General features: G+C 60.7%; 49 protein-coding genes and 1 other RNA gene (1 of these 50 running past the window's edge). 23 read left to right on the top strand and 27 right to left on the bottom strand.

The annotated features are described in order from the left end of the window. From xdhC to xdhA, 3 genes are all read right to left on the bottom strand, one after another. Positions 1–168, bottom strand: the 5' portion of a protein-coding gene (gene xdhC, locus GIV35_RS17360; RefSeq protein WP_127881131.1) for a xanthine dehydrogenase accessory protein XdhC. It extends 672 nt beyond the left edge of the window; the window shows 168 of its 840 coding nt (coding positions 1–168); its start codon is at positions 166–168; its stop codon lies off the left edge, out of view. Between the two features lie 115 nt (positions 169–283). After that, the gene (xdhB, locus tag GIV35_RS17355; RefSeq protein WP_236264492.1) at positions 284–2,683 is read right to left on the bottom strand and encodes a xanthine dehydrogenase molybdopterin binding subunit; all 2,400 of its coding nucleotides are present in this window, start codon (positions 2,681–2,683) and stop codon (positions 284–286) included. Continuing rightward, positions 2,676–4,124: a xanthine dehydrogenase small subunit gene (gene xdhA / locus GIV35_RS17350; protein WP_105227767.1), complete on the bottom strand. Its 1,449-nt coding sequence runs from the start codon at positions 4,122–4,124 to the stop codon at positions 2,676–2,678. Before xdhA ends, xdhB begins: the two co-directional genes overlap by 8 nt. Before the next feature lie 280 nt (positions 4,125–4,404). Here xdhA and GIV35_RS17345 point away from each other — a divergent pair, with 280 nt between their 5' ends. From GIV35_RS17345 to GIV35_RS17305, 9 genes are all read left to right on the top strand, one after another. After that, positions 4,405–5,064, top strand: coding sequence for a GntR family transcriptional regulator (locus tag GIV35_RS17345; RefSeq protein ID WP_236264493.1), 660 nt, complete (start codon positions 4,405–4,407; stop codon positions 5,062–5,064). Between the two features lie 2 nt (positions 5,065–5,066). Then, complete coding sequence (smc, locus tag GIV35_RS17340) at positions 5,067–8,555, top strand: chromosome segregation protein SMC (RefSeq protein WP_236264494.1); 3,489 nt, start codon at positions 5,067–5,069, stop codon at positions 8,553–8,555. 259 nt (positions 8,556–8,814) lie between these two features. Further along, the gene (gene zipA / locus GIV35_RS17335) at positions 8,815–9,678 is read left to right on the top strand and encodes a cell division protein ZipA (RefSeq protein ID WP_054898611.1); all 864 of its coding nucleotides are present in this window, start codon (positions 8,815–8,817) and stop codon (positions 9,676–9,678) included. Between the two features lie 87 nt (positions 9,679–9,765). Beyond that, a complete protein-coding gene (gene ligA, locus GIV35_RS17330; protein ID WP_236264495.1) occupies positions 9,766–12,132 on the top strand; it encodes an NAD-dependent DNA ligase LigA in 2,367 nt (788 codons plus the stop codon). A gap of 223 nt (positions 12,133–12,355) precedes the next feature. Continuing rightward, positions 12,356–13,522 carry a zinc-binding metallopeptidase family protein gene (locus GIV35_RS17325; protein ID WP_223023640.1) on the top strand — a complete coding sequence of 389 codons (1,167 nt, stop codon included), beginning with the start codon at positions 12,356–12,358 and terminating at the stop codon, positions 13,520–13,522. 98 nt (positions 13,523–13,620) lie between these two features. Beyond that, positions 13,621–13,717, top strand: an RNA gene (ffs, locus tag GIV35_RS17320) — signal recognition particle sRNA small type. 150 nt (positions 13,718–13,867) lie between these two features. Further along, entirely contained in the window at positions 13,868–15,829 is a 1,962-nt protein-coding gene (locus tag GIV35_RS17315) for a hypothetical protein (protein ID WP_223023641.1), read from the top strand. Between the two features lie 158 nt (positions 15,830–15,987). Further along, positions 15,988–17,034 (top strand): N-acetylmuramidase family protein, encoded by a 1,047-nt coding sequence (locus GIV35_RS17310; protein WP_105227755.1) that lies wholly within the window; start codon positions 15,988–15,990, stop codon positions 17,032–17,034. Position 17,035: 1 nt separating this feature from the next. Next, a complete protein-coding gene (locus GIV35_RS17305) occupies positions 17,036–17,626 on the top strand; it encodes a hypothetical protein (RefSeq protein ID WP_236264496.1) in 591 nt (196 codons plus the stop codon). Between the two features lie 71 nt (positions 17,627–17,697). Here GIV35_RS17305 and GIV35_RS17300 read toward each other — a convergent pair whose 3' ends face one another. After that, the gene (locus GIV35_RS17300) at positions 17,698–18,561 is read right to left on the bottom strand and encodes a LysR family transcriptional regulator (protein WP_223023644.1); all 864 of its coding nucleotides are present in this window, start codon (positions 18,559–18,561) and stop codon (positions 17,698–17,700) included. 98 nt (positions 18,562–18,659) lie between these two features. Here GIV35_RS17300 and GIV35_RS17295 point away from each other — a divergent pair, with 98 nt between their 5' ends. The 6 genes from GIV35_RS17295 to GIV35_RS17270 all read left to right on the top strand — a co-directional run bounded on the left by GIV35_RS17295 (position 18,660) and on the right by GIV35_RS17270 (position 25,308). Next, a complete protein-coding gene (locus GIV35_RS17295; RefSeq protein WP_223023645.1) occupies positions 18,660–19,601 on the top strand; it encodes a DMT family transporter in 942 nt (313 codons plus the stop codon). 77 nt (positions 19,602–19,678) lie between these two features. After that, positions 19,679–21,754: a DNA polymerase III subunit gamma/tau gene (dnaX, locus tag GIV35_RS17290; RefSeq protein WP_236264497.1), complete on the top strand. Its 2,076-nt coding sequence runs from the start codon at positions 19,679–19,681 to the stop codon at positions 21,752–21,754. A 43-nt stretch (positions 21,755–21,797) separates the two neighbouring features. Next, positions 21,798–22,136 carry a YbaB/EbfC family nucleoid-associated protein gene (locus GIV35_RS17285; RefSeq protein ID WP_003193199.1) on the top strand — a complete coding sequence of 113 codons (339 nt, stop codon included), beginning with the start codon at positions 21,798–21,800 and terminating at the stop codon, positions 22,134–22,136. 140 nt (positions 22,137–22,276) lie between these two features. After that, on the top strand, positions 22,277–23,311 hold the full coding sequence (locus tag GIV35_RS17280; protein ID WP_198716622.1) for an NADP-dependent oxidoreductase: 1,035 nt from the start codon (positions 22,277–22,279) through the stop codon (positions 23,309–23,311). 66 nt (positions 23,312–23,377) lie between these two features. After that, positions 23,378–23,980 carry a recombination mediator RecR gene (recR, locus tag GIV35_RS17275; protein WP_014719453.1) on the top strand — a complete coding sequence of 201 codons (603 nt, stop codon included), beginning with the start codon at positions 23,378–23,380 and terminating at the stop codon, positions 23,978–23,980. Between the two features lie 179 nt (positions 23,981–24,159). Continuing rightward, complete coding sequence (locus GIV35_RS17270) at positions 24,160–25,308, top strand: acyl-CoA dehydrogenase family protein (RefSeq protein WP_223023647.1); 1,149 nt, start codon at positions 24,160–24,162, stop codon at positions 25,306–25,308. Between the two features lie 109 nt (positions 25,309–25,417). Here GIV35_RS17270 and GIV35_RS17265 read toward each other — a convergent pair whose 3' ends face one another. Both GIV35_RS17265 and fnr read right to left on the bottom strand, forming a co-directional pair. Beyond that, a complete protein-coding gene (locus GIV35_RS17265; RefSeq protein ID WP_223023648.1) occupies positions 25,418–25,966 on the bottom strand; it encodes an adenine phosphoribosyltransferase in 549 nt (182 codons plus the stop codon). A 76-nt stretch (positions 25,967–26,042) separates the two neighbouring features. Continuing rightward, a complete protein-coding gene (gene fnr, locus GIV35_RS17260) occupies positions 26,043–26,777 on the bottom strand; it encodes a fumarate/nitrate reduction transcriptional regulator Fnr (protein ID WP_005790290.1) in 735 nt (244 codons plus the stop codon). A gap of 154 nt (positions 26,778–26,931) precedes the next feature. On the opposite strand from fnr, the gene GIV35_RS17255 reads away from it, so the two are divergent. Continuing rightward, the gene (locus GIV35_RS17255) at positions 26,932–27,393 is read left to right on the top strand and encodes a hypothetical protein (protein ID WP_044275063.1); all 462 of its coding nucleotides are present in this window, start codon (positions 26,932–26,934) and stop codon (positions 27,391–27,393) included. A gap of 6 nt (positions 27,394–27,399) precedes the next feature. Here GIV35_RS17255 and hemN read toward each other — a convergent pair whose 3' ends face one another. The 16 genes from hemN to ccoN (GIV35_RS17175) form a co-directional block, all read right to left on the bottom strand. Then, positions 27,400–28,782, bottom strand: a complete 1,383-nt coding sequence (gene hemN / locus GIV35_RS17250) for an oxygen-independent coproporphyrinogen III oxidase (protein ID WP_105227741.1) — start codon at positions 28,780–28,782, stop codon at positions 27,400–27,402. 103 nt (positions 28,783–28,885) lie between these two features. Continuing rightward, positions 28,886–29,569 (bottom strand): sulfite exporter TauE/SafE family protein, encoded by a 684-nt coding sequence (locus GIV35_RS17245; RefSeq protein WP_223023649.1) that lies wholly within the window; start codon positions 29,567–29,569, stop codon positions 28,886–28,888. After that, positions 29,562–29,774, bottom strand: a complete 213-nt coding sequence (ccoS, locus tag GIV35_RS17240; RefSeq protein WP_014719448.1) for a cbb3-type cytochrome oxidase assembly protein CcoS — start codon at positions 29,772–29,774, stop codon at positions 29,562–29,564. Before ccoS ends, GIV35_RS17245 begins: the two co-directional genes overlap by 8 nt. Before the next feature lie 22 nt (positions 29,775–29,796). Continuing rightward, complete coding sequence (locus GIV35_RS17235; RefSeq protein ID WP_105227737.1) at positions 29,797–32,241, bottom strand: heavy metal translocating P-type ATPase; 2,445 nt, start codon at positions 32,239–32,241, stop codon at positions 29,797–29,799. 115 nt (positions 32,242–32,356) lie between these two features. Continuing rightward, positions 32,357–32,896 carry a FixH family protein gene (locus tag GIV35_RS17230; protein WP_105227735.1) on the bottom strand — a complete coding sequence of 180 codons (540 nt, stop codon included), beginning with the start codon at positions 32,894–32,896 and terminating at the stop codon, positions 32,357–32,359. 14 nt (positions 32,897–32,910) lie between these two features. Next, complete coding sequence (ccoG, locus tag GIV35_RS17225; RefSeq protein ID WP_034128398.1) at positions 32,911–34,314, bottom strand: cytochrome c oxidase accessory protein CcoG; 1,404 nt, start codon at positions 34,312–34,314, stop codon at positions 32,911–32,913. A gap of 207 nt (positions 34,315–34,521) precedes the next feature. Further along, positions 34,522–34,932 carry a type II toxin-antitoxin system VapC family toxin gene (locus tag GIV35_RS17220; RefSeq protein ID WP_034128399.1) on the bottom strand — a complete coding sequence of 137 codons (411 nt, stop codon included), beginning with the start codon at positions 34,930–34,932 and terminating at the stop codon, positions 34,522–34,524. After that, positions 34,932–35,186, bottom strand: a complete 255-nt coding sequence (locus GIV35_RS17215; protein WP_034128400.1) for a type II toxin-antitoxin system Phd/YefM family antitoxin — start codon at positions 35,184–35,186, stop codon at positions 34,932–34,934. The genes GIV35_RS17220 and GIV35_RS17215 overlap by 1 nt, the downstream gene beginning before the upstream one ends. Before the next feature lie 167 nt (positions 35,187–35,353). Then, positions 35,354–36,331: a cytochrome-c oxidase, cbb3-type subunit III gene (ccoP, locus tag GIV35_RS17210; protein WP_014719444.1), complete on the bottom strand. Its 978-nt coding sequence runs from the start codon at positions 36,329–36,331 to the stop codon at positions 35,354–35,356. Further along, entirely contained in the window at positions 36,328–36,513 is a 186-nt protein-coding gene (locus tag GIV35_RS17205) for a CcoQ/FixQ family Cbb3-type cytochrome c oxidase assembly chaperone (RefSeq protein ID WP_003193169.1), read from the bottom strand. Before GIV35_RS17205 ends, ccoP (GIV35_RS17210) begins: the two co-directional genes overlap by 4 nt. 5 nt (positions 36,514–36,518) lie before the next feature. After that, a complete protein-coding gene (gene ccoO, locus GIV35_RS17200) occupies positions 36,519–37,127 on the bottom strand; it encodes a cytochrome-c oxidase, cbb3-type subunit II (protein ID WP_003193167.1) in 609 nt (202 codons plus the stop codon). Then, positions 37,127–38,569 (bottom strand): cytochrome-c oxidase, cbb3-type subunit I, encoded by a 1,443-nt coding sequence (ccoN, locus tag GIV35_RS17195; RefSeq protein ID WP_014719443.1) that lies wholly within the window; start codon positions 38,567–38,569, stop codon positions 37,127–37,129. The genes ccoO (GIV35_RS17200) and ccoN (GIV35_RS17195) overlap by 1 nt, the downstream gene beginning before the upstream one ends. A 417-nt stretch (positions 38,570–38,986) precedes the next feature. After that, entirely contained in the window at positions 38,987–39,934 is a 948-nt protein-coding gene (ccoP, locus tag GIV35_RS17190; protein WP_054897851.1) for a cytochrome-c oxidase, cbb3-type subunit III, read from the bottom strand. Continuing rightward, positions 39,931–40,131: a cbb3-type cytochrome oxidase subunit 3 gene (locus tag GIV35_RS17185; protein WP_003193161.1), complete on the bottom strand. Its 201-nt coding sequence runs from the start codon at positions 40,129–40,131 to the stop codon at positions 39,931–39,933. The genes ccoP (GIV35_RS17190) and GIV35_RS17185 overlap by 4 nt, the downstream gene beginning before the upstream one ends. Before the next feature lie 3 nt (positions 40,132–40,134). Further along, a complete protein-coding gene (ccoO, locus tag GIV35_RS17180) occupies positions 40,135–40,743 on the bottom strand; it encodes a cytochrome-c oxidase, cbb3-type subunit II (RefSeq protein WP_003193159.1) in 609 nt (202 codons plus the stop codon). 10 nt (positions 40,744–40,753) lie between these two features. Then, positions 40,754–42,178 carry a cytochrome-c oxidase, cbb3-type subunit I gene (gene ccoN / locus GIV35_RS17175; protein WP_034128402.1) on the bottom strand — a complete coding sequence of 475 codons (1,425 nt, stop codon included), beginning with the start codon at positions 42,176–42,178 and terminating at the stop codon, positions 40,754–40,756. 79 nt (positions 42,179–42,257) lie between these two features. Here ccoN (GIV35_RS17175) and GIV35_RS17170 point away from each other — a divergent pair, with 79 nt between their 5' ends. Beyond that, positions 42,258–42,944, top strand: a complete 687-nt coding sequence (locus GIV35_RS17170; protein WP_236265847.1) for an alpha/beta family hydrolase — start codon at positions 42,258–42,260, stop codon at positions 42,942–42,944. 42 nt (positions 42,945–42,986) lie between these two features. On the opposite strand, the gene GIV35_RS17165 is transcribed toward GIV35_RS17170, so the two are convergent. From GIV35_RS17165 to GIV35_RS17150, 4 genes are all read right to left on the bottom strand, one after another. Continuing rightward, positions 42,987–43,433 carry a hypothetical protein gene (locus tag GIV35_RS17165; protein ID WP_223023651.1) on the bottom strand — a complete coding sequence of 149 codons (447 nt, stop codon included), beginning with the start codon at positions 43,431–43,433 and terminating at the stop codon, positions 42,987–42,989. 78 nt (positions 43,434–43,511) lie between these two features. Continuing rightward, positions 43,512–44,360 carry a hypothetical protein gene (locus GIV35_RS17160; protein ID WP_223023652.1) on the bottom strand — a complete coding sequence of 283 codons (849 nt, stop codon included), beginning with the start codon at positions 44,358–44,360 and terminating at the stop codon, positions 43,512–43,514. A gap of 163 nt (positions 44,361–44,523) precedes the next feature. Beyond that, on the bottom strand, positions 44,524–46,089 hold the full coding sequence (locus GIV35_RS17155) for a methyl-accepting chemotaxis protein (RefSeq protein ID WP_223023653.1): 1,566 nt from the start codon (positions 46,087–46,089) through the stop codon (positions 44,524–44,526). Positions 46,090–46,305: 216 nt separating this feature from the next. Next, positions 46,306–47,097, bottom strand: a complete 792-nt coding sequence (locus tag GIV35_RS17150; protein ID WP_236265556.1) for a CPBP family intramembrane glutamic endopeptidase — start codon at positions 47,095–47,097, stop codon at positions 46,306–46,308. Between the two features lie 421 nt (positions 47,098–47,518). Between GIV35_RS17150 and GIV35_RS17145 the strand changes: the two genes are divergently transcribed. Then, a complete protein-coding gene (locus GIV35_RS17145; protein WP_213153245.1) occupies positions 47,519–48,376 on the top strand; it encodes a DMT family transporter in 858 nt (285 codons plus the stop codon). 35 nt (positions 48,377–48,411) lie between these two features. On the opposite strand, the gene GIV35_RS17140 is transcribed toward GIV35_RS17145, so the two are convergent. Continuing rightward, positions 48,412–49,296 (bottom strand): DMT family transporter, encoded by an 885-nt coding sequence (locus GIV35_RS17140; protein WP_223023655.1) that lies wholly within the window; start codon positions 49,294–49,296, stop codon positions 48,412–48,414. 161 nt (positions 49,297–49,457) lie between these two features. On the opposite strand from GIV35_RS17140, the gene aceK reads away from it, so the two are divergent. The 5 genes from aceK to GIV35_RS17115 all read left to right on the top strand — a co-directional run bounded on the left by aceK (position 49,458) and on the right by GIV35_RS17115 (position 57,549). Next, entirely contained in the window at positions 49,458–51,167 is a 1,710-nt protein-coding gene (gene aceK, locus GIV35_RS17135) for a bifunctional isocitrate dehydrogenase kinase/phosphatase (RefSeq protein WP_236265557.1), read from the top strand. A gap of 118 nt (positions 51,168–51,285) precedes the next feature. Continuing rightward, entirely contained in the window at positions 51,286–55,197 is a 3,912-nt protein-coding gene (gene hrpA, locus GIV35_RS17130; protein WP_236265558.1) for an ATP-dependent RNA helicase HrpA, read from the top strand. Positions 55,198–55,437: 240 nt separating this feature from the next. Continuing rightward, positions 55,438–56,559 carry a beta-ketoacyl-ACP synthase III gene (locus tag GIV35_RS17125; protein ID WP_105227714.1) on the top strand — a complete coding sequence of 374 codons (1,122 nt, stop codon included), beginning with the start codon at positions 55,438–55,440 and terminating at the stop codon, positions 56,557–56,559. Positions 56,560–56,704: 145 nt separating this feature from the next. Beyond that, positions 56,705–57,319, top strand: a complete 615-nt coding sequence (locus GIV35_RS17120; RefSeq protein WP_223023657.1) for an RNA polymerase sigma factor — start codon at positions 56,705–56,707, stop codon at positions 57,317–57,319. Then, on the top strand, positions 57,313–57,549 hold the full coding sequence (locus tag GIV35_RS17115) for an anti-sigma factor family protein (RefSeq protein ID WP_014719432.1): 237 nt from the start codon (positions 57,313–57,315) through the stop codon (positions 57,547–57,549). Before GIV35_RS17120 ends, GIV35_RS17115 begins: the two co-directional genes overlap by 7 nt. Positions 57,550–57,671: the final 122 nt, after the last annotated feature.

Genomic DNA, 57,671 nt, shown 5'->3' with positions numbered 1-57,671 from the left:
GTATTCCAGGTGCCCGCCGCCGATGGTGTCGAAGGTGTGCGCGGCGCTGATGACCATTTTGGAACCGGCGTTGCGCGGGGTTGAGCCGAGTTCTTCGATGATGGTGACGAGCACGCAGGGTTCGCCCTGGTTTTGCAGGGTGGCGAGGGCGCTGATCCAGTTGTCCATGTCTACCTCAACATTTCTGCTGTTAGTTCGGCCGCTATCGCAGGCAAGCCAGCTCCCACATTGGAATGCATTTCAAATGTGGGAGCGGGCTTGCTCGCGAAGGTCGCGCCTCGGTCTAGAGCGAAGCCATCTCAGTGTCAGCCTCGACAGCCTTCGCCGCCCGCAACTGCCGCATCTGTTCACACCCCCACAACACCCGCTCGGGCGTGGCCGGCGCATCGATCCTGGGCTGCTGGCGATAGTCAGCCAAGCTCGCCACCGCATCCTTGATTGCACACCACGAAGCAATCCCGAGCATGAACGGCGGCTCACCCACGGCCTTGGAATGGAACACCGTGTCCTCCGGGTTCTTGCGGTTCTCTACCAGCTTCACCCGCAGGTCCAGCGGCATGTCGGCCACTGCCGGGATCTTGTAGCTGGCCGGGCCGTTGGTCACCAGCTTGCCCTTGTTGTTCCACACCAGCTCTTCCATGGTCAGCCAGCCCATGCCCTGGATGAAGCCGCCTTCCACCTGGCCGATGTCGATGGCCGGGTTCAGCGAAGCGCCGACGTCATGCAGGATGTCGGTGCGCAGCATTTTGTATTCACCGGTCAGAGTGTCGACGATCACTTCGCAGCAAGCCGCCCCGAAGGCGTAGTAGTAGAACGGTCGCCCGCGTGACTGGCTGCGGTCGTAGAAAATTTTCGGGGTTTTGTAGAAACCTGTGCTGGAGAGCGATACCTGGGCGAAATACGCCTGCTGGATCAACGCCTCGAAGCTCAGGATCTGCTCGCGCACGCGCACATGGCCGTTGCGAAATTCCACGTCCGCCTCGCTCACGTCGTATTTGCGCGCCGCAAATTCCACCAGGCGCTGCTTGATGGTTTCGGCCGCATTCTGCGCGGCCTTGCCGTTCAGGTCGGCGCCGCTGGAGGCGGCGGTGGGCGAAGTGTTGGGTACCTTGTCGGTGTTGGTGGCGGTGATCTGGACGCGGTCGATTTCGACCTGGAATACCTCGGCCACGACTTGCGCGACCTTGGTATTCAAGCCCTGGCCCATCTCGGTGCCGCCGTGGTTCAGGTGGATGCTGCCGTCGGTGTAGATATGGATCAGTGCCCCGGCCTGGTTGAGGAAGCTGGCGGTGAACGAAATACCGAATTTCACCGGGGTCAGCGCCAGGCCTTTTTTCAGGATCGGGCTGTGGGCGTTGTAGAGGCGGATTGCTTCGCGGCGCTCTGCGTACTGGCTGCTGGCCTCAAGCTCGGCGGTCATTTCTTCGAGCATGTTGTGCTCGACGGTCTGGTAGTAGTGGGTAACGTTGCGCTCGGTCTTGCCGTAGTAGTTGGCCTTGCGCACCGCCAGCGGGTCTTGGCCCAGATGGCGCGCGATGGCGTCCATTACCTCTTCGATGGCGACCATGCCTTGGGGGCCGCCGAAGCCGCGATAGGCGGTGTTGGAGGCCGTGTTGGTCTTGCAGCGATGGCCATTGACCGTGGCGTCGCCCAGGTAATACGAGTTGTCGGCGTGGAACATGGCGCGGTCGACAATCGAGTTGGACAGGTCCGGCGAACAACCGCAGTTACCCGCCAGTTCCAGGTTGATGCCGTGCAGTCGGCCGTTGTCGTCAAACCCCACGTCGTATTCGATATAGAAGGGGTGACGCTTGCCGGTCATCAGCATGTCTTCGACCCGTGGCAGGCGCATTTTGGTCGGCTGGCCAGTGAGGCGCGCCACCACGGCGCACAGGCATGCCGGGCTGGCGGCCTGGGTTTCCTTGCCGCCAAAGCCACCGCCCATGCGGCGCATGTCGACCACGATCTTGTTCATCGACACATCCAGCACTTCGGCCACCAGCTTCTGCACTTCGGTGGGGTTTTGCGTGGAACAGTAGACGATCATGCCGCCGTCTTCGGTGGGCATCACCGAAGAAATCTGGGTTTCCAGATAAAAGTGTTCCTGGCCACCGATATGCAAAGTGCCCTGGATACGGTGCTTGGCGCTTGCCAGCGCAGTGGCCGAATCGCCGCGCTGGTGGGTGTGGCTGTCGAGCACGAAGTGCTTGTTGCGAAACGCCTCGACCACATCCAGCACCGGTTCCAGGTCTTCATATTCGATCACCGCCGCCATCGCCGCCTTGCGTGCGGTCTCCAGGTCGCGGGCGGCCACGGCCAGTACCACCTGGCCGACGAACTGCACGGTGTCGATGGCCAGCAGCGGGTCGCCGGGCATCAACGGGCCAATGTCTTTCAGGCCCGGTACGTCTTCATGGGTGATGGCAATGCGTACGCCGTCGAAGGCGTAGCAGGGCGCGGTGTCGATGCTGATGATCCGGGCATGGGCGCGGTCGGACATGCGCGCATACAGGTGCAACTGGTTGGGAAATTCCAGGCGGTCGTCGATGTACTGCGCTTCACCGCTGACGTGCTTGGCGGCGCTGTCATGCTTGACGCTGCGACCTACCCCGGTGGTGAGGTCCTGGGCAAAGAGTGCGGCAAGTTCGGCCTGGGTTTTTACCACGGCGTGATGGTTAGACATAAGCGGTCACCCGAGTCTCGATGTGCGGCGTTTGCAGTTCGATGAAGTATTTGCGCAGCAGGTTCTGCGCGCTGAGCAGGCGGTATTCCTTGCTGGCGCGGAAGTCCGACAGTGGGGTGAAGTCCTGTGCCAGGGCGGCGCAGGCTTTCTCGACCGTGGCCAAGTTCCAGATGGCGCCCACCAACGCGGCCTCGCAATTTTTTGCGCGTTTTGGTGTGGCGGCCATGCCTCCGAAGGCAACGCGAGCCGCGCTGATCACACCGTTGTCGATGTTCAGGTTGAACGCCGCGCACACCGCGGAAATATCGTCGTCCAGGCGCTTGGACACCTTGTAGGCCCGGAACAGCGTGTGGCCCTTGGGCACGATGATGGTCTCGATGAACTCGCTGTCCTGGCGCGCGGTGACGCGGTAGTCGATGAAATAGTCTTCCAGCGCCAGGGTGCGGCGGGTGTTGCCTTTGCACAGTACGATCTGCGCGCCCAGGGCAATCAGCAGCGGCGGCGAATCACCAATGGGCGAAGCGTTGCCGATATTGCCGCCCAGGGTGCCCTGGTTACGAATTTGCAGGGAGGCGAAGCGGTGCAGCAGTTCGCCGAAGTCCGGGTATTCGTGGTGCAGCGCGGCGTAGCAGTCGGAGAGGGCGGTGGCCGCGCCGATTTCCAGGCGGTCGTCGAACTGCTCGATGCGCTTCATGGCTTCAATGTTGCCGACGTAGATCATCACCGGCAGGGTGCGGTGGAACTGGGTGACCTCCAGCGCCAGGTCAGTGCCGCCGGCCAGCAGGCGGGCTTGCGGATAGGCGTCATAGAGGTCGGCCAGGTCGGCGACGGTCAGTGGCACCAGGCAGCGCTTGTCACCGCTGTTGAGTTCACCGGTTTGCGTCGGCGCGATGGCCTTGAGGCGGGCGATGGTTTCAGCCTGGCGGCTGTCGAATTGATCCTGGGGCTTGTTGCAGCAGGCCTGTTCGGCGGCGGCGAGGATCGGGCGATAACCGGTGCAACGACACAGGTTGCCGGCCAGGGCTTCATGGGCTTTCTGGCTGTCGGGGGCATCGCTGTTCTTTTGCAGGGCAAACAGCGACATCACAAAACCTGGGGTACAAAAGCCGCACTGCGAACCGTGGCACTCGACCATGGCCTGTTGCACGCTGTGCAGTTGGCCCTGATGCTTGAGGTCTTCGACGCTGATCAGTTGTTTGCCGTGCAGTGACGACACGAACGTCAGGCAGGAATTGAGGCTGCGATAACGAATCTGCTCGACGCCTTGCTCGTCGGTGTGCAACTCGCCGACCACCACGGTGCACGCGCCACAGTCGCCGCTGGCGCAGCCTTCCTTGGTACCGGATTTGCCCACATGCTCGCGCAGATAGTTGAGCACGGTCAGGTTGGGGTCCAGGGCGTGCTCGCTACGGAGTTCCTGGTTAAGTAAAAACTGGATCACGGAAGGCCTCGCAGACTCATTATTGTTGTTAACCGCTTTGCGCCGAATCTAGTCATGTCTGACTTTTCGGTCAATGGTTTTCTGACCTAAGGGTCAAGAAAATACGATCACAACACTTTCAATTATGGTCCAGTCTTCTGGAACCGGCGTTTTTGGCGGCTTACAGGCTTTCAACGTTGCTTATTTCGTGCCAAATTCGCCACGGTGGGCGTAGCGCCATCAGCGGGCCAATGCGCTACACTGCCGCGCTTGTACCGATAGCAGATTTTGAAGGGAAAACATGACGTTCAAGGCGCCGGACAGTCTCGCCGAGCAAATTGCTCACCACCTCGCCGAACGTATCATTCGCGGCGATCTCAAGCCTGGGGAGCGGATCCAGGAACAGAAAGTCACGCTGGCGCTCAACGTCAGCCGTGGTTCCGTGCGCGAAGCTTTGCTGATCCTTGAGCGCCGCCATCTGATTGCGATCCTGCCGCGCCGTGGCGCCCACGTCACCGAACTCACCGCGCACAAGGTGCAGAGCCTGTGTACGTTGATGGGCGAGATGTACATCCTGCTCGGCAATGCGGTTGCCGAAGGCTGGCAGACCCAGGCCGACATGGCTCCGTTCCTGCAGATCCAGCAACGCCTGCATCTGAGCCTGGAGCGCGAGGACATCCGCGCCTTCGTCGAAGAAAGCTTCAATGTGATGCGCGCTGCATACCCCTTCGCCAACAATCCGTATTTGCAGGAAACCGTCGAGAACCTGCAGCCGGCGATGAACCGCGCCTATTACCTGGCCCTGGATCAGCGCAAGGCGTCCATGAGCGAGTTCCTGGCGCTGTTCGAGCAATTGCTCGCCGCAGTACTGGCCCGTGACTTGGTGCAGATACGTGGGGTGCTCACCGCCTACTGCCAGCGCAGTAGCTCGCTGGTCATCGCTGCGTTGGCGGACGCCTAAGCGTGCGGCTCAAGTGCATCAAGTTGGCGGGGTTCAAATCCTTCGTCGACCCGACTACCGTCAACTTCCCCAGCAACATGGCGGCGGTGGTGGGGCCCAATGGTTGCGGCAAGTCGAACATCATCGACGCCGTGCGTTGGGTGATGGGCGAGAGCTCGGCGAAAAACCTGCGCGGCGAGTCGATGACCGACGTCATCTTCAACGGCTCCACCAGCCGCAAGCCGGTGAGCCAGGCCAGTATCGAACTGGTATTCGATAATTCCGACGGCACCCTGATCGGCGAATACGCAGCCTACGCGGAAATTTCCATCCGTCGTAAAGTCACCCGCGACAGCCAGAACAGTTACTTCCTCAACGGCACCAAGTGTCGCCGTCGCGATATCACCGATATCTTCCTTGGCACTGGCCTGGGCCCGCGCAGCTACTCCATCATCGAACAGGGCATGATCTCCAAGCTGATCGAAGCCAAGCCCGAAGACCTGCGCAACTTTATCGAAGAAGCGGCTGGCATCTCCAAATACAAGGAGCGCCGCCGCGAGACTGAAAACCGTATCCGCCGCACCCACGAAAACCTCGCCCGCCTCACCGACCTGCGCGAGGAGCTGGAGCGCCAGCTCGAACGCCTGCACCGCCAGGCCCAGGCCGCCGAGAAGTATCAGGAATACAAGGGTGAAGAGCGCCAGCTCAAGGCGCAATTGTCGGCCCTGCGCTGGCAAGCATTGAATGACCAGGTGGGCCAGCGCGAAGCGATTATTGGCACCCAGGAAGTCAGTTTTGAAGCGCTGGTGGCCGAGCAGCGTAATGCCGACGCCAGCATTGAGCGCTTGCGTGACGGCCACCATGAGTTGTCCGAGCGCTTCAATCTGGTGCAAGGCCGCTTCTATTCGGTGGGCGGTGACATTGCCCGGGTTGAGCAGAGTATCCAGCACGGCCAGCAGCGTTTGCGCCAGTTGCAGGATGACTTGAAGGAAGCCGAACGCGCACGCCTGGAAACCGAATCGCACCTGGGCCATGACCGTACCTTGCTGCTGACCCTGGGCGAAGAGCTGGACATGCTCACCCCCGAGCAGGAAATCACCAGCGCCGCCGCCGAAGAAGCCGCCGCCGCCCTGGAAGAATCCGAAGCCACCATGCACGGCTGGCAGGAACAGTGGGACGCCTTCAACCTGCGATCCGCTGAGCCGCGCCGCCAGGCCGAGGTGCAGCAGTCGCGCATCCAGCAGTTGGAAACCAGCATGGAACGCCTGGCCGAGCGCCAGCGCCGTCTGCAGGAAGAGCGTGTCCTGCTCGCTGCCGACCCGGAAGACGCGGCGATCATGGCGCTGAGCGAACAACTGGCCGAAAGCGAAATGACCCTGGAAGAGCTGGAGGCCAGCGAAGAACAGCAAGTGGAGCGCCTGGAGCAACTGCGCCAGCAATTGCACACCGCGACCCAGGCGCAGCAGCAAGCCCAGGGCGACTTGCAGCGGCTCAATGGTCGGTTGGCTTCGTTGGAAGCCTTGCAGCAAGCCGCGCTCGACCCCGGCACTGGCACTGCCGAATGGCTGCGCGACCAACATTTGGCCGAGCGCCCGCGCCTGGCCGAAGGCTTGAAAGTCGAAGCCGGCTGGGAACTGGCGGTGGAAACCGTGCTGGGTGCCGATCTGCAAGCGGTGCTGGTAGATGATTTCGGCGGCTTTGACCTGGCCGGGTTTGCCCAGGGCGATTTGCGCCTGCTCAGCCCGGCGCCCGAGGGTGCAAGGGTACCGGGCAGCTTGCTGGACAAGGTCGAGGCGGCGATGGATCTGTCGCCATGGTTGGGCCAGGTCAGGCCCGTGGAGTCCCTTGAGCAAGCCTTGGCCCAACGCGGCCAATTGGAGGGCGGCGAAAGCCTGATCAGCCGCGATGGTTATTGGGTCGGCCGCCACTTCCTGCGCGTGCGCCGGGCCAGTGAGGCGGAAAGTGGCGTATTGGCCCGTGGCCAGGAAATCGTCAACCTGAGCGCCGAGCGTGAAGAACGCGAAGCCACACTGGAAAGCCTGGAAACCGAACTGCAAACCCTGCGCGCTACCCAGCGCCAGCAGGAAACCGGCCGCGAACACCTGCGTCGGCTGTTGCAGGACGAAGCGCGCCAGCAAGGCGAGTTGAAAGCCCAATTGTCTGCGAGCAGGGCCAAGGTGGAGCAATTGACCCTGCGCCGCACCCGTCTTGACGAAGAAGTGGCCGAAATGGGCGAACAGCGCGCCCTGGAACACGAACAGATCGGTGAAGCGCGCCTGCACTTGCAGGAGGCCCTCGACAGCATGGCCCTGGACACCGAACAGCGCGAGTTACTGCTGGCCCAGCGCGACAGCCTGCGCGAGCGCCTTGACCGCGTGCGCCAGGAAGCCCGGCAGCACAAGGACCACGCCCATCAGTTGGCCGTACGCCTGGGCTCGTTGCGCGCCCAGCATGATTCCACACGCCAAGCCCTTGAGCGCCTGGAGATGCAGTCCGAACGCCTGACCGAAAAGCGCGAGCAACTGAGCCTCAACCTGGAGGAGGGCGAGGCACCGCTGGAAGAGCTGCGCCTCAAGCTTGAGGAATTGCTCGACAAGCGCATGACCGTCGATGTCGAACTCAAGACCGCCCAGATCGCCCTGGAAGACGCCGACCGTGAACTGCGCGACGCCGAAAAGCGTCGCACCATGGCCGAGCAGCAATCGCAGTTGATCCGCGGCCAGCTCGAACAACAGCGTATGGAATGGCAAGCCCTCAGCGTGCGCCGCAAGACCTTGCAAGACCAATTGCTGGAAGACGGCTATGACCTGCACGGCGTGCTCAACACCCTGACCGTCCAGGCCAACGAGAAAGACGCCGAAGAAGAACTTGAACGGATTGCCGCACGTATTCAACGCCTGGGCGCGATCAACCTCGCCGCTATCGATGAGTACCAGCAGCAGTCCGAGCGTAAACGTTATCTGGATGCCCAGGACGCCGATCTGGTTGAAGCCCTGGACACCCTGGAAAACGTGATCCGCAAGATCGACAAGGAAACCCGCAACCGCTTCAAAGATACCTTTGATCAGATTAATGGCGGTTTACAGGCGTTATTCCCAAAAGTTTTCGGTGGTGGCAGCGCCTACTTGGAACTGACGGGCGAAGATCTACTCGATACAGGGGTAACGATCATGGCGCGGCCTCCGGGCAAGAAGAACAGCACCATCCATTTATTGTCCGGCGGCGAAAAAGCCCTGACCGCATTGGCTCTGGTATTTGCCATCTTCAAGTTGAACCCGGCGCCGTTCTGCATGCTCGACGAAGTTGACGCGCCGCTGGATGACGCTAACGTTGGACGCTACGCTCGGTTGGTCAAAGAGATGTCCCAGACCGTGCAGTTCATCTATATCACCCACAACAAGATCGCCATGGAAATGGCCGACCAGTTGATGGGGGTGACGATGCATGAGCCCGGATGTTCGCGATTGGTAGCGGTGGATGTGGAAGAGGCGATGGCGATGGTGGAATCCTGAGCCACGCCGGGAGAGAGAATTTACAGCACGCTGTAGGGCGATTTACCGGTCTGGGGAAAGTGGCAAATGGACATATTTGTTCAAGGCATTTTGACAGACGGTGTAAAGTTATCTTTGGTCGTGCTAGTTTAATGTCAATTTTTCGTGTGCGTGGGCAAAACGTCAGTCAGAACATAGAGTTGGCGCCACGTTTTAAAGCGGTTTGCACGGTGCTAAACCCCTTATTTTTCAGCATTTTTTATTAGAGGCACGGGATTACATGGAAATCGGTCTGCGCGAGTGGCTGATCGTCATCGGCATTATTGTCATTGCCGGTATTCTTTTTGATGGCTGGCGCCGCATGCGCGGTGGCAAGGGCAAGCTCAAGTTCCGGCTGGACCGAAACCTGTCCAACTTGCCTGACGACGACGGCGCCGCCGAGCTGCTGGGGCCGCCCCGTGTGCTGGATACCCATAAAGAGCCGCAACTGGATGAGCACGACCTGCCGTCGATGAGCGCCCCGCTGCGTGAAGCCCGCGAGCCGTCGTCCAAACGTGGCAAGCGCGGTAGCGCGGCGGTTGCCGAGCCGCACCAGGGCGACCTGAACCTCGACGTCGATGATGGCCCGAGTTTCAGCAGCCGCGATGACGATTTCCCGGACGAGACGTCCGCCAAGAGTGCGGCGCGCCAATCGGTCAACGATCAGCCGGCTGCCGAAGAAGTCCTGGTCATCAGCGTGATCTGCCGCGATGCCGGCGGTTTCAAAGGCCCGGCACTCTTGCAGAACATCCTCGAAAGCGGCCTGCGTTTTGGCGAGATGGATATCTTCCATCGTCACGAAAGCATGGCCGGTAACGGCGAAGTGCTGTTCTCCATGGCCAACGCGGTCAAGCCCGGCACGTTCGATCTGGACGATATCGACCTGTTCAGCACCCCGGCGGTGAGTTTCTTCCTTGGCCTGCCAGGCCCGCGTCACCCGAAACAAGCGTTCGACGTGATGGTAGCCGCTGCCCGCAAGCTGTCCCAGGAACTCAACGGCGAGCTCAAGGACGACCAGCGCAGCGTGCTCACCGCCCAGACCATCGAACACTACCGTCAGCGCATCGTCGAGTTCGAGCGTCGCGCCCTGACACAGAAACGCTGAGGATCGATCTTAAGCGTTGTCTGTAGAATCCGTGCACTAACATATTGAGCAGCTTCGGCTGCTCTTTTGCTTTATGAGAGAACACCCATGACCGCCGCCCATACCCGCATCCTCGAACTGCGCGCTGAACTGGATCAGCACAACTATCGCTACCACGTCCTCGACGAGCCGAGCATTCCGGACGCCGAATACGACCGCCTGTTCCACGAGCTCAAGGCCCTGGAGGCCGAGCACCCGGAACTGGTGACGCGTGATTCGCCGACGCAGCGGGTCGGCAGTGCGGCATTGTCGGCGTTCACCCAGGTCAAGCACGAGATCCCGATGCTCAGCCTGGGCAACGCCTTCGATGAAACCACCATGCTGGAGTTTGATCGTCGGGTCACCGAGGGCCTTGATCTGCCGGTGGGTGATCTGTTTGGCGCTGGCGCGGCGGTGGAATACAGCTGCGAGCCGAAGCTGGATGGCCTGGCGGTCAGCCTGCTGTACCAGGATGGCGAGCTGGTGCGCGGTGCCACCCGGGGCGACGGCACCACCGGCGAGGACATCAGCGTCAATGTGCGCACCGTGCGCAATATCCCCCTGAAACTGCACGGCACGGGCTGGCCGGCCACCCTGGAAGTGCGCGGTGAAGTGTTCATGTCCAAGGCCGGTTTCGAGCGATTGAACGCCTCGCAACTGGAAGTGGGCGGCAAGACCTTCGCCAACCCGCGCAACGCCGCGGCGGGCAGCCTGCGCCAACTGGACTCGAAGATCACCGCCAGTCGCCCGCTGGAATTCTGCTGCTATGGCATCGGCCAGGTGACCGCGGATATCAGCGACACCCATATCGGCAACCTCAAGCAGTTGCAGAAGTGGGGGATGCCGATCAGCCACGAGTTGAAGCTGGCCAAGGGTATCCAGGAGTGCCTGGACTACTACCGCGACATCGGCGAGCGCCGCAATGCGCTGGGCTATGAAATCGACGGCGTGGTGTTCAAGGTCAACAGCATTGCCTACCAGCGTGAACTGGGCTTCCGTGCCCGCGAGCCGCGCTGGGCGATCGCGCACAAATTCCCGGCCATGGAAGAACTCACCGAGCTGCTCGACGTGGAGTTCCAGGTCGGTCGTACCGGTGCCGTCACGCCGGTGGCGCGCCTCAAGCCGGTCAAGGTGGCCGGCGTGACCGTGTCCAATGCCACCCTGCATAACATGGATGAGGTTGCCCGCCTGGGGCTGATGGTCGGCGACACCGTGATCATCCGCCGCGCCGGTGATGTGATTCCGCAGGTGGTCTCGGTGGTCACCGAACGCCGCCCGGAAAACGCCCGCGCCGTGCAGATCCCGCAGAATTGCCCGGTGTGCGGTTCCCATGTGGAGCGCACGCAACTGGTCAAGCGTAGCAAGGGCAAGGAAACCGTCAGCGAAGGCGCGGTGTACCGTTGCGTCGGGCGCCTGGCCTGCGGCGCGCAGCTCAAGCAGGCAATCATTCATTTCGTCTCGCGCCGGGCCATGGACATTGACGGCCTGGGCGACAAGACCATCGAGCAACTGGTGGATGAACAGCTCATCGGTTCGCCGGCCGATCTCTACAAGCTCAAATATGAACAGATCATCGACCTGGAAGGCTTTGCCGATATTTCCAGCAAGAAGCTGATCAGCGCCATCGAAAACAGCAAGACCCCGACCCTGGCGCGCTTCATCTACGCCTTGGGCATTCCCGACGTGGGCGAGGAGACGGCCAAAGTCCTGGCGCGCTCGCTGGCGTCCCTGGAGCGCGTTCAAAAGGCGTTGCCAGAGGTGCTGACGTACTTGCCGGATGTAGGGCTGGAAGTGGCCCATGAGATCCATAGCTTCTTTGAAGACGGCCACAATCAGCAGGTGATTGGCGCGCTGTTGTCACCGGACGAGTGCGGCCTGCAATTGCAGGAGCAGGGCGAGCTCAGCGCGGAATTCGCCGCCAGCACCACCTTGGGCGGTTTGCTCGACAAGCTGCACGTGCCGTCTGTGGGGCCAGGTGCTGCGCAGAAGCTCGCGGACAAGTTCGGTTCGCTGGAGGGCGTAATCAAGGCTGACTGGCTCGATATGCGCCAGGCGCTGCCCGAGAAACAAGCCAAGGCTGTACGGGACTTTTTCGATAATGCCGACAACGCCAGCCATGCCCTGGCCATCGAGCAGCAGCTCAAGGACTTTGGCATGCACTGGCAGAGCGAGAAAAAGGTCGTTGAAGGCTTGCCCGAAGCCGGGCACACCTGGGTACTCACGGGCTCCCTGGAGCTGATGAGCCGCGATGTGGCCAAGGACAAGCTCGAAAGCCTGGGGGCCAAGGTGGCCGGCTCCGTTTCGGCGAAAACCCACTGTGTGGTGGCGGGACCCGGCGCCGGCTCGAAACTGGCCAAGGCCAATGAACTGGGCCTGAAAGTACTGGACGAAGAGGCCTTCGTCGCCTTCCTGGCCAAGCACAACATCACCGTCTGATTGATCGTCCCCACTCCGCGTGGGAGCGATCTCTCAACACTGTAGGAGCGAGCTTGCTCGCGAAGAATCAAAGGGCGCCGCTGTAAATCAGGCGCCCCGCATTATCGTTAACGATCTTCGCGAGCAAGCTCGCTCCTACAGGGAGCAGAGGCATCTCCTGCACGTGTTGAACGATCTCTCCCGAGAAATGATCTAGTCTCTGTCACCCCAGGGAGAGATCGCCATGTTCCGCTACTTCGAGCAACTCAGCACGCGTATCGCCGCTCCGTTCATGGCCGAAACCGCGCGCAACAGCAAGGTGTGGCAATGCCGGTGTGGCCAGTCGCTGTTTTTTCGCAACAGCCAATGCCTGGCCTGCCAGGCGGCATTGGGTTACCAGCCGCAGCAAAGCCGCCTGTCGTCCTTGCAACCTGGGCCGGCGGTCGGTACTTGGCTGGCGGACGATAATCTCGATGCCGGCGCATTCCGGCGCTGTGCAAACCTCGATTCACCCGCCGCCTGCAACTGGCTGATTCCTGCTCACAGCACTGCACCGTTGTGCGTGGCCTGTAGCCTGAACCGCACCATTCCTGACCTATCAATTGCGGAAAACCACGAACGCTGGCGCAAGGTCGAAACCGCCAAACGCCGCTTGGTCGCGCAACTGATCAGCCTGGGCTTGCAAGTGCTGCCCAAGAGCGTTGATGAAGAGACTGGCCTGGCCTTCGACTTCATCGGCATCGACCTGGAAGGCAACGCGCCCACCACCGGTCACGCCAATGGGCTGATCACCCTGGACATCAAGGAAGCCGACGACGCCCACCGTGAAAAAGTCCGCGTACAGATGCGCGAGCCATACCGCACCTTGCTTGGCCATTTTCGCCATGAAGTCGGCCATTACTACTGGGATCGCCTGATCGCCAACGGTCACTGGCTCACACCTTTTCGCAACCTGTTCGGCGACGAACGCGCCAGTTATGCCGAGGCCCTCGACCGGCACTACCAGAACGGCCCGCGCCCGGACTGGCAACTCACCTGCGTGAGCGCCTATGCCACCATGCACCCCTGGGAAGACTGGGCCGAAACCTGGGCCCACTACCTGCACATGATGGACGCCGTGGACACGGCCCTGGGCTTTGGCATGAGCGCCCGCGAGATGGACCTGGATTACCAGCCATTCCCCCTGACCACACTCTACGACCCCCAACACCCTGGCGGTCCGGCATTCCTCTGCTTCGTCAATGCCTGGATCGAACTGGCCGGCATGCTCAACGAACTGTCCCGCGCCATGGGCCAGCCGGATTTCTACCCCTTCGTGCTACCGCCCGCGGTGATTGCCAAGCTGCACTTTATTCACCTGGTCATCCAGGAAGAGGGCGGCAGGGCCGATGGGGTTATGGCAAGTGCTTGAGCCTTCTCATTTTTTAATCCGGAACCAACGGTTGTAACTTCCGATGAGATGGGTACAATGGCGCGGCTTGCCGAGAGGCAGCGTCGTTATGGTGACCCCATCGGTCCCCCCGCAACGATTACCCGTGAACCTGGTCAGAGCCGGAAGGCAGCAGCCACAGCGGGAACATTGTGTGCCGGGGTGTGGCTGGTGGGGTTGCCTCCATAACGCTCCCTTCTGCAGTCCCTTCTAAAACTCAAGTTATTTTCAGCCAGTCATCTGTGATGCTTCTTGCACAGTGCATGACGGTCATTTCGCGTCTAGTGGCATACTCCCAAGCGTCTCTTTCCCTGGCTACGAGGCTCTATGCACTCGGAACATTTCGACTTATCCAGCCCCGTATTCTTGCCGATCACCGAGCACACCTGTGCGGGTTTGTTGGGCGGCGAGGGTATCGATGCGCTTGTAGCCCTGAGTGAGCCCGAATTGGCGGCGGTGTTGGTGATCCAGAACCTGGCGCAGGTGCCGGAAAGCGAGCTGAGCGCCAATGGTGCTGAAAAAGTGTTGGCCAAACTGATTGACTGGGCAGTAGATGCCAGCCATTCGGCCAGTGTGTCCCTGCTCTCTGAAGCGCAGCGGCTGTTCGATCAGAGGAAGCTGTATTTCGGCCTCAATGTGGTCAAAAGCCTGAAGCTGCGCTTTCTGCTGGAGGAGGAAGTACAGGCTCGGGACTATCTGTTGCCCAGTGGCAAATGGGACGTCGAGTATAAAGTCCGCCACCTCAAGGCCAATGATCCGTTCAGCCAGCAGGTGATCACGCCCAGGCATCGCGAGCGCTGGTTGAGCGCCGAGCAAGACAAGCTGCTCAGAACCTTCCGCGCCAACCTGAACGAAGACCTGCATGTTCAAGGCTATGCAGGCATTGGCAAGAGTCACCTGCTGGTGGCCTTGCTGGAGCACCTGCGCCCGGAAAAGACCTTATTGTTGGCACGCACCCCGGCAAAACTCGAAACCCTGCGTGCGCGCATGGTGGGAGCGCGGGAGCGTAAGGCCGGGCATACCTTCCAGGACTTCGCCCATGCTCTGTTGCATGGCCCGAGGCCAAAGCCGCTGAATACGCCGATGAGGGTGCCGACCAAGCAGGCGCTCGCTCAAGAACTGAATATCTTTGGTTTCCGCCGCCTGGAAGGGCAAGCGGTGGTGGAGGTGTGCCTCAAGGTGCTTGAGGCCTACTGCCGCTCCTGGGAGTACAGCTTGTCGGCCCAGCATTTGCCGCATTTCAAGCAACCGCTCGCCGGCGTCGATGCCAGGGCGCTGCTCGAATATGCCAGCCGGTTATGGGGCTACCTAGAGGCGAACCCGGCCTGGGGCCGGCATACCGGGTTTGAAGGCTTGTTGATGATCAAGCGCGCCAGCCTTGCAGGCTGCGTGGTGCCCGAGCGCTATACCCATGTGCTCATCGATGAGAGCCAGGACATCCCGGCGCCGCTGTTGCAAATCATCGAGCGCGGCCGCCAGGTGCTGATCACTTTGGGGGATGAGTATCAGCAGGCCAGTGGCGGCGTGGTCAAGCGTGCCCGTGAGGTTCGCCATACCGACGTATGCTACTCCGTGCGTTCCGGGCGCAATGTCGAGCGCCTGGTCAACCCGTTGATCAGCTTGCACTCGGAAAAAAGCAAATCGCTTTTCGAGGGCGCGCGCGATGCCGATGTCGGCATTGAGTTTTATCCGCAGGGTTTCGTGCCCCCGCAAGGTTGCGTGGTGTTGACCGCTTCCCATTGGGACACCATGCAGTGGGCGATCCAGCTGAGCCACGCCCGCTGTGCGTTCGGCCTGGCGAGCAAAGAGGCCCAGCAGTCGCTCAAGCATTTCATGGACACGGTCATCGCGTTGTTCAAACCCGATTTCTATAGCAATGAGTTCAATGACCTCGGCCCCCATGCGTTTTTCAGCGACATGGCCGATTGGCAGCAGGTGCGCGAAGCCTGCCAGTTCGATGAGGCATTTCTGTGGGTCGAGGCCGAGCTGGAAAAAGGCTTTAACGTGGCGGATGTCACGCGTCTGAACAGGTTGATTGGCCATCCGGACGAGCGCGTCCTGTTGATGCTGGCGCAGGATGCGGGTGGCATGGAGTTCGACCGGGTACTGCTCACCCCGGAATTGTTGACCAATGTGAAGTTCCAGGACGCCTACGCGTTCGATCAACGACTCTGTGCGGTGTATATCGCGATTTCACGGGCCAGGGTGCAGTTGTACCTGCCCTACGATGTGGTCGAGTGGCTCGACTATCACAAGTATCAAAAGACCCGTGAATCCCACGGTTACTGACGGTTTTAATCCGGCTGTTTCACAACTTTCATAAAGCCCTCTGGACAATCCGCAGACCGCCTTGTTAGCTTGCGCCGGCCACTTGTTTCAGAGTATGACAAGGGCATGGATTTGATGTTGAAGTGCTATCACTTCTTTCACTCACAAGGATGTCTGTCATGAAAAGCCTGCAAGGGTTGCCTCGTCTTATCAGTGCTTCGGTAGGGACGCCCGGCAAAGCCCGCAACTTGCCCGCCGATGTTCAGTGCATCCAGTATTTATTCAATTTGATCATTCCCAAGATGGGTTTTGCCTTGCTGGAAAACGGCAAGTGCGACGGCCAGTTGGTGCAGTGCATCAGCCAGTATCAGTTTCGCCATCTCAAGTACGCCCATCCCGATGGCGTGATCGACCCCACCGGGCGGACGTTCAACAGTCTGATCGAAGAGGCGCTGAAGGTACCGGTGCGGGCTTTTCCCAATACGCGCATTCCGACGTTTCTCAACATTTTCGGCAATAACAACGTCGATGCGGTACAGGCCACGGTCAATGTGTACCTGGACCGCGTGCGTGCGGTGATCGAGGCCGAGCGGCGTAACCGGCAGTTGATGATGCAGTCCACCTGCGACGGCGGGACGACATTGAGCGACACGGATTTCCAGAACGCCGCCAAGCAATTGGGCAACGGCATTTCGGTGAATGTGGTCAAGGCGTTCGCCACGGTGGAGTCGGGCGGGAAAGTGGGGTTTGGGCCGGCCAAGTTGCCGATCATTGCCTTTGAAGGGCACCACTTTCGCAAGTACACCAAGCACATCTACGACCAGTCGCAGCCGCTGCTGTCGTATGTCTACAAGAAAAAAGCCGGCCCGCAATGGCAGGCGAACAACAAGGATCAGGTCAAGGCCTGGGAGACCATGGCCACCGCCTTTGCGCTGGATCAGGAAGCCGCCTTGATGTCGGCCTCCTGGGGCATGTTTCAAATCATGGGGTTCAATTTTGCTGCGTGCGGATTCAAGACGGTGTTTGAGTTCGTGGCGTCATTAAAGATCAATGCCGGTAACCAACTCAAAGCCTATCTCAGCCTTTGCAGCCACAACTCGGCATTATTGAGTGCCATGAAAAACAAGGACTTTACCGCCATGGCCCGAAACTATAACGGTGATGATTACGGCAACTATGACGTCCTGATGAAACAAGCCTACGAAGCCTTTGAAGGGAAGAAATAAGATGATTCGTTATCTGGCGATGGGAGTGCTGTCGTGGTGCGCCGTGGCGCCTGCGTTGGCCGGCTCGGCGGCGTTGCATTCAGGCCAATATGAAGGGCTGATGCTGGCGGTGACGCCGGGGCATCAGGTGGAGGGTTTTTACCAGGAATCGATGGGCGAGGGTGTGGCCCGTGGTTGCACGTTCTACCTGCAAGGCAAACCCGAAGCGCTCACCACCTGGCTGGACGCTGCCTACCCAGGCAGTGTGGCAGCGGCGTCCGACGGGGTGACCCTGACCGTGGCGCAGGGCCGTCAACACCCCGGCTGCATCAACGTGCTGATGCCGGAAATCGCCACCGGCCTGGAGCTGAGCCAGACCGCCAGCAAACAATGGATCGGCTTGGTGACGGTGTCTGCCGACAAGGCTTACTTGCTGAAAACGCCGGGCGCCAAAGCGGCAAAGCGGCCCTACATCGTCAAGCATGACGTAGTGGGCGTACTGGCATTCAAGGACGGCTGGGCGCAGGTGGAATTCATCAACGCTGACGACCGTTCGTTCACGGGCTGGATCAGCCAGGGCCAGTACGCACGGTTGGCTGCGCCGAAGCTGTAAAAAGGTGGGAGGGGGGCTAATGCCCGCTCCCACATTTGATCTTCATGGCTGTGAGCATTAAGGCAATCCCGTCAGCCAAAGGTCTCGCGCAGTAGCCCGGCGAACGCATCTCGCGCCAGGTGCCGCTGGGTGTCCGTATGCCAGAACAACAGGTTGTCCACGGGCGTCAGCGCTTCAAAGCGATACGATGCCAGCTGATTGGCCTGTTCATAGCGCGCCAGGATCCCCTCGGGTGCCAACGCCACGCCAATCCCCGCGCTCACGCATCCGATGATCGTGCCCCAACTGGCGTAGCTGGCGATTGCTGGCTTGATGTCATGGGGCTTGAGCCAGTTTTCCAGGGCGGCGCGATAAGGGCAGCCCGGCGGCCACACCAGCAGGGTTCGGCCGGCCAGGTCCTCGGCACTGTTGATAGGTGCGCTGCACGCGCTGGCGATCAGCACCAGGCGCTCGCTGTAGACCACGCTCTGTTCCAGCTTCGTGCGTTTGCCGCCGGCAGCCACCAGCGCCACATCCAGGCGGTGGTGCTGCAGGTCGTCCAGCAGTTGCGCCCAGGCACCGGTGACCAGTTCCAGGCTGACATCGGGATAACGCCGGTGGTATTCCGCCAGCAGCGGTGGCAAGCGCCCGCTGGCGCTGGATTCCACCGCACCGATGCGCAAGGTGCCACGGGGAATGGCGCTGGCATCCACGGCGCGTTTGGATTCATCCACCAAGGCTAGGATACGTTCGCAGTAATCCAGGAAGATCTCTCCCGCGGCGCTGATCGCCAGCCCTCGACCAGCACGGATAAACAGCGGAGTGCCCAACTCGCTTTCCAGCTGCTTGATGCGCGTGGTGATATTGGACGGCACGCAGTGCAATTGCAGCGCAGCCTGGGCCACGCTGCCGGTTTGCGCCACGGCTCGTACCATTTTCAGTTGGGCCAGTTCCATTGCTCAGTTCCAATGATTTCAGAAGTCAGAAACGCTTAATTGTCCTATGCCTGGCCTGGGCCAAGACTGCCAGCATTCCTTTTGCGTGGATGCTGTCGATGAATACTCCGTCACCTCTAAAGCTTACGCTAGTCATTGCCAGCGTCATCCTCTGTTGGGCGTATTCCCCCATCGGCGTACACATGGGGCTGCACAGTTACAGCCCCGGCCAATTGGCGCTGCTGCGGTTTTTGATCGCGTCGGTATTCATGGGCGGTGTGGCCTCGGTGGTGGGAATTGAACGGCCACCATTGCGCGACCTGCCGTGGTTGTTGGTGCTGGGCTTTTTCGGGGTGTTCCTGCACCACACCAGTCTCAATTACGGGCAGCAATGGGTGACGGCGGCAGCGTCGAGTGTGTTGGCACAGTCGGCGCCATTGTTCAGTGTGTTGATCGCGTTTTTGTGCTTGAAGGAGCAGGTCAGCACCTGGCGCTGGGGCTGCGTGCTGTTGGGGTTGGCCGGCGTAGTGGGGGTGATCTGGGGCGACCGGGGCATAGGCGATATCAACCCACGGGGTTTGCTGATCTTGTTGGCGGCCTGCTCATGGAGTGTGTACTTCGCCATCCAGCGACATTACGCCCATCGCTACAGCCCGTTGACGATGGCGTGCTACATGGTGTGGTCCGGCACCCTGATGCTGTGCGTGAACCTGCCGGGCCTGCCCGTCGCCATCGTGCAGGCACCGATGGTGGAGAATCTTGCCGTGCTGGTGCTGGGCATTTTTCCCAGTGCCTTGGCCTATCTGGCCTGGGGTTACGTGTTGAAGTACGTCGAGGTCAGTCGTGCGTCGGTGGCGATGTACCTGATTCCACCGGTTGCCATGCTGATGGCCGCCACGCTGCTTGGCGAACACGTCACCCTGCAGGTGATGCTGGGCGCGGTGATCGTGCTGGCAAGTGTCGCCGCTATCAGCCTGGAAGGGCATTGGCGCTCCAAGGTGCCAGCAAAACGCCCGCAGGTGCCCTCCGGGAGGCCAATCGAACAAGCTTCGTCAGATTAGACGAGCGTGCCGGATGCAATTTCCCCCTTGCTCCGCTAGCATTACCGGCTTCTGCTTCCCAGTTGCGACGGTTTTCGATGAGTTATCAGGTTCTTGCACGTAAATGGCGCCCGCGCTCGTTCCGCGAAATGGTCGGCCAGACCCATGTGCTCAAGGCTCTGATCAATGCCTTGGACAGCCAACGGCTGCACCACGCCTACCTGTTCACCGGTACGCGCGGGGTGGGCAAGACCACGATTGCGCGCATCATCGCCAAGTGCCTGAATTGTGAAACCGGTATTACCTCGACGCCTTGTGGCACCTGTTCGGTGTGCCGTGAGATCGACGAAGGGCGTTTCGTCGACCTGATCGAGATCGATGCCGCGAGCCGAACCAAGGTCGAAGACACCCGCGAACTGCTGGACAACGTGCAGTACGCGCCGAGCCGTGGCCGCTTCAAGGTCTACCTGATCGACGAAGTGCACATGCTGTCCAGCCACTCCTTCAACGCCTTGTTGAAAACCCTGGAAGAGCCGCCGCCCTACGTCAAGTTCATCCTGGCCACCACCGACCCGCAGAAACTTCCGGCAACGATTTTGTCGCGGTGCCTGCAGTTCTCCCTGAAAAACATGACCCCCGAGCGTGTGGTCGAGCATTTGACCCATGTGCTGGGCGTCGAGAACGTACCGTTCGAAGACGACGCGCTGTGGTTGCTGGGCCGCGCCGCTGATGGTTCGATGCGCGATGCCATGAGCCTCACCGACCAGGCTATCGCGTTTGGTGAAGGCAAGGTCATGGCCGCCGACGTGCGCGCCATGCTCGGTACCCTGGACCACGGCCAGGTGTTCGACGTGCTGCACGCGCTGATCGAAGGCGACGCCAAGGCGTTGCTCGAAGCGGTGCGCCACCTGTCGGAGCAAGGCCCGGACTGGAATGGCGTGCTCTCGGAAATCCTCAACGTATTGCACCGCGTCGCCATCGCCCAGGCCCTGCCGGAAGGCGTGGACAACGGCCATGGCGACCGTGATCGCGTATTGGCCCTGGCCCAGGCCTTGCCGGCCGAAGACGTACAGTTCTACTATCAGATGGGCCTCATCGGTCGCCGCGACCTGCCCCTGGCACCCGACCCTCGGGGTGGCTTTGAAATGGTGCTGCTGCGCATGCTGGCATTCCGGCCGGCAGATTCGGCAGACGCACCGAGACAGCCGCTAAAGCCAGTGGGGATCAGCCAGGCCACAGTTGATTCCGCCAAACCAGTGGCTGGCGCGGCCGTTGTCGCGCCAGTAGTTACTGCGCCTGCGGTTGCTGTGCCTGAGCCGGTTGCGCCGGCACCTGAGCCTGAACCTGCGCCGGTTGCCGTCGCACCGGTGGTCGAGCCCGAGCCGGTCATCGAGCCCGAGCCCGTTGTCGACTTGCCTTGGAATGACCCGGTCGAAGCGCAAGTAGAGCCCGAGCAACAGCCCGCCGTGGAGCCCGTGCTGGAAACCACCGGCGAGCAACCCGAGCTGACACCGATGCCTGCGCCGACTCCGGACAGCGTGGTGCCGGATGCCCCTGAGTGGGTATCGGCCCCTGTTCCTGAACCGACGGTCGCCCAGGTCGACGCGGCCACTCCCGGCATTGACCTGGACGACGAACCGCCGCTGGACGAAGACTACATCGAGCCGGACATGGATTCGGCCTACAGCTACCTGGACGATTTGGCCAGTGAGCACACCGCAGAACCTGCGCCCGAGCCCGAGGTAGAGCCTGCCGCGGCTCCGGCTACCGGCCTGGCCCTGCAATGGCTGGAATTGTTTCCGAAATTGCCGATCTCCGGCATGACCGGCAGTATCGCCGCCAACTGCACCCTGATTTCCATCGAAGGCGACCACTGGCTGCTGCACCTGGACCCGGCCCATAGCGCCTTGTTCAACGCCACCCAGCAGCGCCGGCTCAACGATGCGCTCAACCAGTACCATGGGCGCACGCTGACCATCGCCATCGAGCTGATCAAGCCCGAGCAGGAAACCCCGGCCCAGGCAGCGACCCGTCGGCGCCTTAACCGCCAGCGCGAGGCCGAGGACTCGATCCACGCAGATCCGCTTATCCAACAAATGATGCAACAGTTCGGTGCGGTCGTCCGCCACGATACTATTGAACCTGTCGAAGCCCCGGTGCCCCAAGCGTCATGACACCGGGCTACTCATTGATCCACGTACTTTTGAGGTGATTCCCATGATGAAAGGTGGCATGGCCGGCCTGATGAAGCAGGCGCAGCAGATGCAGGAAAAAATGGCCAAGATGCAGGAAGAGCTGGCCAACGCCGAAGTCACCGGTAAAGCCGGTGGCGATATGGTCAGCGTGGTGATGACCGGTCGTCACGACATCAAGCGTGTCAGCATCGACCCAAGCGTATTGCCGGGCGTGGGTGAAGATGACCTGGAAATGCTCGAAGCGCTGTTCGCCGCAGCCGTCAACGACGCTGTGCGCAAGATCGAAGCCAACAGCCAGGACAAAATGTCCGGCGTGACCGCTGGCATGCAACTGCCACCGGGCATGAAACTGCCGTTCTGATACACGCTTTAGCTAGACTCAAATGCCAGGCATCGCGCCTGGCATTTTTTTTGGCCGGTCGAAACATCGAACCCCAGGCCTTCACCGATGGTCTGCACCCTATACCGTTGAAACCACTCACCGATAAAGGAGCCCCGCTGATGCCTCAAGAAATGACGCTCAACCAACGCATCGTTCTGGTCTCACGCCCTCAAGGCGCACCCACGCCCGAAAACTTTCGCCTGGAACGTGTGAGCCTGCCGGACCTGGCAGACGGTCAGGTGTTGCTCAAGACCCTGTACCTGTCCCTGGACCCCTACATGCGTGGACGCATGAGTGATGCGCCTTCCTACGCCGCGCCCGTGGAAATCGGCGAGGTGATGACCGGTGGGGCTGTCAGCCGTGTCGAGCAATCGCGCAACCCGAAATTCGAAGTGGGCGACCTGGTGGTCGGCGCCACTGGCTGGCAAAGCCACTGCATTTGCGAAGGCCATAACCTGATCCCGCTGCCCAAGGGGTTGCCGAGTCCGTCGATGGCCTTGGGCGTACTGGGTATGCCGGGCATGACGGCCTACATGGGCTTGATGGATATCGGCCAGCCCAAGGCCGGGGAAACCCTGGTGGTGGCGGCTGCGTCTGGCGCGGTGGGGTCGGTGGTGGGCCAGGTGGCCAAGCTCAAGGGCTTGCGCGTGGTGGGCATTGCCGGTGGCGCAGACAAGTGCCGCTACGTGGTGGATGAGTTGGGCTTTGACGCCTGTATCGACCACAAGAGCGAAGATTTCGCCCATGAGCTGGCCCTGGCCTGTTTCAAAGGCGTGGACATTTATTTCGAAAACGTCGGCGGTAAAGTCTTCGATGCCGTGCTGCCTTTGCTCAACCCCAAAGCGCGCGTGCCGCTGTGCGGGTTGATTGCCGGTTATAACGCCCATGAAACGCCCAGCGGCCCTGACCGTTTGCCGGCCCTGCAACGCACCTTGCTGACCAAGCGGGTGCGCATCCAGGGCTTTATCGTGTTCGATGACTACGGCGACCGCCAGCCGGAGTTCCTCAGTGCCATGGCGCCTTGGGTGCGCGAGGGCAAGATCAAGTTCCGCGAGGACGTGGTCGACGGCCTGGAGCAGGCGCCCGAAGCCTTTATCGGCCTGCTCGAAGGGCGCAACTTCGGCAAGTTGGTGGTGCGCGTCGCGCAGGATTGAGTATTTGACGCTAATCCGGGGCGCGGGTATAAACCGCGTCTCGTTGTTTTGTCGGACCCTTCGCCCATGAGCTTCAGCCCCCTGATTCGCCAACTGATCGACGCCTTGCGCACTTTGCCCGGCGTCGGCCAGAAAACTGCCCAGCGCATGGCGCTGCAACTGCTGGAGCGTGACCGCAGCGGCGGCACCCGCCTGGCCCAGGCCCTGAGCCAGGCCATGGAGGGCGTGGGCCACTGCCGCCAGTGCCGCACCCTCACCGAAGAAGAACTCTGCCCGCAATGCGCCGACCCACGTCGCGACGACACGTTGCTGTGCGTGGTGGAAGGGCCGATGGATGTGTACGCCGTGGAGCAGACCGGTTACCGCGGGCGTTACTTTGTGCTCAAGGGCCACCTGTCGCCGCTCGACGGTTTGGGGCCGGAAGCCATCGGTATCCCGCAATTGGTGGCACGAATCGAAGAGCAGGGCACCTTTACCGAAGTGATCCTGGCAACCAACCCGACGGTGGAAGGTGAAGCCACTGCGCACTACATCGCCCAGTTGCTGACCAATAAAGGTTTGATTACTTCACGGATCGCCCATGGCGTACCGTTGGGTGGCGAGCTGGAATTGGTGGACGGCGGCACCCTGGCGCACTCGTTCGCAGGCCGCAAACCCATCGCGCTCTAAATGTGGGATCTGGCTTGCCTGCGATAGCATCACCACGGTGTAACTGAAAGACCGAGGCGCTGGCATCGCGGGCAAGCCCGGCTCCCACCTGGGTCTTGTGTGACGGTAAAAAATGTATTCGGCTTGATAACCAAGCAAGCGCTTGGTAAGTTCGCTCCATCCCGCCATGGAGCTTGCCGATGTCTGCCTATCAGGAATACTTCGACCCCAGCCACCAATTGGTCCGCGACAGCGTGCGCCGCTTCGTCGAACGCGAGATGTTGCCCGGCATCGAGCACTGGGAGGAAGCGGAAAGTTTTCCCCGCGAGCTTTACCTCAAGGCCGGTGCGGCGGGCATCCTGGGGATCGGCTACCCCGAGGCGCTGGGTGGCAGCCACGAAGGCGATCTGTTCGCCAAGGTCGCCGCCAGCGAAGAGCTGATGCGCTGCGGCTCCGGTGGCGTGGTGGCAGGGCTCGGCTCCCTGGATATCGGCCTGCCGCCCGTGGTGAAGTGGGCGCCGCCAGCGCTGCGTGAGCGGGTGGTGCCGCAAGTGCTGACGGGCGAGAAGATCATCGCCCTGGCGGTCACCGAGCCCAGCGGCGGCTCGGATGTAGCCAACCTGCAAACCCGCGCCGTACGTGAACGCGAGCATTACCGCGTGAGCGGCGCCAAGACCTTTATCACCAGCGGCACTCGCGCTGATTTCTACACCGTTGCCGTGCGCACGGGCGGGCCGGGCTTTGGCGGTATCAGCCTGCTGCTGATCGAAAAAGACACCCCGGGTTTCACCGTCGGCCAGCCACTGAAGAAGATGGGCTGGTGGGCATCGGACACCGCCGAGTTGTTCTTCGACGATTGCCGCGTGCCGGTGGGCAATCTCATCGGCGTCGAGAACATGGGCTTTGCCTGCATCATGGGCAACTTCCAGAGCGAGCGCCTGGCCTTGGCCCTCATGGCCAACATGACGGCACAGCTGGCCCTGGAGGAAAGCCTCCAGTGGGCCGCCCAGCGCGAAGCATTCGGCAAACCCATCGGCAAATTCCAGGTGCTCAAGCATCGCCTGGCGGAAATGGCTACCGCCGTGGAGGTTTCCCGCGAGTTCACCTATCGCCAGGCCGCGAAGATGGCCGCCGGCAAAAGCGTGATCAAAGAGATTTCCATGGCCAAGAATCTGGCCACCGATACCGCTGATCGGGTGACGTATGACGCGGTGCAGATATTGGGCGGCCAGGGGTATATGCGTGGCAGCCTGGTGGAGCGGCTGTATCGCGATAACCGGATTTTGTCGATTGGTGGCGGGACGCGCGAAGTGATGAATGAAATCATCAGTAAGCAGATGGGGTTGTAAACCGGGGTGTTCTTTCGGGCCTCATCGCGGGCAAGCCCGGCTCCCACAGGAGAATGCATTCCAAGGTGGGAGCCGGGCTTGCCCGCGATGGCGTCAGTACTGACGACGCTTATTTCTCGGTCAGCCCGAACTGCGTCAGGCAAAACGTCGGAATCCCCATATCGGCCAACCGCTGCGAGCCACCCAGCTCCGGCAAATCAATAATCGCCGCCGCCTCAAAAATTTTTGCCCCCATGCGCCGCACCAGGTTCGCCGCCGCAATCAGGGTGCCGCCGGTGGCGATCAGGTCATCGAACATCAGCACGGAATCGCCTTCGCACAGGCTGTCGGCGTGCACTTCCAAAAAGGCTTCGCCGTACTCGGTCTGGTAACCCTCAGCCAGCACGTCCGCCGGTAGCTTGCCTTGCTTGCGGAACAGGATGAGCGGCTTGTTGAGTTGGTAAGCGATGATCGAGCCGATCAGGAAGCCACGGGCATCCATTGCACCGATATGGGTGAAATCGGCTTCGACATAGCGTTGGGCAAAGCTGTCGGCCACCAGGCGCAGGGCGCGGGGCGATTGGAACAGCGGCGTGATGTCACGGAAGATCACCCCAGGCTTGGGGAAGTCGATAACGGGGCGAATCAGGGATTTGATGTCGAACGAATCAAAAGTCATCGTCGAGGAGTCCAGGGCGGAAAACGGACTCGAAGTATACCTGCGGCCTCGCCGATTGGCGCGGCCGCAGCCTGGATCAGACCTCCAGGGAACCGCCAGCCAATGCACACAGCTGGATCGGGTCGAGGATATGCACTTCCTTACCCTCGGCGGCAATCAACTGGTTCTGCTGGAAACGGGTAAACACGCGGGACACGGTCTCCACTGCCAGGCCCAGGTAATTACCGATCTCATTGCGCGACATGCTCAGGCGGAACTGGTTGGCCGAGAACCCACGGGCGCGAAAGCGTGCCGACAGGTTAACCAGGAACGTGGCGATGCGCTCGTCGGCGGTTTTCTTCGACAGCAGCAGCATCATTTGCTGGTCGTCACGAATCTCGCGGCTCATCACGCGCATCAACTGGCGGCGCAATTGCGGCAGTTGCAGGGCCAGTTCATCCAGGCGCTCGAAAGGAATTTCGCACACCGACGTGGTTTCCAGGGCCTGGGCCGACACCGGATGAATCTCGGTGTCCATTCCCGACAGCCCGACCAACTCACTGGGCAGGTGAAAACCGGTGATTTGCTCTTCGCCGCCGTCGCTGAGGCTGAAGGTCTTCAATGCGCCCGAGCGTACTGCATAGACGGAATCAAACTTGTCGCCCTGGCGAAACAGAAACTCGCCTTTTTTCAGTGGGCGGCCGCGTTTGACGATGTCGTCCAGCGCATCCATGTCTTCCAGATTCAACGAAAGTGGCAGGCAGAGGGGGGCCAGGCTGCAATCCTTGCAATGGGCCTGGCTGTGAGCGCGCAGTTTGACTGGCTCGGACATTTCTTAAATCCTTGTGGGAAAACACACATAAGACGTAAGGGTAACGCACTGGGGGGCACGGAGGCCAGCCTGTACGAAAACCTGTCGCGAGGTAAAGATTTGCCCGAAACGGCCGATAGCACTGCCATCGAATACCAACACGGTGGCTCAGACCATGTTATCCCTCAGTACACAACTGGCTTCACGCACCCAGATCCAGGCACTGCCCGAAACCAAGAAGGCGGCCGCGACCGATGCTGCTGCGGTTGCGCCGACGGATGAAGCCAAGCCTGCGGTGTCAGTGACCATTTCCGGCGCTGCGATGAAAGCGGCGGCGGCTGAGAAAACCTCAAACAGTGATATCGACGACAGTGGCTTGGCGGACAACGTCAAGAACCTGCTGAAGATGATCCGTGAGATTAAAAAGCAAATTGCCGAGAAACAGGCCGAGATGGCTGCGGTGATGGCCGACAAGACCCTCAGCCCGGAACAGGCCCGCGCCCGACTCTCTGGCCTGCAATCGGCCTTGAGTGGGCTGCAAGCCAGCCTGACCAGCGCCCAGGCATCCCTTGCCAAGGCCATGAAAGACATGAGCGCCGGTGATGCGGTCAAGGCCGCCAGCCTGGCCATGAAGTAAAGGCCTTCAGATAACCCGCGAAAACCGCTGCCTGTTCTGGTGCTCCAGGTACGCATCGAACACCATGCACACCGAGCGCACCAGCAAGCGCCCGGCCGGCAGTACGCGAATGCCCTGAGCGTCCAGTTCGATCAAGCCATCATCGGCCATTGTCTGCAATTGCGGCCATAACTCGGCAAAATAGCCGCGAAAATCGATGTTGTACGCCTGTTCGACCCCCTCGAATGCCAGGCTGAAATTGCAGATCAACTGCTGGATCACATCCCGTCGCAACCGGTCGTCCGTAGTGCAGACCAGGCCGCGGCTGGTCGCCAGTTGCGCGCCCGCCAAGGCATTCTGGTACTGGTTCAGGTCACTGCTGTTCTGGCAATACAGGTCGCCGATCTGGCTGATCGCCGAGACCCCCAGCCCAATCAGGTCGCAATGCCCGTGGGTGGTGTAACCCTGGAAGTTGCGCTGCAGCTTGCCTTCTTCCTGGGCCACCGCCAGTTCGTCGTCCGGCAGCGCAAAGTGGTCCATGCCGATGTAGCGGTAACCGGCCTGGGTCAGCTGTTCGATGGTGGTTTGCAGCATCAGCAGTTTTTCTGCCGGCGAGGGCAGGTCGTCGGTGTTGATCCGCCGCTGGGGCATGAAGCGTTCCGGCAGGTGCGCGTAGTTGAACACCGACAGGCGGTCAGGCTGCAAGCGGATAACTTCCTCCACGGTGCGCGCAAAGTTCAACGGCGACTGCTTGGGCAGGCCGTAGATCAGGTCGATATTGATCGAGCGAAATTGCAAGGTGCGCGCTGCATCGATCACGGCGCGGGTTTCCTCCAGGCTTTGCAGGCGGTTGACCGCCCGTTGCACGTCGGGGTCGAGGTCTTGCAGGCCGATGCTCACGCGGTTGAAGCCCAGTTCGCGTAGCAGGCCCATGGTGGCCCAGTCGGCTTCGCGCGGGTCGATTTCGATGCCGTAGTCGCCCGAGTCATCATCCAGCAAATTGAAATGCTGGCGCAGGCGTGTCATCACCTGGCGCAGTTCATCGTGGCTGAGAAACGTTGGCGTACCGCCGCCGAAATGCAGTTGCTCAACGGGTTGCTGCGGGTCGAGGTGGCAGGCCACCAATTGGATCTCCTGCTCCAGGCGCTGCAGGTAGGCCTGGGCGCGCCCCCGGTCCTTGGTGATCACCTTGTTGCAGGCGCAGTAGTAGCAAATGTTGGCGCAGAAGGGTACATGCACGTACAGCGACAGTGGCCGCACGGCCTTGCGGCTGTCACGCAGGGCGTGGAGCAGGTCGAAGGTGCCGACCTGGCTGTCAAATTGTACGGCGGTGGGGTAGGACGTGTAGCGCGGCCCCGCCAAGTCGTAGCGGTGAATCAGATCTGTGTCCCAACGAATGGCGTCGAGCATGCGGGCGGTCCCCCGGATTGGCTAATGGGCCGAGTCTAGGGGCAGGGCGGTGCAGCCATCTTGATTTGCATCAACGGGGAGCGGCGCTATGCCACAGGGCCTGTTAATGCCCCATTAGCCAGTGCTGATGAGGGCCGGGCAAGGTCCAGAGGCCGAAGATCATCACCAGCACCCCACCGGTCACCCGCACGCTGCGCTTGCGCAATAACGCCGTCACCCGTTCGGCGGCCAGCCCGGTGGCCAGCAGCACCGGCCAGGTGCCCAGCCCGAACGCCAGCATCAGCAAGGCGCTGTCCAGTGCATTGCCCTGGCTCGCCGCCCATAGCAGGGTGCTGTAGACGAGCCCGCACGGCAACCAGCCCCACAGCGCACCCAGCAACAAGGCGCGGGGCAGGCTGGACACCGGCAGCAAACGGTTGGCCACCGGCTGCAGATGCCGCCACAGGCCGCGCCCCAGGTTTTCGATACGGGTGAGGCCGCTCCACCAGCCGGCCAGGTACAGGCCCATGCAGACCAACAGCAGGCCGGCGAGCACCCGCATGAACATCGCCGCCGGGCTGTTGGCCACCGCCCAGCCGGCCAGGCCGATCAATAAACCGGCGGTGGCATAGCTGAGGATGCGCCCCAGGTTGTACGCCAGCAGCAGGCGAAAACGGCGGCTGCGTTGTTCCTTGGGGATCGCCAGGGTCAGTGCGCCCATCAGCCCGCCGCACATGCCCAGGCAATGGCCACCACCGAGCAGGCCGAGGATCAGCGCCGAGACCAGCAAGGGCACCAGCTCAAGCATGAGGGGGCTCTTTGGGCGCTTGCTCGGGGTTGTTGGCTTCATCGATGGCGGCCAGGTGGTTCGGGTCCTGGTCGTCGAACAGCACGCTGTGGGCCGGGCCATCGAGGTCTTCGTACTGGCCGCTGTCCACGGCCCAGAAGAAGATGTAGATGGCCACGCCCACTAACAGCAGTGCTGCCGGAATCATCACATAGAGAGCTGGCATCTGTACTCCATGCCCACGCGGCTCAGGCCGGCAGCGGGCGGGTTGCTGGGGCGGTACCCGGGGCTTGCGCGCTCGGCAGGCGAGTCAGGCGCAACGCGTTGAGTACCACGGTCAACGAACTGAGGGACATGCCGATGGCCGCCCAGATCGGAGTGATCCAACCCAGGGCGGCGAACGGCAGCATAAGGCCATTGTACAACCCGGCCCACAACAGGTTCTCGATGATCACTCGGCGGGTGCGCCGCGCGAGGCTGAAGGCCTGCACCAGCGCATCCAGGCGGTTGGACAACAGCACCGCATCGGCGCTGGTTTTCGCCAGGTCGGTGGCCGAGCCCATCGCCACACTGATATCGGCAGCAGCCAACACCGGCACATCATTGACCCCATCGCCCAGCATCAGCACTTTGCGACCTTCCTTGTGCAGGTTTTGCAGTACCTGCAGCTTGTCGTCAGGGCGCAGGCTGCCGTGCGCTTCGTCGATACCCAGCTCAGAGGCGACACTGGCTACCATCGGCGAACTGTCGCCGGAGAGCAACAGCGTGCGCCAGCCCCGCGCCTTGCATGCGGCCAGCAAGGCGGGGGCGTCGCTGCGCAGACGGTCGTCGAGTACGAACCAGGCCAGCGCCCCGCTGCGGTCGCCCAGCAGCAGCCATTGCCCGGCTTCGTCCGGCGAGGCGGGAATCGCGCAGCCACTGAGTTCACAGACAAAACCCGGCTGGCCGATGCGCAACAGACGTTCTCCCACACGACCCTCCAGGCCCAGGCCTTGCGTGCTCAGCACTTCATCGGCGGCCAGCGGCGCACGGCCGAAGGCACGGGCAATCGGGTGTTCGGAGCGGTTCTCCAGGGCGGCGGCAAGGCCCAGGCATTGGTCGCTGTCCAGCGCGCCGAGGGGCCGGATGGCGCGCAACGCCAGGCGCCCTTCGGTGAGGGTGCCGGTCTTGTCGAAAATCACCGTATCAATCTGGTTCAGGCCCTCCAGCACATGGCCGCGGGTCAGCAGTAACCCGAGACTGTGCAAGGTGCCGGTGGCGGCGGTAAGGGCGGTGGGCGTGGCCAGCGACAGGGCGCACGGACAGGTCGCCACCAGCATCGCCAGCACAATCCAGAACGCCCGTGTGGGGTCCAGCTCCCACCACAGCAGGCCGATCAGTGCGGCGGCGATCAGCGAGCACAACAAGAACCACTGCGCAGCGCGGTCGGCGATCTGCGCCAGGCGCGGCTTCTCGGCCTGGGCGCGCTCCAGCAGGCGCACGATGGCGGACAGGCGCGTGTCATGCCCCAGGGCGCGTACTTGGACGGTCAGCGCGCCTTCGACATTCAGCGTACCGGCCGTGACGCTGTCACCCGTGCGCCGAGGTTGCGGCAGGTACTCGCCGGTCAGCAGGGATTCATCGATGCTGGATTGGCCGTCGAGAATCACGCCATCCGCCGGCAGCACCGCGCCGGGATGCACCAGTACACGCTCACCCACTGCCAGTTCACTGAGCAGGATGCGTTCGCTCTGGCCGTCGTCCTTGAGGCGCAGGCAGGAGGCGGGCAACAGGTTGACCAGTTGGGCGGTGGCTGCGGCAGTACGCTCCCGGGCGCGGCGCTCAAGGTAGCGTCCGGCCAGCAGGAATAGGGCAAACATGCCCACGGCATCGAAATACAACTCGCCTACGCCAGTGATCGCCGTCCAGATGCCGGCCAGGTACGCGCCGCCAATCGCCAGGGACACCGACACGTCCATGGTCAGGTGGCGCGTGCGCAGGTCACGCAGGGCGCCTTTGAAGAAGGGCGCGCAGCTGTAGAACACGATGGGCGTGGTCAGAAACATCGCGACCCAGCGCAGGATGACGTGCAGTTCCGGGCTCAGGTCGATATTGAATTCCGGCCAAGTGGCCATGGTTGCCATCATGGCCTGGAACCACAGCAAGCCGGCGACCCCCAGTTGTCGCAGGGCCAGGCGATTCTCGCTGGCCAATTGTTCGGCGGCGCGGTCGGCCTGGTAAGGGTGGGCGGCGTAACCGATATGGCGCAGCTCGCTGAGCAGTTGGCTCAACGGCAATTGCCCATCGGCCCAGCGCACGTGCAGGCGGTGGTTGGACAGGTTCAATCGCGCTTCGGCCACGGCGGGCAGGCTGCGCAGGTGTTTCTCGATCAACCAGCCGCAGGCGGCGCAACTGATGCCTTCCATCAGCAGGGTGGTTTCGGCCAGGTCGCCTTGATGGCGGACAAAGGGTTTTTGCACATCGGGGCGGTCGTACAGCGCCAGCTCGTCCACCAACTGCACGGGCAGCGCCTCGGGGTTGGCCGAGGCTTCGCTGCGGTGTTGGTAATAGCTTTCCAGCCCGCCGGCCACTATCGCCTCGGCCACGGCCTGGCAGCCCGGGCAGCAGAGTTCGCGGCGTTCGCCGAGGATCTGGGCGGTGAACCGGCTTCCGGAGGGGACGGGTAGGGCGCAATGGTAGCAGGGGGTGGTCATGGTTCGAGGTCTTTGGTGGCTGGGAGGGCCTCTTCGCGGGCAAGCCCGCTCCCACAGGGGCACGCGGTGTCCTTGTGGAAGCGGGCTTGCTCGCGAAGCGCGGAGCGCAGGTTGTTTATTTTCTCAGGTCCTCGGCGCCCTGCAACGGTTCGTCACCCAGCAACAAATCCTTGTCATGGCTGACCTCTTCTTCTTCGAACAGGCGCCAGGTGTTGCCGCCTTCCACGCCAAGCAGTTCCACGAAACGGCGACCTTCGACCTTGTCGGTGACCTGGCCGATGTAGCGGCCGGGCTCGCTGTCGCTGCGGGTGAGGTTGATCTTGCGATCCTTCTCTGGCTGGGTCGGGGAGATCAGGTTCAGCTCCAGGGTATCTGGATTGCTGTAGCCAGTCAGTTGCAGCTCGACCTCGCCGGTCAGTTCGTCCAGGTGCAGCTTGCCGCGCAGTTGCAGGGTCTGGGCCAGGCGTTCGCGGTCCAGGGAACGGTTGATGCCTTTGCCGGCCTCGTAGTAGTTGTCGTTGACCAGGTTGTCCGGGTTGTTCACTGCGATGGTCACCATGGACAAGGTCAGGGTCACCGAGCAGGCCAGAATCGCGATGATGATCCAGGGCCAGAGGTGCTTGTACCAAGGGCTGGCGGCAGTAGTTGCGGGCATGCGTATGTTCCCTGTTAACGGACTTGTGGGCCGATGAATCGGCTCTTGGCTTCAATATGGACGCTGGTGTCATCGGCGTCTTCGAGGATGAAGGTCACCTCGTTGGTGCTCGACGGCAACTGCTCCGGCGCACTCGACAACTCCACCGGCATGCTGACGATATCGCCGGCGGCCACTTTGATTTCGCGCCGGCCTTGCAGCTTGAGGTCCGGCAGGCCAGCGGCGTCGAGCACGTAGGTGTGGTCGCGCTGGTCTTTGTTCATGATCTTCAGGCTGTAGACGTTTTCGATGCGCCCTTCGGCATTCTCGCGATACAGCACGCGGTCCTTGCTGACGTCGAAACCTACCAGAGAGCGCATGAAGAAGGCGGCCACCAACAGGCTGATCATCGCCAGCAATACCAGCGCGTAACCGATCAGGCGCGGGCGCAGCTTATGGGTTTTCTGCCCCGAAAGGTTGTGTTCGGTGGTGTAGCTGATCAGGCCGCGTGGGTACTCCATCTTGTCCATGATGTTGTCGCAGGCATCGATACAGGCGGCGCAACCGATGCACTCGATTTGCAGCCCGTCGCGGATATCGATACCGGTAGGGCACACCTGCACGCACATCGTGCAGTCGATGCAGTCGCCCAGGCCCTGGGCCTTGTAGTCGGTACCCTTTTTACGTGGGCCACGCACTTCGCCACGGCGGGGGTCATAGGACACGATCAAGGTGTCCTTGTCGAACATCACGCTCTGGAAGCGCGCATAGGGGCACATGTAGATGCACACCTGCTCACGCAGCCAGCCGGCGTTGCCGTAGGTGGCGAGGGTGAAGAAACCCACCCAGAAATACGACCAGCCATCGGCCTGGCCAGTGAAAAAGTCGAACACCAGTTCGCGAATCGGCGAGAAGTAGCCGACGAAGGTGATGCCGGTGGCAAAGCCGATCAGCAGCCACAGGCTGTGCTTGCTGAACTTGCGCAGGAATTTGTTGGCGCTCATGGGCGCCTTGTCGAGCTTGATGCGTTGGTTGCGGTCGCCTTCGGTGACCTTTTCGCACCACATGAAGATCCACGTCCACACGCTTTGTGGGCAGGTATAGCCGCACCACACGCGCCCGGCGTATACGGTGATAAAGAACAGGCCAAATGCCGCGACAATGAGAATGCCCGATAGCAGGATGAAATCCTGGGGCCAGAACGTTGCGCCGAAAATAAAGAATTTACGCTCCGGCAGGTTCCACCACACCGCCTGGTGACCGCCCCAGTTCAGCCACACCGTGCCGAAGTACAACAGGAACAGAGCGGCACCGCCGACCATGCGCAAGTTGCGGAACAAGCCAGTGAAGGCGCGGGTGTAGATCTTCTCACGCGAAGCGTAGAGGTCGACGGTCTTGGCAGGCGGGGTAACGTCATGTACCGGTATCTGGTCGCTCATCATTGCATCCCACGGCGGTGGAGATTTGCCTCGGCCAGTACGTGCCAGCCGGGGTCAAATTAAGGGTGTTGCAGTGGCCTAATGATACGCCCCCGATGGTGCGCAAAGGGTGCGACCTTTGGTCGCGTTGGGGGAAATCAATTGATGGTGTACGTGACCTGGATCAATTGACTTGGCAAGTATGGACGGTTTTTGTCGGTAAGCCGGTCATTCGTCCCATGGATTGATCAGTGCAACGCCGCTCGATTGGAAGTCGCTGATGTTGCGCGTGACGACGGTGAGCCCATGAACCAGCGCGGTAGCGGCAATCAATGAATCACTTTCGTTGGCTCGGTCGGGTACATGCAAGTGTGCGCAACGCAACGCGACTGCTGCATCGACGGGCAGGATTCTGGCATCAAAGGCGGGCATCACATGACGCTTGAGCCAGGCTCTCAACACCTTCCCCTGCGCCGGGTCTCGCCGCTCAATTCGCAGGACTCCGGTTTCCAATTCCTTCAGCGTGATCGCCGAAATAAACATACGTGGCGCCACCACACTTTTTGCCCACGCCACGACATTCGCATCAGCCTGAGGTTTACGCAGTTCAGAGATCACATTCGTGTCGAGTAAATACATCAAGAAAAGTCCACGGGGCGATGAATGATCACGGCACGTTCAGTTTCGAAGTCGATATCGGCCGCTTCCGGCATCACCAAAAGATCAACGATGTCGGCGTTCAGACCTGTCAGCTTCTGGTAGTCCTCAATGCTTAGCAGTACATGGGCAGGCTTGCCGCGATCAGTGATAAAAACCGGCCCTTTGCGGGCGGCTTTTTTGGCACCACTTGTGTCTTGATTGAATTCGCGGCTGGAGATGGTCGTGATGGTCATGGGGTGGGTCCCCCTTCGCTGGACTTAATGTAGTTACGTTACTACCTTGCGAATGCGTGCGGCAAGGTTGAGGCTACGAACGGTAGATTTGGCTTTGGAAGGTTCGCAGTTGAAACAAAAAAGCCCCGCCAGCATTCGCTGCGCGGGGCTCCATTGTTTCAGAGGTCTTACTGCTCCTCAGCCTTCTTATCCCCATGAGACAAGCTATACACATACGCCGCCAGCAAATGCACCTTGTCATTGCCCTGCAACTGCTCCTGCGCCGGCATCTGGCCCTGGCGGCCGTAACGGATGGTCTGCTGCAGTTGCGCAAAGCTTGAGCCGTAGATGAACGCACCCGGATGCGTCAGGTCGGGTGCGCCCATGGCTGGGGTGCCTTTACCGGCCGGGCCGTGGCAGGCCACGCAGTTGGCGGCGAAGAGTTTTTCACCGTTGGCCACATCGGCCTTGGCGCCTTCCGGCAGTTTGCGGCCATCGAGCTGGGTCACCACAAAGCCTGCTACGTCAGCCACGCCTTGCTCGCCGATGACTTCGGCCCAGCCTGGCATCACCGCGTGGCGGCCCTTCATGATGGTTTCCTTGATGGTGTTGGGTTCGCCACCCCAGCGCCAGTCGGCGTCGGTCAGGTTGGGGAAACCGTAGGCGCCCTTGGCGTCGGAGCCGTGGCACACCGAGCAGTTGGAGGCAAACAGCCGACCGCCCATCTTCAAGGCTTGCGGGTCCTTGGCGACTTCTTCAATGGGCATCGACGCGAATTTGGCGAAGATCGGCCCGAACTTGGCCTCCGACCTGGCCATTTCCTTTTCCCATTCGTGCACGCCGGTCCAGCCGGTCTGGCCGTTGGCGAACGGGGTTTGCTTGTCGTTGTCGAGGTAGTTGTAGCCTGGTAGCAGGCCCTTCCAGTTGCCCAGGCCAGGGTAGAGCACCAGGTAACCAAGGGCGAAGACGATGGTGCCGACAAACAGCATGAACCACCACTTGGGCAGCGGGTTGTCGTACTCCTCGATGCCGTCGAACGAGTGGCCGACGGTCTCGTCCGTCTGTTCGGTGCGCTGGCCCTTGCGGGTCGACAGCAGCAGCCAGGTCAGGGCGAAGATGGTACCCAGACTGAGGACTGTGACGTACAGACTCCAGAACGTAGTCATTCTTTGTTACTCCTAGAAGCTTGCTCGACGTGCTTGATGGCTTCGGGGTCATCTGCGAAGGGCAGCATGGTCGCGTCGTCAAACTCCGACTTGCGCCGTGGGCTGAACACCCACAACGCCAGGCCGATAAAGGCCACCATCACCACAACGGTGCCCAGGCCACGAATCATCCCGATATCCATGAAGGTCACCGTTTGCTTTTGATGATGGTGCCAAGGCCTTGCAGGTAGGCCACCAATGCGTCCATTTCGGTCTTGCCCTTCACGGCGGCGGCCGCACCGGCGATGTCTTCGTCGGTGTAGGGCACGCCCAGGGTGCGCAAGACTTCCATCTTCTTCGCGGTGTCCTTGCCGTCGAGCTTGTTTTCCACGAGGAACGGGTACGCCGGCATTTTCGACTCAGGCACCACGTTGCGCGGGTTGTACAGGTGCGCACGCTGCCAGTCATCGGAGTAACGCCCACCCACACGGGCCAGGTCCGGGCCGGTGCGTTTGGAGCCCCACAGGAACGGGTGGTCCCACACGCTTTCACCGGCGACCGAGTAGTGGCCGTAGCGTTCGGTTTCGGCGCGGAACGGGCGGATCATCTGCGAGTGGCAGCCCACGCAACCGTTGGCGATGTAGACGTCGCGGCCTTCCAGTTCAAGGGCGGTGCGCGGCTTCATGCCTTCGACCGGCTTGTTGGTCACGTCCTGGAAAAACAGCGGGACAATTTGGGTCAGGCCGCCGATGCTCACGGCGATGACCATGAAGAAGGCCAGCAGGCCGATGTTCTTCTCGACTACTTCATGCTTCATCAGTGAGCTCCCACAACGGCGATCTTGGCGGCGGCTTCGGCTTCTACAGGGTCGCTGGCACGTACGGTGCGCCAGACGTTGTAGGCCATCAACAGCATGCCGCTGGCAAAGAACGCACCGCCCAGGGCACGTACGATAAAGCCCGGGTGGCTGGCTTGCAGCGCTTCGACGAAGGAGTAGGTGAGGGTGCCGTCATCGTTGATCGCACGCCACATCAGGCCCTGGGTGATGCCGTTGACCCACATCGAGGCGATGTAGAGCACGGTGCCGATAGTGGCCAGCCAGAAGTGCGCGTTGATCAGCCCGACGCTGTGCATCTGCACGCGGCCGAACAGTTTGGGGATCATGTGGTACAGCGCGCCGATGGAGATCATCGCCACCCAGCCCAGCGCCCCGGCGTGTACATGGCCGATGGTCCAGTCGGTGTAGTGGGACAGCGAGTTGACGGTCTTGATCGCCATCATCGGACCTTCAAAGGTCGACATGCCGTAGAACGCCAGGGACACCACCAGAAACCGCAGGATCGGGTCGGTGCGCAGCTTATGCCAGGCGCCCGAGAGGGTCATCATGCCGTTGATCATGCCGCCCCAGCTTGGCGCCAGCAGGATGATCGACATCGCCATGCCCAGGGACTGTGCCCAGTCCGGCAAGGCGGTGTAGTGCAAGTGGTGAGGGCCGGCCCAGATGTACAGGGTGATCAGCGCCCAGAAGTGCACGATGGACAGGCGATAAGAGTAGATCGGGCGCTCGGCCTGCTTGGGCACGAAGTAGTACATCATCCCCAGGAAACCGGTGGTGAGGAAGAAGCCTACGGCGTTGTGGCCATACCACCACTGGATCATCGCGTCCGTTGCGCCGGAATAGGCCGAATAGGACTTGAACAGGTTCACCGGCAGGGAGGCGTGGTTGACGATGTGCAGCATCGCCGTGACCACGATAAAGGCCCCGTAGAACCAGTTGCCCACGTAGATGTGCTTGGTCTTGCGCTTGACGATGGTGCCGAAGAACACCAGGCCGTAGGTCACCCACACGATGGCAAGCAAAATGGCGATCGGCCATTCCAGCTCGGCGTATTCCTTGGTGGTGGTGTAGCCCAGGGGCAGGCTGATGATGGCGCCGACGATGACCGCTTGCCAGCCCCAGAAGGTGAAGGCGGCGAGGCCATCGGAGATCAGTCGCGTCTGGCAGGTGCGCTGCACGACATAGTAGGAGGTGGCAAACAGTGCACATCCGCCGAAGGCGAAGATCACCAGGTTGGTGTGCAGTGGGCGCAGGCGGCCGAAAGTCGTCCAGGGCAGGTCGAAATTCAATTGCGGCCAGACCAGTTGCGAGGCGATGAACACCCCGAGCCCCATGCCAAGGATCCCCCAGACCACCGTCATGATGGCGAACTGGCGGACTACCTTATAGTTATAAGCAGTCGGACTGATTGCTGTGCTCATTCTAAGGTTCCACGGTTTAGGTTTTTTTATAGGTAAAATCGGCCGCAAGTATGTAGAAACCGAGGGGCCATTGCAACGCAATGGCTGACCTGTATCAATACGTTCCACGCCAGATTCTGCGCCCTTTCCATGTTTGGTGTAAGGATAAAGACCGAAATAGAAAGCTGATCAAGTGGACAGGAATTTTAGGGGGCGCAACGGATACCGTCGCCTACGCCAGAATTGCTCCACTGTGGGAACAAGCGTAGACCCGAATAGGAGGAGGGGAAAGTTGGGTTTGGAAGGGGTGCGACACTTGGTCGCGACTTATGCCTGTGGCGAGGGAGCTTGCTCCCGTTGGGCTGCGCAGCGGCCCCAAAATCGTGGGAGCGCTTCGCACTCCAGCGGGAGCAAGCTCCCTCGCCACAGGTAGAGCTTTTACTGCGGTTGGCTGTCTGGCGTTGCGCCTTCAGCGTTATGGGACAGGCTGTACACGTAAGCCGCCAGCAGGTGCACCTTGTCATTGCCTTGCAGCACGTCCTGGGCCGGCATCTGGCCCTGGCGACCATGGCGGATGGTCTGCTGCAACTGCGCCAGGCTGGTGCCGTAGATAAAGCCGGCAGGCTCGGTCAGGTTGGGCGCACCCATGGCTTCCACGCCGTGACCTTGCGGACCATGGCACGCCACGCAAGTGGTGCTGAAGGCGGCTTGGCCGGCGGCCAGGTCGGCGGTGTTGTCGGCGGGCAACGGCAGCTTGGCCAGGTCGTGACGCACATAGGCGGCGACGTTCTTCACCCCGTCCTCGCCCAGCACTTCACCCCAGGCCGGCATCGCCGCGTGGCGACCGTTCAGGATGGTGGCCTTGATGGCCTCGGCCGAACCGCCCCAGCGCCAGTTGTTGTCGGCCAGGTTGGGGAAGCCGTAGGCGCCCTTGGCGTCCGAGCCGTGGCACACCGCACAGTTGGAGGCAAACAGGCGACCGCCCATCTTCAACGCTTGCGGGTCCTTGGCGACTTCTTCCACCGGCATGGCCGCGAACTTGGCGAAGATCGGCCCGAACCTGGCGTCGGCCTTGGCCATTTCCTTGTCCCATTCCTTGGTCTGGGTCCAGCCGTCTTCATAGCCCGGCAGTACGCCTTTCCAGTTGCCCAGGCCCGGGTAGAGGATCAGGTAGCCGACGGCAAACACCAGGGTGCCGGCGAACAACATGAACCACCACTGGGGCAGCGGGTTGTCGTATTCCTCGATACCGTCGAAGGCGTGGCCCATGGTCTGGTCGACGCTGCCCTTGGTCTCGCCCTTGCGGGTGCCGACCAACAGCCAGGTCAGGCCGATCAGGCTGCCCAGGGTCAATACGCAGATCCATGTACTCCAGAACGTAGTCATGGCCGAGTGCTCCTTGTGGCTGGCTCTGCTTGAGCGTCGGGTGGGGAAGGTTCATCGGCAAACGGCAGCAGGCGGGCCTGCTCGAATTCCGCATTGCGGCGGTTGTTGAATACCCACAGCGACAGGCCGATAAAGGCGATGGCAACCACCAGCGTACCCAGGCCGCGGATGGTGCCCGCATCGAATTCAAATCCCATGGCTCACCTCTTGCTCTTGATGGCAGTGCCGAGCACTTGCAGGTAGGAAACCAGCGCGTCCATCTCGGTCTTGCCCTTGAGGCTGGCGACTGCGCCATTGATGTCGTCGTCGGTGTACGGCACGCCGAGGGTGCGCATCACTTTCAACTTGGTCTCGGTGTGGCTGCTGTCGACGGCGGCGGTGACCAGCCAGGGGTAGGCCGGCATTTTCGACTCTGGCACCACGTTGCGCGGGTTGTACAAGTGAGCGCGGTGCCAGTCGTCCGAGTAGCGCGCGCCGACGCGGGCCAGGTCCGGCCCGGTACGCTTGGAGCCCCACAAGAACGGGTGGTCCCACACGCTTTCGCCGGCCACCGAATAGTGGCCGTAGCGCTCGGTCTCGGCGCGGAACGGGCGGATCATCTGCGAGTGGCACTGCACGCAGCCTTCGCGGATGTAGATGTCGCGGCCTTCCAGTTGCAGCGCGGTGTAGGGCTTCATGCCTTCGACCGGTTTGTTGGTCACGTCCTGGAAGAACAGCGGGACGATCTGCGTCAGGCCACCGATGCTCACGGCGAGCACCATCAGCAGCATCAACAGGCCGACGTTCTTTTCAATCGTTTCGTGTTTCATCATCGACTCCTCAGGCCATCTGCGCGGCAGCGGTGACTTCGGCAGGTTGCGCCGAACGCACGGTGCGCCATGTGTTGTAAGCCATCAGGAACATGCCGCTGAGGAAGATCGCACCGCCCACCAGACGCACGATGAAGCCTGGGTGGCTGGCCACCAGGGTTTCGACGAAGGAGTAGGTGAGGGTGCCGTCTTCGTTGACCGCACGCCACATCAGGCCCTGGGCGATGCCGTTGACCCACATCGAGGCGATGTAGAGCACGGTGCCGATGGTGGCCAGCCAGAAGTGCGCGTTGATCAGGCCGAGGCTGTACATCTGCTCGCGACCGAAGACTTTCGGGATCATGTGGTACAGCGCGCCGATGGAGATCATCGCCACCCAGCCCAGCGCCCCGGCGTGTACGTGGCCGATGGTCCAGTCGGTGTAGTGGGAGAGGGCGTTGACGGTCTTGATCGCCATCATCGGGCCTTCGAAGGTCGACATGCCGTAGAAGGCCAGGGAGACGACGAGGAAGCGCAGGATCGGGTCGCTGCGCAACTTATGCCAGGCACCCGAGAGGGTCATCATGCCGTTGATCATGCCGCCCCAGCTTGGCGCCAGCAGCACCAGTGACATCACCATGCCCAGGGACTGCGCCCAGTCCGGCAAGGCGGTGTAGTGCAAGTGGTGAGGACCGGCCCAGATGTACAGGGTGATCAGCGCCCAGAAGTGCACAATCGACAAGCGATAGGAATACACCGGACGCTCGGCCTGTTTGGGCACGAAGTAGTACATCATGCCGAGGAAGCCCGCAGTCAGGAAAAAGCCTACCGCGTTGTGCCCATACCACCACTGCACCATGGCATCCGTCGCACCGCCGTACAGCGAGTAGGACTTGGTCAGGCTGACCGGGATTTCCAGGTTATTGACGATATGCAAAATGGCCACGGTGATGATGAACGCGCCGAAGAACCAGTTGCCCACATAGATGTGCTTGGTCTTGCGTTTCATGATCGTGCCGAAGAACACGATGGCGTAGGCGACCCAGACGATGGTGATCAGGATGTCGATCGGCCATTCCAGCTCGGCGTATTCCTTGGAGCTGGTGTAGCCCAGTGGCAGGCTGATGGCGGCCAGCAGGATCACAAGCTGCCAGCCCCAGAAGCAGAACGCGGCGACTTTCGGCGCGAACAGCTGCGTCTGGCAGGTGCGTTGCACCGAGTAAAAGGAGCTGGCGAACAGCGCACAGCCACCGAACGCGAAAATCACCGCGTTGGTGTGCAAAGGGCGCAGGCGGCCGAAGCTGGTCCAGGGCAAATCGAAGTTGAGCGCAGGCCAAACCAATTGGGCCGCGAGAAAAACCCCGAGCCCCATGCCGACGATGCCCCACACCACCGTCATAATGGCGAATTGGCGGACCACCTTGTAGTTATAGGCGGTACTTAAAGTAGTGTTCATGGTTCCCCATCCACGGTTCAACCCAAGCAAGTGCAGCACTTGGGCTGGAGTTATAGGCAGACTAAAAAGCGAGGCAAGCATGGGCAAAGAGCACAAGGCCAGTATTGACGGGGATCAATGGGCGCAGTGTGTACGGGAACATGGCTGGTTGTGGGATGTCGCCACGGGCAAGCCTTCAGGCGAGCCTGTCACGTTGATCCTGGCCCACGGCGCTGGCGCACCGATGGACTCGGCATTCATGAACGACATGGCTGCACGCCTTGCCGGGCATGGCGTGAACGTGTTGCGCTTCGAGTTCCCGTACATGGCCCAGCGCCGCTTGGACGGGGGCAAACGCCCGCCAAATCCGGCGCCGAAACTGCTGGAGGCGTGGCGTGAGGTGTATGCCCAGGTGCGACGTCATGTCGCTGGGAAACTGGCGATTGGCGGCAAGTCCATGGGCGGGCGCATGGCCAGTTTGTTGGCCGATGAGCTGGGCGCCGATGGGTTGGTGTGCCTCGGCTATCCGTTTTATGCGGTGGGCAAGCCGCAAAAGCCTCGGGTGGAGCACTTGGCCGGGTTGAAGACGCCGACGTTGATTGTGCAGGGCGAGCGTGATGCCTTGGGCAATCGAGCGGCGGTGGAGGGGTATGCGTTATCGCCGAGCATTGAGGTGATGTGGCTGGCGGCGGGGGATCATGATTTGAAGCCGTTGAAGGCGTCGGGGTTCAGTCATGAGCAGCATTTGGAGGCGGCGGCCATCAAAGCGTCAGGTTTTCTCGCCTGACGCTTTGTGAGGGGGTTGGTGTTGCAAAGGTGATGAGCTTTTTTAAGGGTATTCTTTTTGAATATAGTACATTTCGAAATCACCTGTAACATTCATGTGGGCCGACTGTTCTCTAAAGGTTGCTTTGAAAGAACCTGTTGCTCTTTCGGTAAGCGTATTGATGGTAATCGTTACTTCGGCCTCCTCAGCCCTGTGAATTGTAAATCCATTAGCAGGGTCGCCGATGGGTTCCCGAGCGTAAAATTCATCTGTGAGGTTATAGGTTTTAGTTATATTTCCTTCTTCATAAGGAATTTTTATTCTATAGACTAGCAGGTTCTTATTGCTAATGGACCCGGTTGCTCCTTTGAGGATCCATTCCGTTTTATCTTTATTGTGGTAAAAATATACTCTTTCCGCAGATGTACTTTCGTTGCATTTAATCCACGTAAACGTATTTTTAGACGTGGGGTTTTCGTGATCTTCCAAGGGGTAGAGGTCGGTTGACATTATAAAGCTCCTTTATATAGGGGGCGTTTGTCAGGGGGTTGAGGTCTCACTGTACGAGCATCCGTGAAAATGATGTGGCTATGGGCAGTCTTTTATAGGCATAAACGTGCCGTTAGTCATGTCTACACGGTCGCGGATTTTATTTTTAAAGGTGGCTTCGCAGCGCAACGGCTGCTGAGTCAGTGTAAGCGTTACATTGTATTCGTCTTCATAGGTGCCACCGCCGAAGGGAACATAGTAAAAGTTCGATTTCTCATCACCCTGTTTAAATGTTTTATCGATGATTTGTTCATTTTCATCGTCGCAGTAAATATAAATAGCCCAGTAGCGGTACTGAGGCGTACCCCATTCTCCCTCCTCGCCGGTCAGATACCATGCCTTGCTTGAATTGGAGTAGGCCAGCCAGCCCTGCGTTTTGTATTGAGTTTGTCCTTCTGTCCACTTAAAGACCGAATTTTGTGAGTCAAGGGTAGTTCCAGGCCACTCACAGCAGCATTTTATTTCGCGTAATTCCGGCGCTGTGTCAGTGAAAGAACCTTCGAAATTCAGCGTTGTGTTCCCTGTGCTTTCGTCAACGGTTATCTCAATGTCACCGACAGGTTTAAAGCGTTCTTCAGTTTCAGGTGCGTTATTGTTTGCACCTTGAATGTACATATGGGCGAAAGCTTCCGGGGTTTGCTGGATTGATTTGTTAGGTGATGTGCTTATGGAGTCGCAAGGTATTTTCAGTAACAGTGATTGTTGAGTGTCTGGGGACTGGAGCGTCAACTTGACCCAATACTGATTATTGTATTCGGATAGGTGCAGTGGGAGGACCCAGCCTTCCAGTGTTCTTTCGTTGTTTGATGATTTTTCAGTCCATTGCACACGTCCCATGGTTTTTGGGAATGGATGCAGGGCGCTATTTGAGTCGGTAGACCGGGACATGACGGTGTGCTCCTGTTTGACAGGTTCACACTATAAGGAGGGAGGCGTTCAAAGATTAACTGTGAGGATTGACAGTTTTATAGAATGCTTGGTGATAAAAAGATGATGAGTGATAGCCATCTGCAAGGGGCTCACTTGTTGGAGAAAGTGAGCCCCTGAAGTTCTACCGGTTAAAACGCTCCACCAGCGAGTACTGAGTATTCGCTGTATGAGTCAGTTCTTCACTCAACTGCGCCGAGTTCATCGCCTGCTCTGAGGTCTGGTCTGCCAACAGCGCAATAGTGCTGATGTTACGGCTGATCTCCTCGGCCACGGCGCTTTGCTCTTCGGTGGCCGCGGCAATCTGGGTGGTCATGTCGGTGATATTGGCCACCGCCTCACTGATGCCCACCAACGCCTGATCCGCTTCCATCACACGCGCCACACCTTCTTCGGCCTGGCGGTGCCCGGCGTCCATGGTTTGCACGGCCGCAGCCGCCGTGTGTTGCAGCTTGGCGATCAGGTTGTGGATCTGCCCGGTGGATTCGGCCGTACGCTGCGCCAGTTGGCGCACTTCATCGGCGACCACCGCAAAACCACGGCCCATCTCACCGGCACGCGCTGCTTCGATAGCGGCGTTGAGCGCCAGCAAGTTGGTCTGGTCGGCGATGCCCTTGATTACATCGACAACGCCGCCAATTTCATCGCTGTCTTTGGCCAGTTGCGTGACGGTCACGCCGGTCTCGCCAACGGCGGCCGAAAGCCGCTGAATCGCCTCGCGGGTTTCCCCGGCGATATCGCGGCCGCGACCGGTCAGGCGGTTGGCTTCCTGGGTGGCGTCGGCGGTGCGCTGCACGTGGCTGGCGACTTCCTGGGTGGTCGCCGCCATCTGGTTTACCGCAGTGGCCACCTGTTCGGTTTCCACGCGCTGGCGTTCCAGGCCGCTGGAGCTGTTATGCGCCAGGGTGTTGGATTGCGCCGCCTGGTCGTTGAGGTGCTCGGCGGTGTCCTGCAAGCGGGTAAGACAGGTCTTCAGACGCGCTTCCTGGCTGAGGATCGACATTTCCAGGCGCGCTTGTGCGCCACGGCTGTCGGTGTACATCTGCGCGATCAACGGGTCGGACGTGGTCTGTTCGGCCAGGCGCAGCAAACGCTTGAGGCCGCGCTGTTGCCAGCTCAGGCCCAGCAGGCCCAACGGCACCGACAGCGCCGCAGCCAGGGCAAAGCCCCACTGGGAGGTGAGGGTGGCGCCGATCATGAAACTCAGTTGGCTGACCAGGATAAACGGCAGCCAGTCCTGCAGCACCGGCAGCCATTTGTCGCGCTGGGGAATCGCCGACTTGCCCTGGTTGATGCGTTGATAAAGCGCCTCGGCCCGACGGATCTGCTCGGCGGTTGGCTTGATGCGCACCGATTCGTAGCCGATCACCTGGTTACCGTCGAACACCGGTGTCACATAGGCGTTAACCCAGTAGTGGTCACCGGTCTTGCAGCGATTCTTGACAATGCCCATCCATGGCAAGCCTTGTTTGAGCGTGGACCACATGTGCGCGAACACCGCCGAGGGCACATCCGGGTGACGCACCAGGTTGTGCGGGGCACGGACCAGTTCGTCGCGGGTGAACCCACTGATTTCGACAAACGCGTCGTTGCAGTAGGTAATGACACCCTTGGCATCTGTGGTGGAGATCAACCGTTGCTGAGCGGGGAAGGTACGTTCGCGCTGGGTAACGGGTTGGTTATTACGCATGATTGTTCAATCCGCAAGGCTTTCAGGGGGTATCGGCCATGCTGGGTATTTATTTAACTTATTTTTGCAACAATCCTGGGAGCAGAGTGCCGACTGTGGCGAGGGAGCTTGCTCCCGCTGGGCTGCGAAGCGGCCCCAAACAACTTGCGGGCGCTACGCACCCGAGCGGGAGCAAGCTCCCTCGCCACAACAGCTCGTTCTTACAGTCGGGCAGGCTTAGCTGGCCAGCATCGGGTAGGTGAACAAGCCGAAATGCAGCAGATTCAAGCCAAAATGCGTGGCAATCGCCGCGCCCAGCCCGCCAAAGCGATACGCCAGGCCGTAACCGACCCCGGCAATACTGGCCAGCGTCACCCATTGCCAACCCGCACCACAATGCATCAGGCCGAATAACAGCGAGGCCAGCAGCAGCGCGAGGTTCTCGCCGTAGGGCAAGTGTTTGAAGCGTTGGCTCAGGCCGCCCTGAACATAGCCACGAAACAGCGCTTCTTCCACCAGCGTCACCAGCAGCAGGTTATTGAGTACCCACAGCCATGCCTGGTCCGGCCATTTCGGTGCCCAACTGATCATTCCCATCAGTGCGGCCCCACCCAATACGGCGATGGCGGTCAGGGTCAGTGCCAGGGCGGTGACGCAGATCGACAGGCGCAATGAACGTCGCGCCACAATCCACGGGCAGGCCAGCAACAGCCAGAAGCCGATCAGGGGCTTGTCCTGGTTCAGGTACATCGAGAAGGGCACTGAGTCCGGAGTTAAACGCTGGGGCGCGATACCGCGGCCGTTATAGAAACCCGGCAGCCAGTGCATCACCAGGCCCAGGGCCAGGACGATAAACAAGCCTTGGCCCAGGTAGCGTGCCCAAGGGTTGCGTTGCTGGCGCACGGCGTACCCGGCCACCAGCAGCAGTGCGATGGAGACCGCCGCCAGTACGCCCAGTTGGCCGTAGATCAAAGCCATGACATAGCCAATGGAAAGTAGGGTGAGGTACAGCCAGGGCAAAGCAGTCATGTGAAATCCTTCGAAAAATCCGGGCGGCATTATAGCGAGTGGCCAGGTTCCAGGGCATGAAAACGCCTCCATGTACAAGGCAAGGGGGAAAGGATTGCAAAGTATGTTTGCGGCTGGTTATAGTCGTCGCGTCTTTATATCCCTTCAAAAAGATCAGCACATGCCAGCTTCCCAGCGCATAGCGGTAGTCGATTCAGCGGTCAACGCCGTGGTCGTGCCGTGCCGTGGCAAGCAGCCTGCGCAGATCAGTCATTACCCCCCACCTGTCAGTAGCACGCCGGTGTACGCAGTCGTATCACCGCCGGGTGTTGGCATTTCGGGCTGATCAGCGATTCGCTGTTGCCCGTGCCTGCCTGAAAAAACCTACTGAAATTCAGTTTTTTACTGAGTCGGCTTTTTTGCCTGATAACAGGTGGTAACCATGTCTGTGCTTTCGAAACAATCCGTGGCCGCGGCGGCCTCGACGAGCGTGTTTGTCTTGCTGTGGAGCAGCGGGGCGATCTTCTCCAAGTTGGGCTTGGCCCATGCTTCGCCCTTTGCCTTTCTGTTGATCCGGTTTGCCATCGCCCTGATGGGGTTGGTAGTGCTGGTGCCGCTCCTCAAGTTGAAGCTGCCACGTCCCGGCAAGCCGCTGCTGTATGCGGCGGCGACGGGCCTGGTCTTGCTGGGGGCCTATCAGATTTTCTATCTGCTGGCCCTGGACCTCAACGTCACCCCTGGGGTGATGGCGACCATCATGGGTGTGCAGCCGATCCTCACCGTGGTGCTGATGGAGCGCCAACGCTCCTGGCGCCGGCTGTTCGGCCTGGGGTTGGGGTTGGCTGGCTTGATCATGGTGGTGTACCAGGGCATCGGGTTGGCGGGCATGTCCCTGGCCGGGATGGTGTTCGGGCTGCTGGCGCTGGCGAGCATGACGTTTGGCTCGATCATGCAAAAGCGCATCACCGACAACCCCTTGGGCACATTGCCGTTGCAATACCTGGCCGGGCTGTTGCTGTGCGGGGTGTTTGTGCCGTTCCAGCCGTTCCACTTCGAGCACAGTGCAGGCTTTTACCTGCCGGTGCTGTGGATGGGCTTGGTGGTGTCGGTGCTGGCGACGCTGTTGCTGTATCGGCTGATTGCCCGCGGCAACCTGGTGAATGTCACCAGTTTGTTCTATCTGGTGCCGGCGGTGACCGCGGTGATGGACTACCTGATCTTTGGCAATCGCCTGGCCTTGTTGAGCGTGCTGGGAATGGCGTTGATCATCGTCGGCTTGGTGTTTGTATTCCGTAAGTAATAAACCCACCCCTGTAGGAGCGAGATTGGTCGCTCCTACAGTTTTTGCGGGCGCAGCACCAACCACAACGCCCCGGCAATCAGCACACCGCCATACAGGTGGGCCATGGACAGCGGCTCATCCAACAACAACGCACCCCACAACACGCCGAACGGCGGAATCATGAAGGTCACGGTCATCGACTTGACCGGGCCGATGGATGACAGCAGGCGGAAGTACAGGATGTAGGCGAACGCCGTACATACCAGCCCCAATCCCAGCAGCGACACCCACACCTGCCAGCCGCCCCAACTCGCCGGTGGCTGGGTGATGGCGCTGAGGGCGAAGAACGGCAGCAAAAACAACGTAGCGCCCAGCATACTGCCCAAGGCAGAGAGGCGACTGTCCAACCCGCCGCGCTGATCCAGCCAGCGGCGCGCCAGGAAACCGGCGAAGCCATAGCAGGTGGTCGCCAGCAGGCACGCTAATGCGCCCATTAACAGTTCCAGATCAAATGCCACCGGCCCTGCGCGGGTGAGCACGGCAACACCAAGCAGACCCAAGGCCACCCCCGCTATTTTCGACGGCGTCAGGCGTTCGCTGAAAAACAATCCGCCGATCAGCACACCCATCAGCGGTGTGGTGGCGTTGAAAATCGCCGAATAACCCGCTGGCAGTACCTGCGCCGCCACCGAGTACATCGTCGCGGGAATCCCCGAGTTGATCACGCCCAGCAGCAGGACCGTCTTGAACTTGCCTTGGAAATCCCAGCTCACGCGCAGCATCGCCAGGATCACCAGTAAACCCGCGGCGGCAATCGACACGCGGAAAAACGCGGTGGGCACCGTGCCGATTTCCGGCGCGATGATGCGCATGAACAGGAAACTCGCGCCCCAGATGGCAGCCAGCCCCAGCAGATACAGGGTGTCAACAGGTCTCACGGAAAACTCCTATGCCAATCGGGCGCAGAAGTGTTGCCCAGCGGGCAGGTCGGCACAATGGCTAATTGCAGTCAGTTTGCCCCCGTGCAAAATCATTCTTCTCCTGCCTCGGTTCACTGGCTAAGCTCTGGGCTTCCAGATACCCGTTCGAGGTTTCCCGCATGTCGCAGTCCGCCCTCGCTATCGCCCGGATGATCCTCGACGGTTTCGACGATTACCGTGAGCACTTCCGCCAGATCACCGATGGCGCCCGTGAGCGTTTCGAGAAGGCCCAGTGGCAGCAGGGGCAGGCCGCGTCGGCGGCGCGCATCAACCTCTATGAGGAAAAAGTCGCTGAGGTGACTACTCGTCTGCGCGCCAGTTTCGACCCTGCGGGATTGCAGGACATCGGCCAGTGGCCCTTGGTAAAAAGCGCTTATATTGGCTTGATCGACCTGCGCTTTGACGATGAGCTGTCCGAGACCTGGTACAACTCGATCTTCTGCGGCCTGTTCAGCCATGACCTGATCAGTGACGGCTGCATGTTCATCCATACCACCCGGCCTAGCCTGCGCCGGGCGCGGGCGGCGCAAACCCGTATCTACACGCCGGCCGGTAAAATAGCGGAGATGCTGGCGCAGGTCTTCTCTGACTACAGCTTCAGCGAGCCCTACGCCGACCTGCCCGCCGACCTGCGCCGCCTCGAAGCCCAGTTGCGGGAAAACCTGCCGGATTGGGTGTGCAAGGACCCGGACCTCAAGGTCGAGTTGTTTTTCTCGGTGCTGTACCGCAACAAAGGCGCCTACCTCGTGGGGCGCATCTACACCCGCGACGAACAATGGCCGCTGGTGATTCCGCTGCTGCACCGCGAAGGGCGAGGCATCCAGATCGATGCGTTGATCACCGACGAAGCCGACGTGTCGATCATCTTCTCGTTCACCCGTTCCTATTTCATGGTCGACGTGCCCGTGCCTGCGGAATTCATTGGCTTTCTCAAGCGCATCCTGCCGGGCAAACACATTGCCGAGCTGTACACCTCCATCGGTTTCTACAAGCACGGCAAATCCGAGTTCTACCGCGCGCTGATCAACCACCTGGCCACCACCGATGACCAGTTCATCATGGCCCCCGGCGTGCGTGGCATGGTCATGAGCGTGTTCACGCTGCCGGGTTTCAATACGGTGTTCAAGATCATCAAGGACCGCTTCTCGCCGTCAAAAAACGTCAATCGCGCGACGGTGATCGAAAAGTACCGCCTGGTGAAAAGCGTCGACCGGGTAGGGCGCATGGCCGACACCCAGGAGTTCGCCGACTTCCGCTTCCCCTTGAGCAAGTTCGAGCCCGAGTGCCTGGCCGAGCTGCTGGAAGTCGCCGCCGGTACCGTCGAAGTGGAGGGCGACACCGTGCTCATCCGCCACTGCTGGACCGAGCGACGCATGACCCCGCTCAACCTCTACCTCGACAACGCCAACCCCGCTCAGGTGCGCGAAGCATTGGAGGATTACGGCCTGGCGATCAAGCAACTGGCGGCGGCGAATATCTTCCCCGGCGACATGCTGCTGAAGAACTTTGGCGTCACCCGCCACGGCCGCGTGGTGTTCTACGACTACGACGAAATCTGCTTTCTCACCGAAGCCAACTTCCGCCATATTCCCGCGCCGCGCACCCCCGAGGATGAAATGGCCTCCGAGCCCTGGTATTCCATCGGCCCGCTGGATGTGTTCCCCGAAGAGTTCCCGCCGTTCCTGTTTGCCGACGCCGGGCAACGCCGGTTGTTCGATGAGCTGCATGGCGAGTTGTACAACGCTGACTACTGGAAAGGCCTGCAGGACGCGATTCGTGCCGGCAAGGTGATCGACGTGTTCCCCTACCGCCGAAAAGATCCGCTATAACCCATTCCCTCCCTGTGGGAGCGGTTTACTCCCGTTGCAGCTCAACCGGCTGCCCGCTCGGCTGCTTTTCTGCCACACTTGCCGGCCGTGCATAAATAGATGACCGTCGAAATAGCTGATGACAGACCAAGCACCCACCATCGACCAACTGCTCAAAACCCTCGATCACGCCATGCTCGCCGACCGCCACCGCTTGCGCCGGCAGTTGCTTGAGCTGCGCAAGAAGCCCGATGAGGAGAAGCTGGCGCAGTGGGTGGCGCGCATGCAGGCATCGTGCGCCCAGGTCACGGCGCGGCGCGCCAGCCTGCCGGTGATTCGCTACGACGACAGCCTGCCGATTGCCGCCAAGCGCGATGAGATCAAGGACGCGCTGAACAAGCACCAAGTGCTGATCATCGCCGGTGAGACCGGTTCGGGTAAAACCACCCAGTTGCCGAAAATCTGCCTGGAAATCGGCCGCGGCCAGTTCGGCCTGATCGGCCATACCCAGCCACGCCGGATCGCAGCGCGCAGTGTCGCCAGCCGTGTCGCTGAAGAGCTGGCCACGCCATTGGGTGCGCTGGTCGGTTACCAAGTGCGCTTCGAAGACCAGAGTGACTCCAACACCCTGATCAAGCTGATGACCGACGGCATCCTGCTGGCCGAAACCCAGAACGACCGCTACCTCGAGCGCTACGACACGATCATCGTCGACGAAGCCCACGAACGCAGCCTGAACATCGACTTCCTGCTCGGCTACCTCAAGACCCTGTTGCCGCGCCGCCCCGACCTCAAAGTCATCATCACCTCGGCCACCATCGACCTGGAGCGCTTTTCCAAGCACTTCGACGATGCGCCGATTGTCGAGGTATCGGGCCGTACCTTCCCGGTGGACACCTGGTATCGCCCACTCACCCTGGAACAGGACGAGGAGGGCAACCGCGTCGAGGACGACCTGACCGTCGACCAGGCGATCCTCGCCACCCTCGATGAAATCGCCGCCTATGAGCGCAGCGAACGGCGCAGCCCCGGCGACGTGTTGGTGTTCCTGCCCGGCGAGCGCGAGATTCGTGACGCGGCCGACATGCTGCGCAAGGCCCAACTCAAGCACACCGAGATTTTGCCGTTGTACGCACGGCTGTCGCCGGCCGAGCAGCAGCGCATTTTCCAGTCCCACCCGGGCCGGCGCGTGGTACTGGCGACCAACGTCGCGGAAACCTCGCTGACGGTGCCGGGCATTCGCTATGTGATCGACAGCGGCACGGCGCGCATCAGCCGCTACAGCTACCGCGCCAAAGTGCAGCGTTTGCCCATCGAGGCGATTTCCCAGGCCAGCGCCAACCAGCGTAAAGGCCGTTGCGGCCGGGTTGAGCCGGGTATTTGCGTGCGCTTGTACAGCGAAGAAGATTTTATCGGGCGCCCGGAATTTACCGACCCGGAAATCCTGCGCACCAACCTCGCTGCCGTGATCCTGCAGATGCTGCACCTGCGCCTGGGCGAGATCACCGATTTCCCGTTTATCGAACCGCCGGATGGCAAGGCCATCAGCGACGGTTTCAACCTGCTGCAAGAACTCTCGGCGGTAGACCGCAACAGCCAGCTCACGCCGTTGGGCCGCCAGCTTGCCCGCTTGCCGGTGGACCCGCGCATGGGCCGCATGTTGCTGGAAGCGGCCAAGCTGGGCAGTTTGCAGGAAGTGTTGATTGTCGCCAGCGCCATGTCGATCCAGGACCCGCGCGAGCGCCCACCGGAGCGTCAACAAGCGGCCGACCAGGCCCATGCACAGTGGAAAGACCCGGATTCGGACTTCGCCGGGTTGGTCAACCTGTGGCGCGGTTTCGAGGAGCAGCGCCAGGAACTGACCGCCAGCCCGTTGCGCAACTGGTGCCGCAAAAACTTCCTCAACTACTTGCGCCTGCGTGAGTGGCGCGACTCCCATCGTCAATTGAGCCTGATCTGCCGCGACATGCAACTGAGCCTCAACAAAGAGCCCGCGGACTATCCGAAGCTGCATAAAGCGGTACTGTCCGGCTTGCTCAGCCAGATCGGCCAGAAGACCGAAGACGGCGATTACCTCGGCGCGCGCCAGCGTCGCTTCTGGATTCACCCGTCTTCGGGCATCGGCAAGAAGCGCCCGCAATGGCTGATGACCGCCGAACTGGTGGAAACCACCAAGCTCTATGCACGCATGGTGGCGAAAATCGACGCCGACTGGATCGAGCCGCTGGCCGGGCATCTGATCAAGAAAAACCACTTCGAACCCCATTGGGAGAAGAAGCGCGGCCAGGTGGTGGCCTATGAGCAGATCACCCTGTTCGGGCTGATCGTGGTCGGGCGCCGGCCGGTGCATTACGGGCCGATTGACCCGGTGGTGTCCCGTGAGTTGTTTATTCGTGAAGGCCTGGTGCGCGGCGAGATTCAGTCCCGTGCCAAGTGCCTGACGGCCAACCAGAAACTGCTGGAGCAACTCGACGAGCTGGAAGCCAAGGCCCGCCGTCGCGACATCCTGGCCGACGAAGAAACCCTGTACGCCTTTTACGATGCGCGCCTGCCCGCAGAGATTCACCAGACCGCCACCTTTGACAGTTGGTACAAGGTCAACAGCCAGAAAGACCCGCAACTGCTGATCATGCGCGAAGAAGATGTATTGGCCCGCGAGGCCAGTGAAGTCACCGCCGCGCATTACCCGGACACCTTGCACTTGGGCGACCTGGCCCTGGCCTTGAGTTACCACTTCGAACCCAACCACCCCCGTGACGGCGTGACCCTGCGGGTGCCGGCGCCTTTGTTGCCGGCCTTGCCAGCCGAGCGCCTGGAGTGGCTGGTGCCGGGGTTGATCGAAGCCAAGTGCATCGCTCTGGTGCGCAACTTGCCCAAGGCGTTGCGCAAAAACTTCGTGCCGGTGCCGGACTTCGTCAAGGCCGCGCTGCAACGCATCGAATTCGGCCAGGGCTCGCTGCCCCAGGCGCTGGGGCGTGAATTGCTGCGCATGACCGGTGCGCGGGTCAGCGATGAGGCGTGGGCCGAGGCGGCGCAACAGGTGGAAAACCACCTGAAGATGAACCTGGAAGTCGTCGACGGCCAGGGCAAGTTCCTCGGCGAAGGCCGTGACCTGGCCGAGCTCACCGCACGGTTTGCCGAAGCCAGCCAGGCGGCTTTGGCCGTGCCGCAAACCGCGAAAAGCCAGCAGCCGGTGGAGGCCAAGGTGTTTGCGGCGGTGGCGGAAAAAACTCAGCAGAACATCGCCGGCCTATCGATGACGGTGTACCCGGCCCTGGTGGAAGAGAACGGCACGGTCAAGGAGGGGCGCTTCTCGACTGCCGCCGAAGCCGAGTTCCAGCACCGTCGCGCCTTGCAGCGCCTGCTGATGCAGCAATTGGCGGAACCGGCGAAATTCCTGCGCGGTAAATTGCCGGGCTTGACCGAGTTGGGCTTGATGTACCGTGAACTGGGGCGTATCGACGCGCTGGTGGAAGACATCCTGCTGGCCAGCCTCGATACCTGCGTACTTGAAGGCGAAGATAGCCTGCCACGGGACGGCGCTGGCCTGGCAGCCTTGGCTGAACGCAAGCGCGGCAGTTGGACTGAGCACGCCGAACGCTTGGCGCGCCTGACCCTGGAAGTGCTGAAGCTCTGGCACGGCCTGCAAAAACGCTTCAAAGGCAAGATCGACCTGGCCCAGGCCGTGGCCTTGAACGATATCAAGCTGCAACTGAGCAACCTGGTGTATCCAGGTTTTGTGCGGGAAACCCCGGCCCAGTGGTTCAAGGAACTGCCGCGTTTCCTCAAGGCCATCGAACTGCGCCTGGAAAAACTGCCGAGCCAGGTGCAAAAGGACCGCGTGTGGAGCAGCGAATTGGGCGGCCTGTGGGCGCAGTACCAGAACCGCCTGAACAAACACACCCAGGAAGGCAAGCGCGACCCGCAGCTGGAGCTATACCGCTGGTGGCTGGAGGAATACCGAGTGTCGTTGTTTGCCCAGCAGTTGGGCACCAAGGTGCCGATTTCCGATAAGCGCTTGAGCAAGCAGTGGAGTCAGGTAGAGCCCTGAAGCCCTTCCCCAACTGTAGGAGCGAGCTTGCTCGCTCCTACAGTTATGAGGACAAACCCCTCCCACAATTGGATGTTTGTCTGGCATATCGCGCCAAATCACCGGCGTTGTGGCAAACTTCGCGGTTACAAGATTAGATAAAGCGTTGCCAGTTTGATGCCTGCTGGACGGAATCAAACGACTTACAGTTTGGTACGACGGTACCAATATCTTCTGCCTGACAGATTTAGAGGAACGACCGTGCATAACGTCGTCATCAGCGGCACCGGCCTGTACACCCCGGCCAACAGCATCTCCAACGAAGAGCTGGTGCAGTCTTTCAATGCCTACGTACAACAGTTCAACGCCGACAACGCCGCCGCTATCGAACGTGGCGAGGTGCAGGCGCTGACCGAGTCGAGCGCGGCATTCATCGAAAAGGCATCCGGCATTAAGAGCCGTTTTGTGATGGACAAAGACGGCATCCTCGATCCGCAGCGCATGGCGCCGCGCCTGCCCGAGCGCAGCAACGACGAATGGTCGGTGCTTTGCCAGATGGCCATCGGTGCCGCCGAACAAGCCCTGCAGCGCGCCGGCAAGACCGCCGCCGACATTGATGGCGTGATTGTCGCCTGCTCCAACCTGCAACGTGCCTACCCGGCGATCGCCATTGAAGTCCAGGAAGCCTTGGGTATTCAGGGTTTCGGCTTCGACATGAACGTGGCGTGTTCCTCGGCCACCTTCGGCATCCAGAACGCGGCCAACAGCATCCAGTTGGGCCAGGCCCGGGCGATCCTGATGGTCAACCCGGAAGTCTGCACCGGCCACCTGAACTTTCGTGACCGTGACAGCCATTTTATCTTCGGTGATGCCGCCACGGCAGTGATCCTGGAGCGTGCTGACCTGGCGACGTCCGAACATCAGTTCGATGTGGTGAGCACCAAGCTGCTGACCAAGTTTTCCAACAACATTCGCAACAACTTCGGGTTTCTCAACCGCACGGCGGAAGAGGGCATCGGCGCCCCCGACAAGCTATTCGTGCAGGAAGGCCGCAAGGTATTCCGTGATGTTTGCCCGATGGTGGCCGAATTGATCGGCGAACACTTGGCAGAAAACCAGCTGAGCGTGACTGATGTGAAGCGTTTCTGGCTGCACCAGGCCAACCTGAGCATGAACCACCTGATCGTGAAAAAACTGCTGGGGCGCGACGCGTCGGTGGAAGAAGCGCCAGTGATCCTCGATACTTACGCCAATACCAGCTCGGCCGGCTCGGTGATTGCGTTTCACACTTATCAGGATGACCTGCCCAAGGGCGCGGTTGCCGTACTCAGCTCCTTTGGCGCCGGGTATTCGATTGGCAGTGTGATCCTGCGCAAACGCTGAGTGTGTGGCCGGAGGCGGTCAACTGTGGGAGCTGGCTTGCCTGCGAAGGCATCGGCTCGGTGTGCCTGAATCACCGAGTTGTCTGGATCGCAGGCAAGCCAGCTCCCACATTGACCGTATTTCCACGGCAAGATTGAGGTAAACGATGCCAGCAGCGGACGACGCGCACCTGCTTGAACGCCTGCTCAAGGGGGAGCAGCGGGCCTATAAGGAATTGGTCACCACTTATCAGAGCGCAATGCGGGCGGTGGCCTATGCCATCGTTGGCCAGCGCCACGCCGATGAAATCGTGCAAGACGCCTGGGTTTCAGTGGTACGCAACCTGGCCAGGTTCGAAGGGCGATCAAGCCTGAAGACGTGGCTGTTGACCATTACCGCCAACGCTGCCAAAGGTCGTTATAAACAGAATCGTCGGGAAGTACTGCTCGACGATTTGCCTTCACCCCACGGCACCATTGGTGATGATCGCTTCAGCCCAGATGATGGCCATTGGGCTGTCGCCCCGTATGCCTGGCACCAGGACACCCCGGAAGCGCTGCTGACCGAAGATGAACTGCGCAGATGCCTGGAGCATACGATTCTGAGTTTGTCCGAATTGCAAAGCAGTGTGCTGGTCCTGCGTGAGCGCCAGGGCCTGGAACTGGAAGAAATCTGTAATCTTCTGACCCTTTCACTCTCCAACGTCCGTGTGCTGTTGCATCGAGCGCGGCTTAAAGTCTTCGCCACGGTGGAGCATTTTGAGGAAACGGGCGAATGTTGACCTGTAAAGAACAAGTAGCGCGTTCCAGTGACTATCTCGATGGGCAATTGACCTTTCGGGAGCGTCTGCTGGTGCGTCATCACTTGATGTTTTGTCCGAACTGCCGGCGCTTTATCCGTCAGATGCGCCTGATGCAGGCAACGCTCAAGCGTATGCCGCAGGAGCCGGTGGAGGGTGTTGATGCGCTGGCCGAACAACTGGCCGCCGAGCGGCGTAAAGACATCATGTAATTAGATGGACTCGCCCAAGCCGAGGCGTCTATGCGCCACGGTGGCATTCTTATAGAAGCCAACGACAGCGAGGGCGAGCCCATGAAAAAGCATACGACGATCAATCAGTCTTTGTCAGCCGA

The organism is Pseudomonas sp. PA-1-6B (genome assembly GCF_021609545.1).
GTDB lineage: Bacteria > Pseudomonadota > Gammaproteobacteria > Pseudomonadales > Pseudomonadaceae > Aquipseudomonas > Aquipseudomonas fluorescens_BV.
This window is presented reverse-complemented; position numbering and strand designations above follow the sequence as displayed.

Coding starts and splice junctions, on each gene's coding strand:
- ccoG (WP_034128398.1), bottom strand. CDS start 34,314: ATGAGCGACCAGATACCGGTACATGACGTTACCCCGCCTGCCAAGACC.
- GIV35_RS17325 (WP_223023640.1), top strand. CDS start 12,356: ATGTTCCGCTACTTCGAGCAACTCAGCACGCGTATCGCCGCTCCGTTC.
- GIV35_RS17150 (WP_236265556.1), bottom strand. CDS start 47,097: ATGACTGCTTTGCCCTGGCTGTACCTCACCCTACTTTCCATTGGCTAT.
- GIV35_RS17230 (WP_105227735.1), bottom strand. CDS start 32,896: ATGCCCGCAACTACTGCCGCCAGCCCTTGGTACAAGCACCTCTGGCCC.
- xdhB (WP_236264492.1), bottom strand. CDS start 2,683: ATGTCTAACCATCACGCCGTGGTAAAAACCCAGGCCGAACTTGCCGCA.
- GIV35_RS17310 (WP_105227755.1), top strand. CDS start 15,988: ATGAAAAGCCTGCAAGGGTTGCCTCGTCTTATCAGTGCTTCGGTAGGG.
- ccoO (WP_003193159.1), bottom strand. CDS start 40,743: ATGAAACACGAAACGATTGAAAAGAACGTCGGCCTGTTGATGCTGCTG.
- ccoO (WP_003193167.1), bottom strand. CDS start 37,127: ATGAAGCATGAAGTAGTCGAGAAGAACATCGGCCTGCTGGCCTTCTTC.
- GIV35_RS17345 (WP_236264493.1), top strand. CDS start 4,405: ATGACGTTCAAGGCGCCGGACAGTCTCGCCGAGCAAATTGCTCACCAC.
- GIV35_RS17145 (WP_213153245.1), top strand. CDS start 47,519: ATGTCTGTGCTTTCGAAACAATCCGTGGCCGCGGCGGCCTCGACGAGC.
- GIV35_RS17160 (WP_223023652.1), bottom strand. CDS start 44,360: ATGTCCCGGTCTACCGACTCAAATAGCGCCCTGCATCCATTCCCAAAA.
- ccoN (WP_034128402.1), bottom strand. CDS start 42,178: ATGAACACTACTTTAAGTACCGCCTATAACTACAAGGTGGTCCGCCAA.
- ccoP (WP_014719444.1), bottom strand. CDS start 36,331: ATGACTACGTTCTGGAGTCTGTACGTCACAGTCCTCAGTCTGGGTACC.
- ligA (WP_236264495.1), top strand. CDS start 9,766: ATGACCGCCGCCCATACCCGCATCCTCGAACTGCGCGCTGAACTGGAT.
- GIV35_RS17270 (WP_223023647.1), top strand. CDS start 24,160: ATGTCTGCCTATCAGGAATACTTCGACCCCAGCCACCAATTGGTCCGC.
- ccoN (WP_014719443.1), bottom strand. CDS start 38,569: ATGAGCACAGCAATCAGTCCGACTGCTTATAACTATAAGGTAGTCCGC.
- GIV35_RS17305 (WP_236264496.1), top strand. CDS start 17,036: ATGATTCGTTATCTGGCGATGGGAGTGCTGTCGTGGTGCGCCGTGGCG.
- GIV35_RS17170 (WP_236265847.1), top strand. CDS start 42,258: ATGGGCAAAGAGCACAAGGCCAGTATTGACGGGGATCAATGGGCGCAG.
- GIV35_RS17205 (WP_003193169.1), bottom strand. CDS start 36,513: ATGGATATCGGGATGATTCGTGGCCTGGGCACCGTTGTGGTGATGGTG.
- GIV35_RS17245 (WP_223023649.1), bottom strand. CDS start 29,569: ATGCTTGAGCTGGTGCCCTTGCTGGTCTCGGCGCTGATCCTCGGCCTG.
- GIV35_RS17185 (WP_003193161.1), bottom strand. CDS start 40,131: ATGGGATTTGAATTCGATGCGGGCACCATCCGCGGCCTGGGTACGCTG.
- fnr (WP_005790290.1), bottom strand. CDS start 26,777: ATGTCCGAGCCAGTCAAACTGCGCGCTCACAGCCAGGCCCATTGCAAG.
- aceK (WP_236265557.1), top strand. CDS start 49,458: ATGTCGCAGTCCGCCCTCGCTATCGCCCGGATGATCCTCGACGGTTTC.
- hemN (WP_105227741.1), bottom strand. CDS start 28,782: ATGCTCGACGCCATTCGTTGGGACACAGATCTGATTCACCGCTACGAC.
- ccoP (WP_054897851.1), bottom strand. CDS start 39,934: ATGACTACGTTCTGGAGTACATGGATCTGCGTATTGACCCTGGGCAGC.
- GIV35_RS17315 (WP_223023641.1), top strand. CDS start 13,868: ATGCACTCGGAACATTTCGACTTATCCAGCCCCGTATTCTTGCCGATC.
- hrpA (WP_236265558.1), top strand. CDS start 51,286: ATGACAGACCAAGCACCCACCATCGACCAACTGCTCAAAACCCTCGAT.
- recR (WP_014719453.1), top strand. CDS start 23,378: ATGAGCTTCAGCCCCCTGATTCGCCAACTGATCGACGCCTTGCGCACT.
- GIV35_RS17155 (WP_223023653.1), bottom strand. CDS start 46,089: ATGCGTAATAACCAACCCGTTACCCAGCGCGAACGTACCTTCCCCGCT.
- GIV35_RS17215 (WP_034128400.1), bottom strand. CDS start 35,186: ATGACCATCACGACCATCTCCAGCCGCGAATTCAATCAAGACACAAGT.
- dnaX (WP_236264497.1), top strand. CDS start 19,679: ATGAGTTATCAGGTTCTTGCACGTAAATGGCGCCCGCGCTCGTTCCGC.
- GIV35_RS17220 (WP_034128399.1), bottom strand. CDS start 34,932: ATGTATTTACTCGACACGAATGTGATCTCTGAACTGCGTAAACCTCAG.
- GIV35_RS17120 (WP_223023657.1), top strand. CDS start 56,705: ATGCCAGCAGCGGACGACGCGCACCTGCTTGAACGCCTGCTCAAGGGG.
- GIV35_RS17165 (WP_223023651.1), bottom strand. CDS start 43,433: ATGTCAACCGACCTCTACCCCTTGGAAGATCACGAAAACCCCACGTCT.
- GIV35_RS17280 (WP_198716622.1), top strand. CDS start 22,277: ATGCCTCAAGAAATGACGCTCAACCAACGCATCGTTCTGGTCTCACGC.
- GIV35_RS17235 (WP_105227737.1), bottom strand. CDS start 32,241: ATGACCACCCCCTGCTACCATTGCGCCCTACCCGTCCCCTCCGGAAGC.
- GIV35_RS17285 (WP_003193199.1), top strand. CDS start 21,798: ATGATGAAAGGTGGCATGGCCGGCCTGATGAAGCAGGCGCAGCAGATG.
- GIV35_RS17115 (WP_014719432.1), top strand. CDS start 57,313: ATGTTGACCTGTAAAGAACAAGTAGCGCGTTCCAGTGACTATCTCGAT.
- ccoS (WP_014719448.1), bottom strand. CDS start 29,774: ATGCCAGCTCTCTATGTGATGATTCCGGCAGCACTGCTGTTAGTGGGC.
- GIV35_RS17255 (WP_044275063.1), top strand. CDS start 26,932: ATGTTATCCCTCAGTACACAACTGGCTTCACGCACCCAGATCCAGGCA.
- GIV35_RS17300 (WP_223023644.1), bottom strand. CDS start 18,561: ATGGAACTGGCCCAACTGAAAATGGTACGAGCCGTGGCGCAAACCGGC.
- GIV35_RS17295 (WP_223023645.1), top strand. CDS start 18,660: ATGAATACTCCGTCACCTCTAAAGCTTACGCTAGTCATTGCCAGCGTC.
- GIV35_RS17265 (WP_223023648.1), bottom strand. CDS start 25,966: ATGACTTTTGATTCGTTCGACATCAAATCCCTGATTCGCCCCGTTATC.
- zipA (WP_054898611.1), top strand. CDS start 8,815: ATGGAAATCGGTCTGCGCGAGTGGCTGATCGTCATCGGCATTATTGTC.